We start from the raw sequence: 57,671 nt of genomic DNA, 5'->3' as shown, positions 1-57,671 counted from the left end.
AATGGTTGAGGTCGTGTCCGAATGTCGGCACTGACCCCGCAGGTGCGAAGATGTCCGCCAGCCCTTTCCCGTCAGCCAAACAACACCCCCGCCGCCGCGCCGGGCCGCTGCGAAAAATATTCTCCGGATAAAAGTACGCTCGTACTATTTTCAGCTAGAATGGGGCACTAACAACACCGCAGGAGACAGAATGTTCGAAGAATTCATCGGCACCAAGGCGGTCTCGGCGCGCCACCAGTTCGACGTCGCCGCGCTCGACGCCTACCTCGCCGCCCACATCGACGGCTACCCGGCCGGCCCGCTGACGGTCGAGCAATTCAAGGGCGGCCAGTCGAACCCCACCTTCAAGCTGAGCAAGGGCGGGCAGCACTACGTGTTGCGCACCAAGCCGGCGCCGGCCGCCAAGCTGCTGCCCTCGGCCCACGCCATCGAGCGCGAGTACCGCGTCATGGACGCGCTCAACAAGGCCGGCTTCCCGGCCGCCCGCCAGTACGCCCTGTGCACCGACGAGGACGTCATCGGCCGCGCCTTCTACGTGATGGAGTTCGTCGAGGGCCGCGTGCTGTGGGACCAGGCCCTGCCCGGCATGGCGCCGGCCGAGCGCGCCGCCATCTACGACGAGATGAACCGCGTCATCGCCCAGTTGCACAGCATCGACTACGCCGCCATCGGCCTGGCCGACTACGGCAAGCCGGGCAACTACTTCGCCCGCCAGATCGAACGCTGGAGCAAGCAGTACGTGGCCGCCCAGACCGAGACCATCGCGGCGATGGACCAGCTGATCGCCTGGCTGCCGCAGCACATCCCGGCCGGCGACGACACCGCCATCGTGCACGGCGACTACCGCCTCGACAACATGCTGTTCCACCCCACCGAGCCGCGCATCCTCGCCGTGCTGGACTGGGAGCTGTCGACCCTGGGCCACCCCTTCGCCGACTTCTCCTACCACTGCATGAGCTGGCACATCGAGCCGGGCCAGTTCCGCGGCATCGCCGGGCTGGACCTGAAGGCGCTGGGCATCCCCTCGCAGCAGGAATACATCGCCCGCTACGCCGAGCGCACCGGCAAGACGATCCGCCTGGAGGACTTCAATTTCTACCTGGCCTTCAATATGTTCCGCCTGGCCAGCATCATGCAGGGCATCATGAAGCGCTACGTCGACGGCACCGCCGCCAGCGCCCAGGCCTTGGAGTCGGGCAAGATGGCGCGGCCGATGGCCGAGCTGGGCTGGGCCTACGCCTGCGGCAAACCGATCTAATCAGCTCCACCACACAGCAGGGGACACAGACATGGATTTCGCGTATTCGGAGCGCTGCAAGGCGCTGCAGGAAAAGTTGCTGGCCTTCATGGACCAGCACATCTACCCCAACGAGCAGGCCTTCAAGCAGGAGGTCGACCGCAACGGCGCCGAGCGCGGCAACCGCTGGATTCCCACCGAGCTGATCGAGCGGCTGAAGCCGCTGGCGCGCCAGCAGGGCCTGTGGAATTTGTTCCTGCCCAAGTCGGCGCGCGCGCCCGAGGGCCTGTCCAACCTCGACTACGCGCCGCTGTGCGAGATCATGGGCCGGGTGCCGTGGGCGCCCGAGGTGTTCAACTGCGCCGCGCCCGACACCGGCAACATGGAGACCATCGAGCGCTACGGCACCGAGCAGCACAAACAACAGTGGCTCGAACCGCTGCTGCGCGGCGAGATCCGCTCGGCCTTCGCCATGACCGAGCCGGGCGTGGCCTCGTCGGACGCCACCAACATCGAAACCCGCATCGTGCGCGACGGCGACGACTACGTCATCAACGGCCACAAGTGGTGGATCTCCGGCGCCGGCGACCCGCGCTGCAAGCTGTTCATCACCATGGGCAAGACCGACTTCCAGGCCGCCCGCCACGCCCAGCAGTCGATGGTGTTGGTGGCGGCCGACACGCCCGGCATCAGCATCGTCCGGCCGCTGCCGGTGTTCGGCTACGACGACGCGCCGCACGGCCACTGCGAGATCCGCTTCGACAACGTGCGCGTGCCGGCCAGCAACATCCTGCTCGGCGAGGGGCGCGGCTTCGAGATCGCCCAGGGCCGCCTCGGCCCCGGCCGCATCCACCACTGCATGCGCGCCATCGGCGTGGCCGAGCGCGCGCTCGAGCTGATGTGCAAGCGGCTGCAGGCCCGCACGGCCTTCGGCAAGCGCCTGGCCGACCAGGGCGTGTGGCGCGAGCGCATCGCCGAGGCGCGCATCCAGATCGACACGGCGCGCCTGCTGACCCTGAAAACGGCCTACATGATGGACACGGTCGGCAACAAGGGCGCCCAGGCCGAGATCGCCATGATCAAGGTGCTGGCGCCCAACGTGGCGCAGCAGGTGCTCGACTGGGCGATCCAGGCGCACGGCGCGGCCGGCGTGTCGGACGACTTCCCGCTGGCCTACCAGTGGGCCGGCAACCGCACCCTGCGCCTGGCCGACGGCCCCGACGAGGTGCACCGCAACGCCGTCGCCAAGCTCGAGCTGGCCAAGTACGCCGCCAGCAAGGAAGACCTGGGCCTGCCGATCACCCGCAGCTGAGTCCGCCATCGTCGCGCTAGCCGGCGGCCCGCCCGCCGGCCTTTCCCCCGCCCCCGCCTTGGCGCGTGATCGGCGCCATCTATTTGCGCCGCAACGCCGGCGCGCCCTTCCGCAAAGCGCCCGCCTCGGATAGTATTTTGTTGCCGGCCCCCACATCGCGCGCCAGACGGCGCGTAAGTTGACGCCGCTTCAACAAGGGTTTTCCAAGTGCAAGAAAAGCGCCGCCCGGCCCTGCCCTCGATCCGCTCGCAAATCGCGCTGCTGGCGCTCGCCTGCGCGCTGCCGGCGCTGCTCGCCTTCGGCGCGCTGGCGCAGCGCGTCCACCAGCGCGAGCGCGACGAGCTGATGCGGGACACCCGGCAAACCGCGCGCGCCGTCGCCGGCGCGCTCGACAGCGAGCTGGCCCAGGGCCGTGGCGCCCTGCTCGCGCTGGCCGCCTCGCCCAGCCTGGCCGGCGGCGACCTGGCGGCGCTGCGGCGCCAGGCCGACGCGCTGCTGGCCGAGCTGCCGCTGGCCTATATTTCGCTGAGCAAGGCCGGCGGCGAGCAGCTGATGCTCGCCAACAACGGCGCGCCGGCAAGCGCGCCACCGCCCGCCACGCCGGCCGCGCCGGCCCAGCCCCCGGGGGCCGCCGGCCGCCTGACGCTGCGCCCCGACGGCCTGCCCGCCCTCGACCTGCCGGTGCGCCTGGCCGGCCGCGCCGGCTACACCCTCAGCGCCGCCTTCCAGCCGGCCCGCCTCGGCCGCGTCCTCGACGACCAGCCGGTGGCGCCGGCGCTGAGCGTCCTGCTGCTCGACGCCGCCGGCGCGCAGCTGGCCCAGTCCGGCCCGGCCTGGCTGGCGCGGCCCGGCGTGCCGCCGCTGCGCGCCGACCTGGGCGAGGCCAGCGAGGGCCTGCTCGACACCCGCAACGGCGCCGGCGCGGCGGTCTTCCTCGGCTTCCACCGCGCCGCCCTGGGCGGCACCACCGTCGTCGTCAGCGTGCCGCAGATGCGCGCCGACCAAGCGCTGCTGCACATGGTCAGGCCGATCGCCCTGGTGCTGCTGCTGCCGCTGCTGGCCGGCCTGGCGCTGGCCTGGCTGGTGGCCGGCCGCATCGGCCGCGCCGTGCGCGCGCTGGTCGCGCCGGCCCAGGCGCTGGCCAGCGGCGCCCCGCTGGCGCTGGCCTCGACCGGCTGCCGCGAGACCGAGGCGGTGGCCGACGCCCTGCGCGCGCTGGAGGTCGACCTGCTGCGCCACCGCCACCAGCTGGAAAGCCTGGTGCAGCAGCGCACCGCCGCGCTGGAGCGCTCCAGCGCGCTGCTGGAAACCGTCTACGCCACCGCCCCGGTCGGCCTCAGCTATGTCGACCCGCAACTGCGCGTGGTGCGCATCAACGACTATCTGGCGGCGGTCAACGGCCGCCCGGTCGAGCAGCACCTGGGCCGGCCGATCGCCGACATGGTCGCCGACCCGCAGGCGCGCCGCGCCGTGCTCGAGCACTACGCCGAGGTGCTGCGCAGCGGCCGGCCGCTGACCGGCATCGCCCTGAGCGGCACCGCGCCCGGTTCGCCCAACCAACTGTGCCACTGGCTGCTCAGCTACTACCCGCAGTTCGACCCGGACGGCGAGCTGCGCGCCATCAGCGCCCTGCTGCAGGACATCACCGCGCAGAAGAACACCGAGGCCCAGCTGCGCCAGTCGAAGCAGTTGTTCAAGTCGGTGGTGGAGAACATGCCGGCCATGCTGTTCGTCAAGCGCGCCGACGACCTGCGCTTCGAAATGTTCAACCGCCACGGCGAGCAGTTGCTCGGCCTGAGCCGCGACAAGCTGCTCGGCAAGACCGACGCCGAGCTGTTCCCGCCCGCCCAGGCCGCCGCCTTCGCCGCCGCCGACCGCCTGGTGCTGGCCTCGCGCCAGGTCTGCGAGACGGAACAGGAGCCGGTCAGCCGCGCCGACGGCACGCGGCTCCTGCTGACCACGCGCAAGGTGGCGCTGCGCGACGAGCAGGGCCGCGCCACCCACGTGCTCGGCATCGCCATCGACGTCACCGAGCGCAAGCAGGCCGAGCGGGACCTGCGCGCCACCACCGAGCGGCTGGCCCGCAGCGAGCACTTCATCCGCACCGTCACCGACAACCTGCCCGGCATGGTGGCCTACTGGGACGCCGGGCTGCGCTGCCGCTTCGCCAACCGCTACTTCCTCGACTGGCACGGCAGCGACGCCGAGCGCATCGCCGGCGCCGCCATGCCGGACGTGCTGGGCGCCGCCGCCTTCGCGCAACAGCGCCAGCACGTCGACGGCGCGCTGGCCGGCCGGCCGCAGGGCTTCGCCGGCGAGCTGGCCTGGCCGTCGGGCGACAGCAGCCACACCTGGACCAACTTCATCCCCGACCTCGACCCGGGCGGCGTGGTGCAGGGCTTCTTCGTGCTGGTGGCCGACGTCACCGCGCTCAAGGAAAGCGAGCTGCACCTGCAGGAGCTCAACGAGGAGCTGGTGCTGGCGCGCGACCGCGCCGAGGCGGCCAGCCGCGCCAAGAGCGAGTTCGTGGCCAACATGAGCCACGAGATCCGCACCCCGATGAACGCCATCGTCGGCCTGGCCAGGCTGCTCGGCGCGGCCGCGCCGGACGCGCGCCAGCAGGGCTACCTGGCCAAGATCGAGCTGGCCACCCACGCCCTGCTCGGCCTGGTCAACGACGTCTTCGACTTCGCCCGCATCGAGGCCGGCCAGCTGGCGCTGGAGCCCGCACCGTTCGCCCTCGACGAGCTACTCGACGGCCTCGCCGCGCAGCTTGCCGACGCGGCCTGGGCCAAGGGCGTCGAGCCGGTGTTCGCCGTCGCGCCGGGCGTGCCGGCCACGCTGCTGGGCGACGCGGCACGGCTGCAGCAGGTGCTGCTCAAACTGCTCGGCAACGCCATCAAGTTCACCGCCGCCGGCGAGGTGGTGCTGACGGTGCGCCCGGCGCAGGACGACGGCGCGGCGGCCGCAGGCGTGCCCGGCCGGCCCGCGGCAGTGGCCGGCCACGGCGCTGGCAGCGGCGACGGCATCGCCTTCGAATTCGTCGTGCGCGACAGTGGCATCGGCGTCCCGCTCGAACAGCAGCAACGCATCTTCGAGGCCTTCTACCAGGCCGATGGCAGCAGCAGCCGGCGCTACGGCGGCGCCGGCCTCGGCCTGGCGATCTGCCGCCGCCTGGCCGACCTGATGGGCGGCGCCATCAGCGTGCACAGCCAGCCCGGCCGGGGCGCCGAGTTCCGCTTCAGCTGCACGCTGGGGCGCGCCGCGTCGGCCGTCCCCGCCGTGCCGCTGCCGCCGGCCTTGCAGCGGCTGGCCGTGCTGATCGTGGACGACAACGCCAGTGTCCGCGCCGCCCTCGGCGACGCCTGCGCCGGCTTCGGCTGGCACGCCAGCAGCGCCGCCGACGGCGCCGCCGCGCTGGTCCTGCTGCGCGGCCCGCGCCGCTTCGACCTGTTGCTGCTCGACCAGGCCATGCCCGCCCTGGCCGAGGCGGCGGCGGCGCTCGGCGCGGCGGCGGCACCACTGCCGCCGGTGCTGCGGATGATGGCGGGCTGGACCGGCGAGGCGGCGGGCGAGCCCGCGCCCGCCGGCGTGTTGTTCAAGCCGATCACCCCCGGCCGCCTGCTGGCGGCGGTGGCGGCCCTGCGCGGCGCGGCGCCGGCGCGCCAAGCGCGCCCGCGCGCGCCACTGGCCGGACGCCTGGCCGGCCTGCGCGTGTTGCTGGTCGAGGACAACGAGATCAACCAGGAGGTGGCCCAATGCATCCTGCGCCACGCCGGCGCCAGCGTCGAGACCGCCGTCAACGGCGAGCGCGCCGTCGCCCTGCTGTGCGACCAGCCGCAGCGCTGCGACGCGGTGCTGATGGACATCCAGATGCCGGTGATGAACGGCTACGAGGCAGCCGCCGCGATCCGCCGGATGGGCCTGACGCAGCTGCCGCTGATCGCCATGACCGCCAACGTCACCGACGAGGACCGTGCCGCCGCCAGTGCCGCCGGCATGGACGCGCACCTGCCCAAGCCCATCGACGTCGAACAACTGGTGGCCACGCTGGCCCGGCTGGCGCTGCCGGCGGCAACGGCGGTGGCAACGGCGGCAACGCCGGCAACGGCGGCGCCAGCGGCAACGACAACAACCACGACAGCGATGACAAGCACTACGACGGCGGCGATAGCTGAACCGGCTACGGCCGCGCTGGCGGCGACGACGACGGCAACGGCGACGGCGGCCGGCGCCGCGCCGGCGACGGACGGCATCGACCTGGCGGCGGCCCTGCAGCGCATGGGCGGCGACGGCGCCGCGCTGTCCGCCCTGCTGCGGCGCTTCGCCGCCAGCAACGGCGACACCGTCGGCGAGCTGCGCACGCTGCTGGCCGAGGCGCGCCGCGACGAGGCCAAGCTACTGCTGCACCGGCTGCGCGGCGTGGCGGGCAACCTGGGTGCAGTCGATGTCGCCCGCCACTGCGCCCGGGCCGAGGCGGCGCTGACGGCGCTGATGGCGCTGGCAAGCGATACCCTTGCCACGCCGCGCCGCGCCGACGCCGTGGCCGAGGCTGCCGCCTTCGCCGCCGGCAACAATGGCACCCCGGCGCCGGCCGCCACGACAGACAGCAAGCGGCCGGAAACGGCCACCGGGGCCGCGCCGGCGGTGTCGCTGGAGGAGGCGCTGGGCGCGCTGGAGGAGGCGCTGGCGGTGGTGCGCGCCGGCATCGACGCGCTGCCGGCGCAGGCGGCCGCGCCCGCCACATTGCCGGACGGAATCGAGCTTGACTCCGCCGCATTGAAGCGAATGCTGGCGGAATTCCAAACTTTGCTTCAAAATAACAATTTACACGCGCTGGAGTGCTTCCACGCACTGCGCCCCGCCCTCGCGGCGCGCCACTGCGACGGCACGGCCCTGGCCGCCGCCCTGGACACACTGGACTTCCCGCGCGCCCAGCAACTGGTGGACGAGCTGTTGCAACGAAAGGACTGGGCATGAGCTGGACCAACCTGGCCACCAATGGACGCATTCTGGTGGTCGACGACGCGATGGAGAACATCCAGATCCTGCACCAGGCGCTGCGCGGCGAGCACGACGTGTTGTTCGCCCTGAGCGGGGAGAAGGCGCTCGAGTTGGCCCACCAGCAACTGCCCGACCTGATCCTGCTCGACGCCATGATGCCCGGCATGGACGGCTACGCCGCCTGCGCCGCGCTGAAGGCGTCGGCCGAAACGCACGACATCCCGGTCATCTTCGTCACCGCGCTGAGCCAGCCGGAGGACGAGACGCGCGCGCTCGAGGCCGGCGCCGTCGACTTCATCAGCAAGCCCTTCAACGTCGCCGTGGTGCGCGCCCGCGTGCGCACCCAGCTGACCATCAAGCGCCAGGCCGACGCGCTGCGCGAGCTGACCCTGACCGACGCGCTGACCGGCGTGGCCAACCGGCGCAGCTTCAACAACACGCTGGAGAACGAATGGCGCCGCTGCGCCCGCTCCGGCGCCGCGCTGGCCCTGATCATGATCGACGTCGACCACTTCAAGCGCTACAACGACCTGTACGGCCACCAGGCGGGCGACCATTGCCTGCAGCGGCTATGCGCCGCCATGGCCCGTTGCGCCAGCCGGCCGCAGGACCTGTTGGCGCGCTTCGGCGGCGAGGAGTTCATCCTGCTGTTGCCGGAGGAGGAGCTGGCCGGCGCCAGCGTGGTGGCCCAGCGCCTGCTCGACGAGGTGCGCGCGACCGCCCTGCCGCACGCCGCCTCGCCGACCAGCCCGCTGGTCACCGTCAGCATGGGCCTGGCGGCGACGCTGCCGCGCGCCGGCCTCGACACCGGCGAGCTGATCCGCACCGCCGACGCCCTGCTGTACCGCGCCAAGCACACCGGCCGCAACCGCTTTTGCTTCGACGGCCACGACTGAGCGCCTCCCGTCGATGAACGGCGGCGCTCGAACCCCGCAAGCCAGGGGTCAGACCCCTCGCGGGGTCTGACCCCGACCGTGGCGGACCGGGTTGCGGGGTGCAAGGCGCCTGGAGGACACCCTCGACTCAACTTGGCCGCACCGCCCTCAATAGCGCCGCATCAAAAACTCGGCCACGCAGACCGGCTTGACGCCGCCCTCGCGCTCGACCACCACGCCCCACTCGACCTGCGCGCCGCCCTCGATGTCCTCGATGGCCTGGATGGTCAGGCGCGCGCGCAGCCGGCTGCCGACCGGCACCGGGGCCGGGAAGCGCACCTTGTTGAGGCCGTAGTTGATGCCCATCCTCATGTCGGCCATGTGCAGCGCGTTGACCAGCATGGCCGGCACCAGCGCCAACGTCATGAAGCCGTGCGCCACCGTGCCGCCGAACGGCGACTCCAGCGCCGCCCGCTCGACGTCGACGTGGATCCACTGGTGGTCGCCGCTGGCCTCGGCGAACAGGTCGACGCGCTGCTGGCTGATCTCCACCCAGTCGGACACGGCGACCTCCTGCCCGACCAGCGCCTTCATCTCCTCCAACGTGGCAAGCTCACGCATGCTGCGCGAACCCGGGCTGGGCGATGAAACGCTCCAGATGGTGGTCGACGTCGCCCAAGGTCAGCGCGATCATGCTCAGACGCTTGAAGTGGTGCGCCGCCGGCAGCTCGTCGGTGACGCCCATGCCGCCGTGCAGCTGCACCGCCTGCTGGCCGACGAAGGTGGCCGCCTGGCCGACCCGCACCTTGGCCGCCGAGACGACCCGGCGGCGCTCCTCGTCGTCGGTCGAATCGACCTTGACGGCGGCCAGCATGGCCATCGAACGGGCCTGCTCGAGGTGGATGAACATGTCGGCCATGCGGTGCTGCAAGGCCTGGAACTTGCCGATCGGCGCGCCGAACTGCGTGCGCGTCTTCAAGTACTCCAGCGTGGCGGCGAAGATCGCGTCCATCGCGCCGACCGCCTCGGCGCACAACAGCGTGGCGCCATAGTCGGCCGCCGCGTCGAGGATGCCCCAGCCGGCGCCGGCCGCGCCCAGCAGCGCGCCGGCCGGCAACGCCACCTGCTTCAGCGTGACATTGGCGGCGCGCTGGCCGTCGATGGTGCGGTAGTCGCGCACCGTGACGCCGGGCGTGTTCACCGGCAGCAGGAACAGCGAGATGCCGCCGCTGTCGCGTTGGGCGCCGGCGCTGCGCGCCGAGACGATCAGCGCGCCGGCCTGGCCGCCGTGGATGACCACGGTCTTGGCGCCGTCCAGCACATAGCCGGCGCCGCTGGCCGTGGCCGTGGTCTTGATGTCATGCAGGTCGTGGCGCGACTGCTGCTCGCCCAGCGCGCAGGCCAGCTTGAGTTCGCCGCCGGCCACTCGCTCCAGCGCCGCTTCGTGGCCGCCGGCCAGGCTCAGGAAGCGCGCCCCCAGCACGGTGGCCAGGTAGGGTTCGACCACCAGGCCGCGCCCCAGCTCCTGCATCACCAGCAGCAGGTCGACCGCCGTGCCGTCGAAGCCGCCCTGCGCCTGCGCCACCGGCAGCGCCGTCATGCCCAGCTCGGTCAGCGTGGCCCAGGCCGCGTCGGACACGCCGGCCGGCGAATGGATGATCTGGTGGCGCGTGGCGAAGCCGTAGTCCTTGTCGACCCAGCGGCGCAGCGCGTCGGCGAATTGCTTCTGTTCTTCATTGAAAGTAAAGTCCATGCTGTCCCCTCACAGACCCAGAATCATCTGGGTAATGATGTTTTTCTGAATCTCGTTGGAGCCGCCGTAGATCGACGTCTTGCGGAAATTGAAGTAGTAGCCGGCCAGCGGCGCGGCGGCGTCGTCGCCGCTCAAGGCGTGCTCGGCGCTGCCGTCGAGGTAGTCGGTGTCGAAGGGCAGCGCGTTCGGCCCCAGCGCCTCGACCATCAGCTCGGTCAGCCACTGCTGGATCTCCGAGCCGCGCACCTTCAGCATCGACGCCTCCGGTCCCGGCGCGTGCGAGTCCTGCGTGATGACGCGCAGCACCGTCGTCTCCAGCGCCATCAGCTCGATCTCCAGATTGGCCACCTTGGCGGCGAACAGCGGGTCCTGCAGCAGCGGCTTGCCGTGCTTCAGGTGCTCGCTCGCCACCTTCTTCAGGAACAACAGCTCGCGCTTGGAGCGGCCCACCGCCGCGATGCCGGTGCGCTCGTGGCCCAGCAGGTACTTGGCGTAGGTCCAGCCCTTGTTCTCCTTGCCGACCAGGTTCTCCAGCGGCACCTTGACGTTGTCGAAGAACACCTCGTTGACCTCGTGGTCCTCGTCGAGCATGATGATCGGCCGCACGGTGATGCCCGGCGTCTTCATGTCGATCAACAGGAAGGAGATGCCCTCCTGCTTGCGCACGCCGCTGTCGGTGCGCACCAGGCAGAAGATCATGTCGGCGTGCTGGCCCAGCGTGGTCCAGGTCTTCTGGCCGTTGACGATGTAGTGCTCGCCGACGCGCTCGGCGGTGGTCTTCAGCGAGGCCAGGTCGGAGCCGGCGCCCGGTTCCGAGTAGCCCTGGCACCACCAGTCCTCGCAGCTGAGGATGCGCGGCAGATAGTAGGCTTTTTGCGCCTCGTTGGCGAAGGCCATGATGACCGGCGCCACCATGTTGATACCGAACGGCAGGATGGGCGGCGTGCCGGCGCGGGCGCACTCCTCCTCCCAAATGTGGCGCTGGGTGGCATTCCAGCCCGGACCGCCGTACTCCACAGGCCAGGCCGGCGCGGCCCAGCCTTGCTTGGCGGCGATGCGGTGCCAGCGCACGTAGTCGTCCTTTTGCAGGCGCAGGTGCATGCGCACCTTCTGCTGCAGGTCGGCCGGCAAATTGGCGTCGAGGAAGGCGCGTACCGTGTCGCGGAAGGCCAGGTCCTCGGCCGTATAGTTCAAATCCATGCTGTCTCCTTTATTTTTCTCGGCATAAAAAAGCACGACCGTTCAAAATAAATTGTACCGCATAAACCGATGCCGTTCGCGGCATTTTTTCACCCCCACCCGGGACGCCGAAGCCGGGGTCAGACCCCGCAGGGGTCTGACCCCTTTGCCTGCGGGGTAAGGCCGGCATCCCGCCAACCTTCCAGAACCCGGCTACTCGACCATGATGGCCAGGTCGCGCCCCTGCGTGGCGACGTTGCCGGCATAGTCGGCCGCCAGGATGCGCAGCGTGTAGTTGCCCGGCGCCAGGTCGGCCACCCGCCACATGCCCGGCGTGACGCGGCCGGCCAGCATCTGGTTGTTCAGCGCGTAGACGAAGCGCGTCTCCTTGCTGCCGTGCACGGTGATGCCGCTGTTGGCGGCGTAGGCCAGCTTGACCGCCTCCGAGTTGCGCGGCAGGCGGTCGTACTGCTGCATGACGCGCGGCTGCTCGTAGCCGGCCAGCGGCGTGCCCTCCGCCGCCAACACCTGGTAGCCGAGCTTGTAGAGGCCCAGCCGGCGCCGCGCCTGGTTGCCATCGACCAGGTCGAAGGCGTCGACGGCGATGCCCACCTCGCCCAAGCTGCGCGCCACGGCCAGCCGGCCGCCCTGCTTGCGCGCCAGCTCGCGGCCGCTGGCGTCGCTCAGGGCGATACCGTGGATCTGCGGCGCCACCGTGTCGCGCAGGCCGATGAACGGCAGGCTGAGCGGATTGAGTTCGTCGCCGTTCGGGCTGTAGTCCAGATGCACGTGGGCCATGCGGTTGACCGTGCCCAAGGTGTCGCCGCTGTCGAAGCGGGTGCCGCGCTTGACGCGGATGCGGCCCGGCTTGCCGTTCTCGTCGGCCAGCAGCTGGAAGCGGCCGTCGAGCGGCTCGTCCTTGGCGTTGCGGCCGACCCGCATGTGGATATACGACAGGCCGTCGATCGCCAGCCCCTCGCTCAGGCCGCCAAAGGCCCAGTTCGGCAGCGGGTCGCGCACCTTGGCGGCGGCCACCGCCAGCACCGGCGCGCCGACGGCGGCCTGCACGTCGAGGCCGGCGTGGAAATGGTCGCGGCTCTCGCCGTCGAAGTTGCCGCGCACCTCGCCCATCAGGCCGATCACCTCGTGCACCTGCTGCTGCGGCTTGACCGGCCACAGCATCGGCTTGGCCCAGAGCGGCGCGGCCGCTGGCGGCGCCGCCGCCGGCGCCACTTGGCCCGGCCGGGGCGGCGCGATGTGGTGCAGGCGGAAGGTGGCCGCGTCGCTGACGAACAGCGAGCCGTCCGGCGCCAGCGCCATGCCGCGCGGCGCGTACAGGCGCACCATGCCGTCGCCGCCGTAGCCGGGCTCGGCCGGATGGTCGACGTCGACCAGCGCGGCCGCCGCGGCGCCCGGCGCCAGCTGGGCCACGGCGCCGTGCAAACCGCTGGCCACGTAGATGACGCCATCGTGGGTCACCGCCACCGCCATCGGCCGTGCCAGCATCGATTCGCGGTCCTTCTGGTCGGCGCTGGCGACGGTGCTGACCTGGCTGTTGGCGCCCAGGGTCAGCTTGCGCAGCGCGTTGTTGCGCGTGTCGGCGATCAGCAGCTCGCCGGCCGGCGTCAACGCCAGCGCGCACGGCGTGTCGAACAGCGATTGCGCCGCCGGGCCGTCGGCCAGGCCGGGATGGGCGCCGCCGGCGATGGTGCTGACCGTGCCGTCCGGCGCGATGCGGCGGATGCGGTCGTTGTAGGTGTCGGCCACGTAGACCACGCCGGCGCCGTCCACCGCCAGGCCCAGCGGGCCGTTGAACTGGGCCTGCGCGCCCTTGCCGTCGCGGAAGCCGGCCAGGCCGTCGCCGGCCAGGGTGCTCACCTGCCCCTGCGGCGTGATCTTGCGGATGGCGTTGTTGCCGGTGTCGGCCACATACAGGTTGCCGGCGCCGTCGATTGCCAGGCCGGACGGCGTGTTGAAGGCGGCCGCCGCGCCGCCGCCCTCGGCGTAGCCCTCGGTCGAGCCGGCCACGGTGCTGACCGTGCCGTCCGGGCTGATCTTGCGGATGCGGTTGTTGGCGCCGGCGTCGGCCACGTACAGGTTGCCGGCGCGGTCGAGCACCACGCCGAAGGGGTCGGCGAAGCGCGCCTTGGCGCCTTCCTCGCCGCCCGCGCTGCCGTCGCCGGCCACGGTGGCGACGCGCGCCGGCCACAGGCGCACGGTGGCCAGGCGCTCGGCGGCGGCCGGGGCGGCCTGTTCGCCGTGCGGGGCAAGGGAGTAGGCGACGATGCCGCCGACCAGCGCGCCGGCGACGGCCAGTGCGGCGATCGACAGCTTGAATTGAGTTGGGGTCACTAGGCTGCTCTGGTTGTTATTGCAAAGAAAGCCAGCTTACCTGATTCACACCGCTTCAACAATCTCCGGAGCCTGCCGGCCACGCCCCTTTTGGAGCCATGCGGCAATACCAGATGACTACCAGAAGTATTTTTTTGCAGTGCAAGAAAACTATAGCGGCGCAGAGTATCCAAGTGGAATACTATTACGACTCAACAGTCGCCAACAGGCAGCGAATGGCCGCCTACGACTGCGAACGGCAGGCGCCGCCGCCGCAGGGGCGGACGCGGCTGGCATTGCGCCGGCTTGCCGTACATAGCGAAGGTAGAGCAATGAAGATCAATCAAAAATCCACCATCAGCGCGGCCGTGCTTCTGGCCGCCGCCGTGGCGGCCTTGCTGCTGTGGCACCCGTGGCAAGCCAAGGGCCTGGGTGAAGGCTTTATCAACGGCAACGGCCGCATCGAGGCCACCGAGATCGCCGTCGCCACCAAGCTGGCCGGCCGGGTGGAGCAAGTCCTGGTCGCCGAGGGCGAATTCGTCAAGGCCGGCCAGCCGCTGGCGCGGATGCAGATCGACAGCCTGCAGGCCCAGCGCCAGGAGGCGGTGGCCCGCCTGCAGCAGGCGCAGCAGGCGGTCGGCGGCGCCGAGGTCCAGGTGGCCCAGCAGCAGGCCAACTACGAGGCGGCGCTGGCCGTGGTGGCGCAGCGCGAGAGCGACCTCGACACGGCGCAGCGCCGCCTGCCCCGCTCGGAAAAACTGGCCAAGGAGGGCTTCTTCTCCAGCCAGCTGCTGGACGACGACCGCGCCAAGGTGCACAGCCTGCTGGCCGGCGTGTCCGCCGCCAAGGCCCAGGCGCGGGCCGCCAAGGTGGGCATCGCGGCGGCGCGCAACGAGGTGGCCGGCGCCCAGTCCAACGTGCGCGCGCTGCAGGCCACGCTCGAGCGCATCGACGTCGAGCTGGCCGACAGCGTGCTGAAGGCGCCGCGCGCCGGCCGCGTGCAGTTCCGCGTCGCCCAGGACGGCGAGGTGCTGGGCGGCGGCGGCCGCGTGCTCAACCTGATCGACCTGTCCGACGTCTACATGACCTTCTTCCTGCCGGAAACCGTGGCCGGCCGCGTCGCCCTGGGCAGCGAGGTGCGCATCGTGCTCGACGCCGCGCCGCAGTTCGTGATTCCGGCCAAGGTCTCCTTCGTCGCCAGCGCCGCCCAGTTCACGCCGAAGACGGTGGAGACCGCCAGCGAGCGGCAAAAGCTGATGTTCCGCGTCAAGGCGCAAATCGACAAGGAGTTGCTGCAACGCCATCTGGCCCAGGTCAAGACCGGCCTGCCCGGCGTCGCCTGGATCAAGCTCGACGCCAACGCCGCCTGGCCGGCCGAGCTGACCGTCAAGGCCGGCCAGTGACAGTGCAAGCCGCGTCCGCCCCGGTGGCGCGTCTGGCCGGCGTGACCCTGCGCTACAAGAAGACCACCGCGCTGGACCAGGTGACGCTGGACATCCCGGCCGGCCGCATGGTCGGTCTGATCGGCCCGGACGGGGTCGGCAAGTCCAGCCTGCTGGCGCTGTTGTCGGGCGCCCGCGCGGTGCAGCAGGGCCGCGTCGAGGTGCTCGGCGGCGACATGGCGCGGCGCCGCCACCGCCAGGCGGTCTGTCCCAACATCGCCTTCATGCCCCAGGGCCTGGGCAAAAACCTCTACCCCACCCTGTCGGTGGAGGAGAACCTGCAATTTTTCGCCCGCCTGTTCGGCCACGACGCCGCCGAGCGGCGCCGCCGCATCGACCAGCTGACCCTCAGCACCGGCCTGCACGCCTTCCTCGAGCGCCCGGTCGGCAAACTGTCCGGCGGCATGAAGCAGAAGCTCGGCCTGTGCTGCGCGCTGATCCACGACCCCGACCTGTTGATCCTCGACGAGCCCACCACCGGCGTCGACCCGCTGGCGCGCGCCCAGTTCTGGCAGCTGATCGCGGAAATCCAGGCGCAGCGCCCCGGCATGAGCGTGGTGGTCGCCACCGCCTACATGGAGGAGGCGCAGCGCTTCGACTGGCTGGTGGCGATGGACGAGGGCCGCGTGCTGGCCAGCGGCACGCCGGCCGAACTGCAGGCGCGCACCGGCCAGAGCTCGCTCGAGGCCGCCTTCATCGCCCTGCTGCCGGAGGAGAAGCGGCGCGACTACCAGGCCGTCAGCCTGGCCCCGCTGGCGCTGGCCGCCGACGCCGAGATCGCCATCGAGGCCAAGGACCTGACCATGCGCTTCGGCGATTTCGTCGCCGTCGACCACGTCAGCTTCCGCATCCGGCGCGGCGAGATCTTCGGCTTCATCGGCTCCAACGGCTGCGGCAAGTCGACCACGATGAAGATGCTGACCGGCCTGCAGCCGGCCAGCGAGGGCCGCGCCTGGCTGCTGGGCCAGCCGGTCGACCCGCGCGACCTGGCGACGCGGCGCCGGGTCGGCTACATGTCGCAAGCCTTCTCGCTGTACCGCGAGCTGACCGTCGAGCAGAACCTGGTGCTGCACGCCCGCCTGTTCCACGTCCCCGCCGCCGAGCTGGCGGCGCGGGTGGCCGAGTCGCTGCAACGCTTCGGCCTGCAGGGCGTGCCGGACGCGCTGCCCGAGCAACTGCCGCTGGGCATGCGCCAGCGCCTGTCGCTGGCCGTCGCCACCGTGCACCGGCCGGAATTGCTGATCCTCGACGAGCCCACCTCCGGCGTCGACCCGGTCGCCCGCGACAACTTCTGGCGCCTGATGATCGAGCTGGCGCGGCGCGACAAGGTGACCATCTTCATCTCGACCCACTTCATGAACGAGGCCGAACGCTGCGACCGCATCTCGCTGATGCACGCCGGCCGCGTGTTGGAGAGCGCCGCGCCGGCCGACATCATCGCCCGGCGCGGCGCCGCCACCTTGGAGGAAGCCTTCATCGGCGTGCTGCAAGACGCCGCCGCGCAGGACGCCGAGCGGGACGCCAACGGCGGCCGTCCCCGGCCCGACGCCGCGCCGACGCCTGCGCTGGCGCCAGCGTCTGCGCAGGGGCCGGGGCCGGCGCCGCCGCAACCGCAGCCGGCCATCGCGCGCGCCGCCGCGCCGCCGCCCAAGCCGCCCAAGGCGCGCAAATCCGGCGGCCCCGTGGCCCGCCTGCGCCGCAGCCTGGCGCGCATTCAAACCTACCAGTGGCGCGAGGCGCTGGAGCTGCGGCGCGACCCGGTGCGCGGCGCGCTCGCCCTGCTCGGTTCGCTGCTACTGATGTTCGTCATGGGCTACGGCATCAGCATGGACGTCGGCAACCTGCGCTTCGCCGTGCTCGACCGCGACCAAACCGAACTGAGCCGCAACTACACGCTGAACCTGGCCGGCTCGCGCTACTTCACCGAGCAGGCGCCGATCCTGGACTACGCCGAACTCGACCGGCGCATGCGCAGCGGCGAGCTGTCGCTGGCCATCGAGATCCCGCCCGGCTTCGCGCGCGACGTGGCGCGCGGCCAGACGGTGCAGATCGGCGCCTGGATCGACGGGGCCATGCCGCAGCGCGCCGAAACCGTCACCGGCTACGCCCAGGGCATGCACCAGCAATGGTACGCCCAGCTGCTGCGCGAGCGGACCGGCGCCACGCCCACCGCGCTGGTCGGGGTGGAGACGCGCTACCGCTACAATCCGGACGTGCGCAGCCTGCCGGCCATGGTGCCGGCGGTGATGCCGCTGCTGTTGCTGATGCTGCCGGCCATGCTGACGGCGCTGGCGGTGGTGCGCGAAAAGGAGCTCGGCTCGATCATCAACCTGTACGTCACGCCCGTCACCCGCACCGAATTTCTGGTCGGCAAGCAGCTGCCCTACCTGATCCTGGCGATGTTCAACTACGCCCTGATGTGCCTGGCGGCCGTCACCGTGTTCGGCGTGCCGATGACGGGCAGCTTCGCCGCGCTCAGCGTGGCCGCGCTGATCTTCTGCGTCTGCTCGACCGGCATGGGCCTGCTCGCCTCCACCGTCACGCGCAGCCAGATCGCCGCGATGTTCTTCGCCATGCTCGGCACCATGCTGCCGGCGGTGCAGTTCGCCGGCCTGATCAACCCGGTCTCCTCGCTCGAGGGCGGCGCCCGCTGGTTCGGCGAGATCTATCCGGCCAGCCACATGTTCACCATCAGCCGTGGCGTGTTCAGCAAGGCGCTCGGTTTCGCCGACCTGGGCGCCTCGTTCTGGCCCATGCTGCTGGCCGTGCCGGTCATCATGGGCCTGGCCATCGCCCTGCTCAAGAAGCAGGAGGCCTGACATGCTGCGCCACCTGGCCAACATCTACCGCCTCGGCGTCAAGGAACTATGGAGCCTGTGGCGCGACCCGGCCATGCTCTTCCTCATCGTCTACACCTTCACCCTGGCCATCTACGTGGCCGGCACGGCCATGCCGGAGACCCTGCACCACGCCCCCATCGCCATCGTCGACGAGGACGGCTCGGCCCTGTCGCAGCGCATCGCGGCGGCCTTCTACCCGCCCGAGTTCGGCCGCCCCACGCCGATCAGCCTGGCCGAGGTGGACCCGGGCATGGACTCGGGCCGCTACACCTTCGTGCTCGACATCCCGCCCAACTTCCAGCGCGACATGCTGGCCGGCCGCGCCCCGCAGCTGCAGCTGAACGTCGACGCCACCCGCATGGGCCAGGCCTTCACCGGCAACGGCGCCATCGTGCAGATCGTCACGGCCGAGGTCGACGAGTTCGCCCGCGGCTACCGCGCCACGGCGGCCATGCCGGTCGAGCTGGCCACGCGGGCCCGCTTCAACCCGGCGCTGCAGCAGTCGTGGTTCGGCTCGCTGATGGAGCTGGTCAACAACATCACCATGCTGTCGATCATCCTGACCGGCGCCGCGCTGATCCGCGAACGCGAGCACGGCACCATCGAGCACCTGCTGGTGATGCCGGTCACGCCGCTGGAGATCATGCTGGCCAAGGTGTGGGCCATGGCGCTGGTGGTGCTGCTGGCCGCCTCGGTGGCGCTGGCGGTGGTGATCCAGGGCGCGCTGCGGGTGCCGATCGACGGCTCGATCGCCCTGTTCCTGCTCGGCGCCACCCTGCACCTGTTCGCCACCACCTCGATGGGCATCTTCATGGCCACGCTGGCGCGCAGCATGCCGCAGTTCGGCCTGCTGATGATCCTCATCATGATGCCGCTGCAGATGCTGTCGGGCGGCATCACCCCGCGCGAAAGCATGCCCGGCTGGGTGCAACAGGTGATGGCGCTGGCGCCGACCACCCACTTCACCGAGCTGAGCCAGGCCATCCTCTACCGTGGCGCCGGCCTGTCGGTGGTGTGGACCTCGTTCGCCGCGCTGCTGCTGATAGGTTCGGCGCTGTTCGCCCTGTCGCTGGCGCGCTTCCGCAAGACCATCACGCAAATGGCCTGAGGCGCGTCCGGCGCGCCGGCCAATACGCAGGGACTCCCCAAGCGAGCGGCAATCATTTTTAATGCAAGTGTATTGCATTAACGAACGGATCGAATTATGATGCAAGTCAATTGCATTAGCGACCGCTGCGCGCCGCCCCCCGTCCCCTTCTCCGACTTGGCCACGGGCGGACGGCCCGGCGGCATCGCTCCCTGCAAGCGCGCACGGACCTCCCGTCTCCGTTGTCCCCTTAGCCCTCGCACACTCGCCCACATGAAAACCACCACCCGGCCAATGGCCGCCGCAATAACCCTCGCCCTCGCCACCGGCGGCCACGCCTACGCCGACGACCCCGCCGCCGCCGCCGCAGCAGCAGCGCTGCAAACCATCACCATCCACAGCAGCCGCAGCCCGCTCGACCCCAACCTGCCGACCACCAGCGTGGGCAAAACCCAGGAAGAGCTGCGCCAGCAGCAGAACATCTTCAACCCGGAGGATGCCCTGCGCAACCTGCCCAGCATGACCATTCGCAAGCGCTACAGCGGCGACCGCAACGCCCTGGTCGGCGGCCGCAGCTTCTCCACCACGCAGGCGCCGCGCGCCCTGGTCAGCATGGACGGCTACCTCTTGTCGAACTTCCTCGGCCGCTTCGACGCGCCGCGTTGGAACATGCTCGCGCCGGAGGAGATCAGCCGGGTCGATGTGTTGTACGGCCCCTTCTCCGCGCTCTACCCCGGCAATGCCATCGGCACCACGATCGCCATCACCACCAGCCGTCCCACCGCGTTCTCCGGCGCGCTCAGAGTGGCCATGCAGGACCAGGCCTTCGACCAATACGGCCTGAGCGGCCACTACCGCAACTATCAGGCCTCGGCGCTGATCGGCGACCGGCTCGCCTCCGGCCTCTGGTACAAATTGATGCTCAACCACCAGGACGCCACCAGCCAACCGATGGGCTATGCCAGCGCCAGCGCCAACGCCGCCGGGGTGTTCACGGCGCCGCCCGGCCCGGCCGCCACCCCGGTCAGCGGCGTGGTCTACGATACCGGACCGTTCGGCACGCGCCGCGCGATCTTCGGTGCCAACGGCGGCGCCATCGACCACACCCGGCAAGACACGGCGAAGGCCGCCTTCGGCTACGACTTCAGCCCGACCCTGGGCGCCGAAGGCTTCATCGCCTGGTGGCAGAACAACAGCGTGACGCGCAACCAAACCTTCCTGCGCGACGCCGCCGGCGCGGCAGTCTGGTCCGGCCGCGTCAGCGACGGCGCCAATGTCTTCGTGCTGCCGGCGGCCGGATTCGCCCCGTACCGCCGCGACGAGCACCACGCCCAGGCCGGCTTGACGCTGAAGAGCCGCCATCGCAGCGGTTGGAACGGCAGCGTGTCGGCGAGCAGCTACCGCATCCTCGACGACGTGCAGCGCAACGCCGGCAGCGCCGATCCGCTGGCCGCCAATGGCGGCCCGGGCAGCGCCGTGGTCCGCGACGGCACCGGTTTTCGCTCGCTCGACGCGCAAGCCAGCTACACGCCAAGCGCCGGAGACTGGACCGGCGGCGCGCACGCCCTCACCTTCGGCATGCACGGCGACGACTACCGGCTCAAGCAGCGCAGCTTGACCACGCCGGACTGGCGCCAGGCCGGCGGCGCGGAAAGCCAATACCTCGGCGGCCGCACCCGCACGTTGGCGCTGTACGCCCAGGACGCCTGGCGTTTCGCACCGCGCTGGCACGCCACCTTCGGCCTGCGCGGCGAGGCGTGGCAGGCCAGCGACGGCGTCCAGCGCGCCCAGGGCGCCGCCGCGCAGAACTATCCGCGCCGGCGCGAACAGGCCTGGTCGCCCAAGCTCTCGCTCAACTGGGAGGCCGGCGCCGACACCACGCTGCGCCTTTCGGCCGGACGCGGCACGCGCTTCGCCACCGTCGCCGAACTTTTCCAGGGCAGCGCCGTCGGCAGCAGCATCGTCGTCAACGATCCGGCCCTGAAACCGGAGCGCGCCAACGCCCTCGAGCTGATGGCCGAGCAACGCTACGCGCTGGGCAGCCTGCGCGCCTCGCTGTTCCAGGACGACGTGCGCAACACCATTTGGAGCCAGCTGAACCTGAACGTTTTCCCCAACGTGACGAACGTGCAAAACGTCGACCGCGTGCGCACCCGTGGCGTGGAGTTGGTCGGCCAGGTCGACCGCCTCGGCATCCACGGCCTGAGCGCGGAGGCGAACATCGCCTTCAGCAAATCGACCATCCTGGAGAACCGGGACCATCCGCCGTCGGTGGGAAAGAACTGGTCGCGGGTGCCGCGCGTCCGCTCGGCCGCCACACTGCTCTACGCGCCCGCCGACAGTTGGAGCGCCGCCGCCACCTACCGCTATTCGGGCGCCCAGTTCAACGAGATCAACAACAGCGACACCAACACCGACGTGTACGGCGCCGTCTCGCGCGTGAGCCAGCTCGACGTGCGCCTGCTGCTCAAGCCAGTCAAGGGCACCGAGCTGGCGCTCGGCATCGACAACCTCAACAACAACCGCGCCTTCCAGCTGCACCCCTACCCGGGCCGCACCCTGTTTGCCGAAGTGCGCTACGCCTTCTAAGGAACCGGCATGATCCATATCGAAAAACTGGGCAAGCGCTACGACGGCAGGAGCGTGGTCGACGGGCTCGACCTGCATGTCCACGGCGGTGAAATCTACGCCCTGCTGGGCCCCAACGGCGCCGGCAAATCCACCACCATCGCCTGCCTGCTGGGCTTTGTCGAGGCGGACGCCGGCAGCATCCGGCTGGCCGGCTCCCGCCTGCCGCCGGCACAGGCGGCGGTCGAACACGCCGCCTACATCGCCGAGAACGTCGCCCTGTACGAGCGCCTCAGCGGGGTGGAGAACGTCGAGTTCTTCATGCGCCTGCTCGGCATCAGGCCGGGTCGCGGCGAGATCGAGACGCTGCTGGCGCGCGCCGGCCTGCCCGAGCACGCCTGGCACCGCCAGGCCCACGGCTACTCGAAAGGCATGCGGCAAAAAGTCGGCATCGTGATGGCGCTGGCCAAGGGGGCGAAGGTGCTGGTGTTGGACGAGCCCACCTCCGGCCTCGATCCGGAGGCCAGCGTCGCCTTCGGCGACCTGGTGCGCGCCTTGGCCGACGACGGCGCCGCCGTACTGATGGCAACCCACGATTTGTTCCGCGCACAGGAGCTGGCCGACCGCTGCGGCATGTTGGTCGGCGGCCAACTGGCCGGCGAATGGAAACTAGGAGAATTGAATGCAGGCGAACTCGAACGCAACTACCTTGACATCCTCGCCCGCCGCGCCTGAGCGGCGCGGCGGCCGGCGCCGCTGGCTGCTGGCCTTTGCCGGCGCCTGGCAGGCCGACTGGCGCGAGCGCCGGCGCGACTGGCGCGTCTGGCTGGTGCTCGGCGTCGGCCTGGCCCTGGCCTGCTGCGCGGCGCTGTCGTCCTCGCTGCAGCTGCGCGCCACGCTGGACGCGCGCGGCGCGGCGGGGCAGGCGGAGCAACAGCGCTGGTCGCAGCAGGGCAAGAAGTATCCGCACGCGGCCGCCCATTACGGCGTGTACGTGTTCAAACCCCTGTCGGCGCTGGCCGCCCTGGACCCCGGCATCGAGCACTACGTCGGCGCCAGCGTCTGGCTGGAGGCGCACAAGCAGAACGAGTTGGTGTACCGGCCGGCCAACGACGAAGCCGGCGTCAACCGCCAGTTCCGCCTGCACCCGGCGTTCGTGCTGCAAGTGCTGGCGCCGATGGCCATGATCTTCCTCGGCTTCGGCATGTTCGCCGCCGAACGCGAGCGCGGCACGCTGGCGGCCCTGCGCGTCAACGCCGCGCCGCTCGGCGCCCTGGCGCTGGCGCGCGGCGCGGTGCTGCTCTGCCTGGCGGCGACGCTGGCGCTGCCCGCCTGCGTCGCCGTGGCCGCGCTCGAGTGGACGCTGGACAGCCGCAGCCCGTTCAGCGACGGCGCCCTGCGCGCCGCCCTGTTCGCGCTGGGCTACATGGTCTATCTGGGCAGCTGGGCCGCGTTGATCGCCGCCGTCTCGGCATGGGCGCCGAATTTGCGTTCCAGCCTGGCGCTGCTGATCGGGCTGTGGGCGTTCACCACGCTGGTCGCGCCGCGCGCGGCGGTCGAGCTGGCGCAACTGGCGGCGCCACTGCCCACCATGCAGCGGTTCCGCGCCGACCTCGACAGCGCGCTGGGCACACCCGACGATCCGCAACAGGCCGAACACCACAAGCAGCAGCTGCTGCGCGAACACGGCGTGCGCGACGCCAAGGACTTGCCCGTGAACTGGGCCGGCATCAGCCTGCAACGGGGCGAGGACCATGGCGACCGCATCTTCGACCAGCACTACGGCCAGCTGTTCGACGCCATGCGCCGGCAGTCGGCGGCGGCGGCGCTCGCCGGCTGGTTGTCGCCGGCGGTGGCGGTGGCCGGCCTCTCCAGCGCGCTTGCCGGCAGCGACACGGAACAGCATGTCCAGTTCATCCACGGCGCCGAACAGCAGCGCCGGACCATACAAAGGGTGATGAACACGGCCATTGCCGCCCACCGCGAGCAGGACGGCGTCCGCCACGACGGCGACCGGTCGCTATGGGACCGGGTGCCGCCGTTCCGCTTCCGCTTCAACCCGCTCGACATGGGCGGCCTGCTGGCACGCCATCTCCTTCCCTTGCTGACGCTGTTCATCGCCAGCCTGCTGCTGTGCGCGGCCGGCTTGCGCCATCTACGAAACGGAAACCTACGATGAAACAAATTTTCACCCTGGTCGCCTACGACCTGCGCTGCCAGCTGCGCGAGCGCGGCACCACCGCCCTGCTCGTGGTCGCGCTCCTGCTCGCCGCCTTCGGGCTGTTCGAGGGCGCGCGTTTCGACCGCCACGGCCGCCAGGCGGTGGCCGCCGCCGCCGCCCAGCAGGCGCAGGCCAGGACCGACGCCAGCACGCTGGCGCGGCGCTACTTCGCCGACCCGGCGGCGGCGCAGTTCGCCGGGCTGCAGTGGCATCGCACGCCGGTCGATGTGCGCGGCTACGCCTTCCGCGAACACGTCGGATTTGCCGCCAAGCCCGCCGTTGCCGGCGCCGCGCTGGCCATCGGCCAGGCCGACCTGCTGCCGCCCTACGTGCGGGTGCGCGCCGAGTCGATGGAGTCGGTGCGCACCGCCAGCGAGATCGAACATCCGGCGCTGTTGGCGGTGGGCCGTTTCGACCTGATGTTCTTCGTCGTCTACCTGTGGCCCCTGATACTGCTGGCCCTGACCAGCTCCGTCCTGACCCAGGACCGGGAAAGCCTGCGCCTGCGCTCCCTGCAGTTGCAGGGCATACGGCTGGGCCGCATGCTGGTGGCGCAGGTTTTCGCGCGCGCACTGATCGCCACGGCGCTGTTGACGACGGCCTGCGTGGGCGCCGCCCTGCTGCTCGGCGCGGTCGAATTCGACCTTGCCGGCATGGCGGCGCTGGCCAGCTGGGGCGGCGTGCTGCTGTTGTACTCGATGTTCTGGGCGGCGGTGGCCGTGGCCATTGGCGCCGTCTGCGGCAACCGCATGACGGCCGCCTTCGCCGGCTTCGCCGCCTGGCTGGTTCTCGCCATTCTGCTGCCCGGCGCGCTGGGCGTGGCGATCCAACTGGGCGCGCCGGTGCCGCAGCGCGAGCTGTATGTGCAGGCCATGCGCGACGCCGCCGACCAAGTCGCGGCCAACAAGCTGGACAGCTTGGCGCGCTTCTACGACAGCCATCCCGACTGGAAACCGGCGACGGCGCTCGACAAGGTGTCGTCCAGCGTCTCGCGGCTGCAGCGGGCGCAGGAGCTCGAGCGCGTGATGGCCGGCGTCGAACAACGCTTCGCGCGCGCCAAACAGGAGCGCCAGCGCAGGTTCGAGGCGGCGGTCGTGCTTAGCCCGGTGAGCTTGACCTATCAAATCCTGGCCGGCCTCGCCGGCAACGACGGCATGCGCCACCAGCGCTTTCTGGACGAGGTGCAGCAGCACCAGCGGCGTCTGCGCGACTACTTCCAGGAGGCGATACAGCGCGCCGCGCTGGGCGACGAGCGCGCGCCCTGCCCGGCCACCTGCCTGGGCGGCTACGGCTTCCGCGATTTCGATCAAGTGCCGGTGTTCGCGCCCTCGCCGGCCTTGTCGACCGCGACGCCGTGGGGCGGCCAGTTGGTCTCCTTGCCGCTGTGGACCGGCCTCCTGCTGGGGCTGGCCGCCTTGCTGCTGGCGCGCACGCGGCGCCGTTGACGGATCTCATTTTACCGGGAATTTATTGTCAAAGTGACATTTCGAGAGAATTCATACGGCAAAACGGCACAGAATAGGCGGTTTCGTAGGACCAGTCTTACAAGGCGGCGCGATCCGCCGGGACTGGCTTGGCTGTCCATCCAGAGCGCCATCTCGTGCATTCCGCCTTATCGACTTAGTTATCGACTTAGTTATCGACTTAGTTATCGGCTTAGTTATCGACTTAGTTAGCAACTTACCTACCGGAGTCTCGCCATGAAAATCGCCGTCGCCTCGTGCACCAAACTACAGCAAATCAATCCCCAGCCCGTATGGCTGGAAATCCTGAACGAAAAGCCGGATGTTCTGGTACTGGCGGGCGACAACATCTATCTGGAGCACGACCATCACGACGATCCCGAGCTACTGCGCGCGGAGTTGGACGTCCTGTACAAGAAGCAATTTGCGGAGCCCAACTTCAAGTCCCTGCTGAGCGACATCCGCGACCGCAACGCCAAGCTGCTCGCCGTCTACGACGACCACGACTTCCTCGGCAACAACCGCTACGGCGGCGACAGCTCGCCGGCGCTGCGCGACGCCGCGCGCGCCGCCTTCGTCCACGCCTTCGGCGCCGACGTCGACGGCGCCAATATCTATCGGAAGCTCAGCGCCGGCCCGGCCGACATCTTCCTGCTCGACGAACGCTATTACCGCACCGAGCCGGCCACCTCGGCCCACGACCGCGACGCCATCCTCGGCGCGCAGCAATGGGACTGGTTTGAGAAGGGCCTGGCGGCCTCGCACGCCAATTTTGTCGTGGTGGTATCGAGCACCACCTTCCACCGCTTCGGCGACGAGAGCTGGGAACAATATCCGACCGCCTTCGGGCGCATGCGCGGCCTGCTGCAGGGCCGGCAAGGGGCGATGATCGTCTCGGGCGACGTGCACCGCAACGCGCTGTACGACGACAGCGGCGTGCTCGAGGTGGTGAGTTCCGGCGTGGCGCGCAAGGGCCTGGTGTTTGGCGCCGCGCGCAAAAACTACGGCATCCTGACCTTCACCGAAGCGGCGGTGAACATCGAACTGCGCGGCCTGAAAGCGGGCGACCGCTACAACGCCACGATCGCGCGCAGCAACTGGCGGCTGGACCAGGCCAGCGACCTGTACAACGGCTGAACGCTCGGCCCGATTTTTCAAGCTGATCGTTCGAGCTGACAACGGCTGCAGGTGCAAATGGCGGCGCGCGGAAAGCGGGCGTCATTTGCACTTGGTTCAACACCGTCAGCCTAACAACTGCCTCAGGCCGCCTCTTGCCGCCGCCCCGCTACGACAGCGCCGGGCGTTTGCAGCGACCACACGCTGTGCGGATCGCCGTGGCGGCCGCGCTGCAGGACGGCGCGGGCCATCTTCCAGTACAAGGCGGCAAAGACGATGGCCACCGCCGCCACGCCGACAATCACGCCGTCGCCGAGCAGCAGCGACTGCAAGGGGCTGCTGCCGCTGCGTTGCCACTGCGCCAGCGGGATCGCCGCCGTCAGCACCGCGCAGAGCGTCAGCAGCTCGTGCGCCGCGCGCGCCGGCGGACGCGCGAAGGCCCACGCCACGCAGGCGAAGAACACCGCGTAGTAGCCGCGCCGCTCCCACAAGGGCAGCTCGCCCGGCGCCAGCTTGCTCAGCACGAACATGGCGGAGATCCCCGCCACGCTGCCCAGGCAGACGCCCAGGGTGGCCTGCGCCATCAGCCGCCCGCTGCGCGGCTGCGCCTGCTGCTGGCGCTTGCGGCGCGCCTCCACCCACAACAGGTTGCCGCTGTAGAACAGGAAGGCGCCCGCCATGCCGAGGATGAAGTAGGTCCACTGCACCGCCGCGTGGCCGAAGTTGCCGAAGTGCAGAGCTTGTAAGCTGCGCAAGAAACGCGTGCCCGCGCTATACCGCTCCGGCGTCATCACGCGCAGCACCTCGCCGTTGCGGGCGTTCAACACCACAGCCGCCTGGCTGGCCACCGTCTCCTGGTGGATCTTTCCGTAGGCCTGCAACTGCGCGTTGGCGTCGCCATGCTGGTGGAACACCATCGTCTCGACCTCCATCCCGGGCGCGGCGGCTTGTATCGCCGCCAGCAATTCGGCCGCCGGCAGCGTCGCCGCCGCCACACCGGAGGCGGCCGGCGTGGCCGCCGCCGAAATATCCGCCCCCACCAGGTTGAGCAGCTTGCCGTCGAACACCATGTACTGGAACGGTGCCAACAAGATCACGCCGAGTGTCAGGACCGCGCTGCTCCACGCATACATCAGGTGGAAAGGCAGCGAGAGGATGCCGATGGCGTTGTGGGCGTCCTGCCACATGCGCTTAATGTTCTTGCCTATCCTCAGCGCAAACAAATCCTTCAAGAACAAGGGCGCATAGATAATCACACCGCTGGCCAGCGCCAGCCCATACAGTACGCAGATCGCACCCAGCACATAGATGCCCCAGCTGGGCGGGAAACCGGCCGAGTAATGCAGGCGGTAGATGAAGTCCACCAGTTGCGAGTACGGCTTGACGTCCTCCAACTGCCCGGCCGCGTTCAGGCGGAAGTGGTGCTCGATCTCCGCGCCGCCCTTGCCCTCCTCGTCCCAATCGAGCGACAGATCCGGCACGTGCTGCGACGGCAGGCGCAGATAGAAGGACTCCTTCGCCTGCGGATGGGCCTTCAGCACCGCGTCGATCAGCGCTTGCGCCCGCGCCGGCGACTCGGCCGGCCGCGCCCTCGATGAGGCAGTTTCCCAGGTCAGCAGCTCCTCGTGGAAGATCGTCACCGCGCCCGCATAAAAGGCGATGAACAGGCAGAAGCCCGCCGCCAGCCCCACCCAGGTATGCACCGATATAAAGGTGCGTATGGTCGATGACTTCATCCCGCCACCTCCATCAGGCCGCTGGCCTTGAGGAAATACAGCGCGGTGTAGCCGACGATGCTCGCGCCGCCCATCCACAACCAGGCCCGCAGGCCGGTCTTGAACAGGAACGCCGCGATCATGGCGCCCACCCAGGCCAAAAAGAACAGCAGCAACAAAGGCAAGGTGGTGCTCTTCTGGTCGTTGCTCAGCAAGGCGATAAAGCCCACCAGCAATACCGACAGGGGGAGTCCGAGAATGGCCGCCGCCGTCGATTTACCCAACATGGCGTGCTCCCGCTTTGGCCGGCTTGCGGCCGTGCAAGCCGGCATCCAGATACGGCAACGCAACCAGCGTCATCATGAAACCGGCCAAGGCGATGCACACGCCGCACCAGGCGCCATAGGCCGACGCGGCCGAGGCCACGGCGCCAGCCAGCAAGGGCAGCGCCAGCCAACGCAGCAGCGTCGCCCGCGCCAGCGCGGCGCGCCACAAGGTTTGATGCGGCGACGCCAGGTACAAGCCGAGCGCCGCCAAGCCGGCCACGCAGATACAAATCCAGTTCACCATCGCTCCCCCGCTCAGATCTTGCCCTGTACGCCGAAGCCGAACTGGCGCGCGCTGCCCAGCGTGACGGCATGGCGGTCGGTGACGGTGGTCAGATAGTTGGCGGTGATATAGCGGCGGTCGGTCAGGTTGCTGCCGAAGGCGAACAGCGAGACGCCATTCGCCAGGGTGTAGGCAGCCTTGCCGCCCAGGATAGTGTGGCCGTCGTTGCGGTCGACGTTGTCCGGGCCGGTGTAGGTGCCGCCGGTCTGCACCACGTTGCCGTTCAACAGCCAGCGGCCCGGCGTCCAGCTAAAGCCGGCCGACACCGTTTGGCGCGGCGAGCGGGCGAACTGCTTGCCGGTAAAGTCGCCCTGCGGCGACACGAAGTCGATGAAGCGGGAGCGCGCCACGCCGACGGCGCCGAACAGTTCCAGTTGCGCCAGCACCTTGCCGCGCAGCTCGGCCTCAAGGCCTTGCAGGCGCGAGCTGCCGGCGTTGACGAAGAAGGTGTCCAGCGAGCCACGGCCGACGTTGACCTGCTGGTCCGTCCAGTTGACGCGGTAGGCGTTCAGCGCCAGCATCATGCCGTTGTCCAGCACGCCCTTCAGCGAGGCCTCGTAGTTCTTGGTGAACTCCGGGCCGAAGGCGTTCGAGCCGCGCTGGTAGCTGTAGTCGACGCCGCCGGTGCGGTAGCCGCGCTGCGCCGTCAGGCCGGCCACCCAGCCCGGCACCAGCGCGTAGCGCAGGCCCAGCTTGGGCAGCCAGACGGAATTGTCGGTCTGCAGGTTCTGCATGCCGTCGGCGCTGAAGATGCCGCCGGCGATCAACTGGCCGACCACCATCCGCGCCAGCGGCGAGGTGCCGTTGGTGGCGCCGGTCAGCACGCGAGTCTGGCGCTCGGCGTCGAAGCGCACGCCGGCGGTCACGGTGAGCCGGTCGATCACATAGTCGAGTTCGGCGAAGGCGGCGCGGGTCTTGGTGTTGTGCCCCTCCAGATTGCCGCGGTTGACGAACTCGGCGCCGTAGGCCGTGTCGCAGGCCGCCTGCACCGGGCACTGCCCGGTCAGGCCCAGCACGTAGGACAGCGGCACGGTGAACATGTCGTCGGCGCTGTAGTTCGCGTTCAGATAGTAGAGCCCCGCCACACCCTTGAGTGGCAGGCCGAACAGCGCGGTCTCGAAGTTGGCGCGCGCCTCCTGCGAAAACTGGCGGTCGACGTTCTCGCCGGTGCGGTAGCCTTGCTTCAGCTCGGTGGCGTCGTAGTCCTGCACGCGGGAAAACAGGTTGTGCGAATACGTGCTCAGCAATGTGACGTCGGCGCCGCCCACCTTGAAGCTCTGCTCCAGCGCGGCCGAGCGCGTGTGGTTGTCCGAATTGCGCGCCTCGTTGGACAGGTTCTGCCGCGCCGAGATGGGGCGGGCGACCGCCTCGACCGAGTCGCTGCCCAGGCGCTGCTTGGCGTCGACCAGGGTGAGCAGCGCCTGGTAGCGCTCGCCATACGGCGTCACGCGCAATTTGGCGCGCAGCGTGTGGCCGTCGTCATGGTTGAAGCGCGGGTCGTTGCGGCTCGGGTTGTTGACGTCGCCGTCGCGCCGGCGCTGCTCGAACGAGACGCGGCCGGCCAACACCTGGTCGACCATGGCGCCGCCGCCGGCCAGCGCCATGCGGCGCGAATTCTGGTTGCCGGCGCTGAGGCGGTAGCTGAAGTCCGGCATGTCGGAAGGATCGCGGGTCTTCAACACCACCGCGCCGGCCAGCGAGTTGCGGCCCTGATTGGTCGATTGCGGCCCGCGCAGCACTTCCACCCGGTCGGCGTCCCACACGCTCAGGCTGTTGATCGATTGGCCGTAGCCGTCCTGCGCCACGCCGTCCATCACCAGGGTGATGGTGCGGCCGCCGCCGCCGGTCGGGCCGAGGGCGTTGACGCCGCGTATCGACAAGCCCTCGGCGGTGCCGACGTTGGCCATCTGCGCCGCCACGTCTTCCACCGTGGTGATGCCCGATTCGGCGATCTGGCGGCGGTTGCGCGCGCCGACACTGGCGCTGCTGTCGTTCTCCGTGCGCTTCAGCTTGTCGCCGCTAATCACCACCCGCTCGAGCGCGCCGGCCGGATTGGCTGTTGCGGCCGTCTCCGTCGCCGCCTCGCCCGCGCTTGCCTGCCAACTTGCCATCACGCCAAACAAGGCCAACACCATCACTTTGATACGCATTTTCTTCTTTTCCCCGTTGAATGAGAATCAATCCCAATTACGCGCATTGTAAATGAGAATCATTTTCACGTGGTAGGAAATTTTATCCTAATGGCATCATTTAGTGCTTGGCGGCCCGCACGGGGATGGCCGCGCCGCCCTACTCGAAGCCGCGCACGCGCGAGGTGTCGAAGTTCGGCAACTGCCAGTGGAAGCGCATCGCCAGCAAGCGGAACGCCAGGCCGGCGCCGATCGAGGCGAGCACCGCCAGCGCCGGGTCCAGCCGCAGCCACAGCAGGCCGACGTACAGCGCGCCGGTGAACAGCGCCACGGTGGCGTACAGCTCGCGCTGCAACACCAGCGGGATCTGGTTGCACAGCACGTCGCGCAGCAGGCCGCCGAACACGCCGGTGATCAGGCCGGCCAGCACGACGATGGCCGGGTGCATGCCCTGGGCGCGCGCGATGTCGCAGCCGATCACGCAGAACGCCACCAGGCCCAGGCCGTCGACCAGCAGGAACACCGCGCGCAGGTGGTGCAGGTGGCGCGCCACCACGGCCGTCACGACGGCCGCGCCGATGGTGAACAGCAGGTATTCCGGGTGGGCGATCCAGCCCAGCGGATAGTGCCCCAGCAGCACGTCGCGGATGCTGCCGCCGCCCAGCGCGGTGACGGCGCCGATCATGCAGATGCCGAACAGGTCCATGCCCCGGCGCATGCCCATGATGGCGCCGGACATGGCCTCGGCGACGATGGCGATCAAATATATGGTGTGTAGCAACATCGATAGACTCTTCAAGTGAACATTGTTTCAGTGCGTCTGGCCGAACCGGGCGCGCCGAACCGGGCGAGCGGCAAGCTGCACGCGGCCCGGTCCGGCCGCAAGGCAGCATTGTGCATCGCAGCAGACACATCGTTATCAAAAGTAAGTATTATTTGGGAATGCTAAATTTTTCTTATCTTAGGCACTTGCGATGAATCTGAACCCGAAACACACCGAGGCCTTCCGCGCCGTCATCGAAACCGGCAGCTTCGAGCAGGCCGCCGTCCAGCTGCACCTGACCTCGCCGGCCATTTCGCAGCGCGTGCGCGCGCTCGAAAGCATGCTCGGCAACGCCCTGGTGGTGCGCAGCCGGCCGGCGCGCGCCACCCGCGTCGGCCAGCGCTTGCTGCAGTACCTCAAGCGCGCCAAGCTGCTGGAGGCCGACCTGGAGGCGGAACTGGCGGTGCAAAAGGACGCGCCGCTGACGCTGGTGCTGGCGCTCAACGCCGACTCGGTCGGCACCTGGTTCTTCCCCGCCCTGTCCGAGGTGCTGATCCGCGAGCGCGTGCTGCTCGACCTGACCGTGGAGGACCAGTTCCACACCTACGCGCTGCTGGAGACGGGCATGGCGATCGGCTGCATCAGCTCCGAACCGAAGCCCATGCGCGGCTGCTCGGCCGAGCCGCTCGGCGTGATGCGCTACTGGCTGGTGGCCAGCGAGGCCTTCCGCGCCCGCTGGTTCCCACAGGGGCTGACGCGCAAGGCGGCGCGCCTGGCGCCGGTGGTGGCGTACACGCGCAAGGACACGCTGCAATCGTCCTTCCTGCAAAGCCGGCTCGGCCTGCCGGAGGGCGCCTACCCCTGCCACTACGTGCCGGGCGCCACCTCGCACTTCAACGCCATCCGCTACGGCCTCGGCTACGGCATGGTGCCGGAGCTGCTGCTGCACGCCAGCGCCGAGGCCGACGGCATGGCCATGCTGGCGCCGAGCCGGCCGGCCGACGTCGCCCTGTACTGGCACACCTGGAAGGTGCAGTCGCCGCGCATGGAGCAGCTGTCGCGGCAGATCGTGGCGGCGGCGCGCACCAGCCTGAAGTAAGGCGGCACGCGCACATCGGCAGACGGGGTGGATGCATTGACATGCATTTTTCCCTTTCCAACATTGAATGAGAATCATTACGTCTAAAGAAATTTATCAAAAAGCACTAAAAGATACCAAAAGTCATATTTCTAATTGACAAAGTATGCGTCTCCGCTGTTACACTACTTACTATTCAGTCAATGTTGCCAACCGAGTAAAGTAAAGGAGATGGCCTGGGCATAGCCCCCGATATCCCGCGTCCGGCCACCATGAGGGCCGGACGCCCGGCGCCAGCCGGCGTATTCCACAAGAATCGCAGCTGGCTCACTATTCGCAATAGAAATTTGCTTTCCACAATACAAGGCAAGAAATGCATCTCAGAATGTCCCTGTTCTCCCGCTCGCTCGTCCCCATGTCGCCGCGCCATGCCTTGCTCTTTTGTCTGCTGCTGGCCGCCTTTGAATTGCTCACCTATGTCGCCAGCGATGTGGTGATGCCCGCCATGTTGCACGTGGTGCGCGATTTGGACGCGCCGTCCAGCCACGTGCCGCTGGCCTTGAACGCCTACCTGCTGGGCGGCGTGGCCTTCCAATGGTTGATCGGCCCGCTGTCCGACCGCTACGGTCGCCGGCCCCTGCTGCTGATCGGCGCCGCCGGATTCGCGGCGGCCTGCCTGCTCGCCCCTTGGATCAACGACATCCACCTCTTCCAGGGCCTGCGTTTCGTCCAGGGTATCGGCCTGGGCTTCGTCGTGGTGGTCAGCTATCCGCTGCTGCAGGAAAGCTTTCCCGAGACCGACGCGCTGCGCTTGATGGCGATTTTGGCGAACATCGCGCTGCTGTCGCCGCTGCTGGGCCCCTTGCTGGGCGGCCTGTTGCTGGACGTGATGTCGTGGCGCGCCCTGTTCGTCTGCGTCGGCGCTTTGGCCATCCTGACCTGGCTCGGCCTATGGCGCTTCGCCCCCGAGACCATTGGCGTGCCGCGAACCGAAGGCGGCCAACTGGCGCCGGCGCCGCTGCACCTGGCGAGCATCCTGGGCAGCTATGGCGAGCTGCTGCGCAATGGGAAGTTCATGCAGGGAAGCATGGCGCTGGGCCTGATCAGCATCCCCCTCTTCAGCTGGATCGGCTTGTCGCCCTTGCTGTTGATGCGCAACTTGGGCCTGGACGCGACGAGCTACGGCTTGTGGCAGTTGCCGATCTTCGGCGGCCTCATCGCCGGCAACCTGGCCCTCAACTACGCCGCCGGCCGCTTCGACCTGCCTTCCTTGATCCGCCTGGCCCTGCTGCCCATCGTCGGCGGCCTGCTGCTGATGGCGGCCGGCACCCTGGCCAGCGGCCGCTTGATGGCCTTGATCCCGGGCATGGTGGTGTACGCCTTCGGCATGGGCATCGGCAACGCCTCGCTCTACCGCCTGACCCTGTTCGCCAGCGCCAACGGCAAAGGCACCGTCGCCGCGATGCTGGGCATGATTTCCATCGCCATCATCGGGCTAGGCAGCGCCTCCCTGGCCGCGCTGGGCGCCGGCGCCAGCCTGGCGACGTTTGCCTGCGCCGCCAGCATCCCGGTGGGCGTCGCCCTGTGGCCGCTGTGGCGGTTGCTCAAGCAAGAAACCGTCGCCGCCTGACACCCCTTTCCACTCGATGCCGTTCCCTCTGTCCTAGGAGTTTATCGTGACTGCACTCCCCCATGTCGATGCGCTCTGCGCCATCGCCTCGCCCTACCGCGCCGATCCAGAGTGCGACCAGCTGTTCCATGCCGCCATGCGCGAGCTGAGCGAATACCATTGCGCGCAAACGCCCGGCTACGCCGAGTGGCTGGCCGCCAACGGTATGGACCCGCATGCCTTGGCGCAATTGAGCGACTGGTCGACCTTGCCGCCGCTGTTCGCCAACTATTTCAAGCGCCGCTTGTTGCTCAGCAGCGCAGGTGAGGATGCGCTGGAGTTGACCTCGTCCGGCACCACCGGCCAAAAAAGCCGCATGCGCTACGATACGCGCAGCATCGGCGCCGCCCAGGCCATGGTCGACCGCATTTTCGACCACTACGGCTGGAACACCCCCGACACGCCCTGCAACTACCTGCTGCTCAGCTACGAGCCGGCCGGCGCCATCACCGTCGGCACCACCTACACCGACCAGTTCCTGTGCAAGTACGCGCCGGTGAACAGGGTCTCCTACGCCCTGCGGCACAACGGCCACGGCAACGAGTTCGACCCCTTCGGCGTGATCCGCACGCTGCAGGAGTTCGCCGCCGAAGGACTGCCGGTGCGCATCTTCGGCTTCCCGGCCTTCCTCTGGTTCACCCTGGAACGGATGCGCGAGATGGGCCTGCCGCCCTTGCAACTGCATCCCGACTCGCTGGTGTTTCTTGGCGGCGGCTGGAAAACCCATGCCGACCAGTCGATTCCCAAGGCCACCCTGTACCAGCGCCTGGGCGAGCAACTGGGCATTCCGGACGAGCGCTGCCGCGACGGCTACGGCGCCGTCGAGCATCCGGTGCCCTACATCGAATGCCCGCGCCACCGCTTCCACGTGCCGTCCTACGCCCGCGCCTTCGTGCGCCACCCGGCGACGCTGGCCACGCAAGCCTATGCCGAACGGGGTTTTTTGCATTTCGTCTCGCCCTTCATCACCTCCGCGCCGGCCCACAGCATCGTGGTGAGCGACATGGCCACCCTGCATCCCGGCCACAGCTGCGGCTGCGGCATCGCAACCGATTGGTTCGAGTTGCACGGACGCGCGGGCAACACCAAAAGCCGCAGCTGTGCGCTGGCGGCATCCGAATTGATCAAGGAGTCCTGATATGTATCTCGTCCATGGCACACTGCATCCCTCGGCCGGCGCCGAGGCCACCGAACTACTCGCCGCGCTGCAAGCACGACTGCCGGCGACGCTGGCCGCCCGCTTCGACGTCGAGACGGTACTCGCCTGCGCCGAACGGTTTTCCGCCTGGTTATCCGACACGTCGGACCAGGCCGACACGATCGCCATCGATGCCGCCAGCCGCGCCGCGCTGAGCGCCTTTTGCCAACGCGACGCGCTCGCCGCCAAGCTGACGCGCGAACTCGGCGAGACGCCCTTCTCGCTGCGCCGCATCGGCTACGACCGGCCGCAGTTCGAAAGCTGGCGGCCGCTGGGGCTGGTGGTGCACATCACCCCCGCCAACGCCGCCCTGCTGCCCTTCTTCGCCGTGCTCGAAAGCCTGCTGGTGGGCAACGTCAACTGGTTGCGCCCCAGCGGCAGCGACGACGGCCGCACCGCGCCGCTGCTGGCGGCCTTCCTGCGCCACGACCTGAGCGGCACACTGGCAGACTATCTGGCCGTGCTGCCCCTGCCGAGCGGCGATTTGAGCGCTCTGTTCAAGCCCGCCGACGCCATTTCGGCCTGGGGCGGCGCCAGCGCGCTGGCGGCCATCCGCCTGCAGGCGCCGGCCGGTTGCCGCTGGATCGACTGGGGCCACCGCATCAGTTTTGCCTACCTGGTGGCCGAGGCCGCCGACGCCGCGCAACTGGAGGCCCTGGCCGACGAAGTCTGCCGCCTCGACCAGCAAGCCTGTTCCAGCCCGCAATGCGTGCTGGTCGACAGCGACGAGCCGGAGGTGCTGCGCCGCGTCGGCGCGCAACTGGCGCAGGCGCTGGCGCGCCGCGCGCCGCACTGGCCGGCGCTGGTCCCCAACGAACAGGAGGCCGCCGAGATCACCACCCAAGTGGCCTTCGCCCGCCTGGACCAGAGTTTCGGCGGCATCGCCGGCCAGGTCTGGCAGGAGCCGGGCTGGCGCGTCGTCTGGGCCCACACACCCGCGCTGGCCGGCTCGCCGCTGTTCCGCACGGTGCAACTGCGGCCGCTGCCGCGCGCGCAACTGGTCGCCGCGCTGCAACCATGGCGCACCCAGTTGCAAACCTGCGGCCTGGTCGCGCCGGCGCGGCAACTGGCCGAGCTGAGCCAACTGCTGCTGGCCGCCGGCGTCAGCCGGGTGGTGCCGCCCGCCGCCATGCACGACGGCTACCACGGCGAACCGCACGACGGCGTGTACGCGCTGGCACGGCTGGCCAAGCGGGCCTCCGTCACGCTGCCGGCAGACAGCCTGGCCCGCGTGGTCACGCTGGATCTGCCGCCGCCGGCGCCGGCCGGGTTGGCGAACCGCGCCATCATGGACAAGGCCGACTTCCAACGCAACGGCGTCAACGAGCGGGCGCAGCTGTTCTTCCGCAGCGGCGGCAGCAGCGGCGAGCCCAAGCTGGCCGGCTTCAGCTACCGCGACTACCACCGGCAAATGCGGACGGCGGCCGACGGCCTGTTCGCCGCCGGCCTCGATCCGCAGCACGACCGGGTGGTCAACCTACTGTACGGCGGCGAGCTGTACGGCGGCCTGTTGAGCTTCTTCACCATCCTCGACAAATTGTCCGCCACCCATTTCCCCATGGGCGGCCCGGCCACCGAGGATTGCGGCGACATCGCGCGCCTCATCGTCCAGCAGAACATCAACACCCTGGTCGGCATGCCCGGCACCATCCACCGGCTGTTCGTGCAACACGAAGTCATGCTGCGCGAATACGGCGGCGTGCAAAAAATCCTGCTGGGCGGCGAGCACCTGAACGACGCCCAGCGCGAGTTTTTGGCCAGCTTCGGCATACCGCTGATCCGCTCGGCCATCTACGGCTCGGTCGACGCCGGTCCGCTGGGCCACGCCTGCGCCGCCGGCGCCGACGGCGTGTTCCATCTGATGGCCGACACGCAGTGGCTGGAAATCGTCGACCCCGAGCACGACCGTGCCGTCGACGCGGGCGGCGTCGGCCGCCTGCTGTTCACCTCGCGCGCGCGCGAGGGACAAACGGTGGCGCGCTACGAGCTGGGCGACCTGGGCCGCTGGCTGCCGGGCGACTGCGCCTGCGGGCTGCCCACGCCGCGCTTCGAACTGTGCGGACGGCACGGCCAGCTGATGCGCGTGGGCACGGTCTACCTCAACCCGGCCCAGATGGCCGAGCACATCGGCGCCCCCGTCCAGTTCCTGATCGACTACGCGGCCAACGGCTGCGACCGCATCGAGGCGCGGGTCGAGGGCGACATCGAGCAGGCGCGCGGCCGCATGCTGCTGCATCCGATGCTCGAGCAGGTCATCGAGTGCGGCTTGCTGGAGCTGGAGATGGTCGCCAGCGACGCCACGCGGTTCGCGCGCCACCCGCAGAGCGGCAAGACGCCGCTGGTGCTGGACCGGCGCAGGGCCGCCGCGCAGGCCGGCGACACGGCGCGCGGCTGAGCCCGCGCAAGTTCGGAGGAAAAACGGTTTGCCTTACCCAGGCAAACCACCTAGCGATTGTAGCGGCGGCGCCGGCACCCCGGCGCCGCCGCCAGCGCACCTGAAGGAACCACAGCATGAATTCTCACATTGAAGACCTGGTGCGCCACGCGCGCCGGCACGCCCCCTTTTACGCCGAGCTGTACCGCTCGCTGCCGGCCAGCGGCTGGCAGTTGCAGGATTTGCCGCTGATCGACCCGGCCGACTATTGGCAGCACTCCATGCCGCTGTCGTCGTGGCCGGTATTGACCGGCCCCATCACCGACGGCCACGTGTTCAAGACCGGCGGCTCCAGCGGCGACGGCAAACTGTCGGTCTATACCCGGGCCGAATGGAGCGACTTCGTGCGCGCCTTCGGCGCCGCCCTGGGCACCCGCCTGCGCGCCGGCGACCGCGTCGCCAATCTGTTCTTCGCCGGCGACCTGTACACCAGCTTCCTGTTCATCCACAGCGCGCTGGCCGAATCGCCCGTGCCGATCTGCGAGTATCCCTTCACCGGGGCGATGGAGCTGGCCGCCCTGGCGCAGGCCGTCAAGGTGCACCAGATCAACGTGCTGGCCTGCGTGCCGGCCCAGCTGATGCGCTTCGCCGGCCACCTGGCCGCCAACGAACTGGTCTTGCCAGGCGTGAGCACCGTGCTGTACGGCGGTGAAAGCCTGTTCGCCGACCAAATCACCCTGCTGAAACAGACCTTCCCCAACGCGATCTTCGCCTCGATCGGCTGCGCCGGCGTCGACTCCGGCCTGGTGGGGGCCAGCACGCCCGATTGCGCCCTGGGCGAACACCGCGTCTTCGACGACGAGACCATCGTCGAGATCGTCGACGAGGCCAGCGGGCTGGCGATAGACGGCGCCGGCCAGAGCGGCATGCTGGTGGTGACCAACCTGAAGCGCCGCCTGATGCCCTTGATCCGCTATCCGACCGGCGACCTGGCCGCCTGGTGCGAGCCGGCCGGCGGCGCGCAGCGCAAATTCGTGCTGCGCGGCCGCGCCAGCCAGGGCCGCCGGGTGCGGGTCGGCACGCTTTCCCTGTTCCCGGAGGATATAGACGCGCTGGTGCGGGAACAGATCGGCAACATCATGTGGCAGTTGGCGATCAGCCGCGCCGACGGCCTCGACCAGCTGGCCTTGCGGCTGGTGGCGGACCAGTACATCGACACGGCGGTGGCCGATCGGCTGCGCGCCGCCCTGCTGACGCGCTCGCCGCCGATCCAGGCCGGCATCGAGCAGGGCCAGCTACGCTTGCGGGTCGAGCATTGCCCGCTCGCCCGCGCGCGCTTCCACCCGCGCTCGGGCAAGCTGATGCGCATCGTCGACCAGCGCGACTATGCCGCCGCCGCGGAGTGTTCGACATGAGCCCGGCCAAGCCAGCCAGCGTGTCCATCCGCGACTTCGCGGCGGACGACGCCGCAAGTGTCAGCGCCTTGTTCCGCGCCGTGTACGGCGACCGCTATGTGTATCCGGACGTCTACCTGCCGTCGATGATCCACCACAACAACGAGCAGCAACTCTGGCAATCCTCCGTCGCCTGCGTCGACGGCGCGATAGTCGGCCACGCCGTCCTGTGGCGCCATCCGGATACGCCCGACTGCGCCGAGTTGGCGCTCAACGTGGTCCACCCGAGCGCGCGCGGCCTGGGCATCGCCACCATCCTGGGGCGCCATCTGTGCCAGCTGGCCGGCAAGCAGGGTTTGCGCTGCGTGACCATCAAGCAGGTGTCCTCGCACGGGCAAAGCCAGCGCCTGGCGCAGACGCTGGGCTTCCACACCGTCGGCCTGCTGCTCGACTACGTCGCCTCGCCGTTCGCCAGCACGGGGCGGGAAAGCATCGTGCTGGGCTGCCTGCCGCTGCAGGCGAGCCCGCTGCCATCGCTGCCATGGCCACCGGCATGCCGTGACTGGATCGCGCCGATGGAACGGCACTTCGGCACCCGGGCCGCCGTCCCCGCCGCGCCAGGGCCGGCCATCGTGGTGGCCAGCCACGAGCAAAGGATAGAGGTGAGCTTGAACCAGCCGAGCAAGGAGCAGCTGTCCGAGGTCGCCCACATGCCGAGCGGGCGCCTGACCTATGTCAAGCTGGCGCTGGATGGGCGCGCCCCGGCCGCCATGGAGGAGTTGCACCGGGCCGGCTTCGCCTACGCCGGTGTCGTGCCGCGCTTCGGCCGGGGCTGGTACGGCCTGATGCAACGCGGCTACGCGGAGCAGGAGCTGGAGTTGCATTGCCCGGTTTCCCGCGCGCTGCACCAGGGCAGCCTGAAGGCCGAGCTGGCCTGAGTTGTTGGCGCGCGCAAAAAAAAATCCCCGCCGCGTAGTGCACGCGGCGGGGATCTCAGGCGAGGCGCGACGACGCTAACGCGCCGGCGCCTTCAATTACAAGCTGACGGTGTCGGCGACGTCGCTGAATTCCTTGATCTTGTCGAAATTCATGTAGCGGTAGACGTCGGCGGCGTTCTTGTCCAGCGTGCCGATGTTGGCCATGTACTCTTCCTTGGTCGGAATACGACCCAGCATCGCGCAGACCGAGGCCAACTCGGCCGAGCCGAGGTAGACCTGGGTGTCCAGACCCAGACGGTTGGGGAAGTTGCGGGTCGAGGTCGACATCGCGGTCGAACCCTTGCGCACCTGCGCCTGGTTGCCCATGCACAGCGAGCAGCCCGGCAGCTCCATGCGCGCGCCGGTGCGGCCCAGCGTGCCGTAGTGGCCTTCGGCCATCAACTGCTGCTGGTCCATCTTGGTCGGCGGCGCGATCCACAGGCGGACCGGAATGTCGGTCTTGCCTTCGAGCAGTGTCGAGGCGGCGCGGAAGTGGCCGATGTTGGTCATGCACGAACCGACGAAGACTTCGTCGATTTTCGCGCCGGCCACTTCGGACAGCATCTTGACGTCGTCCGGATCGTTCGGGCAGGCGACGATAGGCTCGTGGATGTCGGCCAGGTCGATTTCGATGACGGTGGCGTACTCCGCGTCGGCATCCGGCGCCAGCAGCTTAGGATCGGCCAGCCAGGCTTCCATCGCGGCGATGCGGCGCGCCAGGGTGCGTTTGTCTTCGTAGCCGTTGGCGATCATCCACTTCATCAGCGTGATGTTCGAGGTCATGTATTCGATGATCGGCGCCTTGTCCAGGTGCACCGTGCAACCGGCGGCGGAGCGCTCGGCCGAGGCGTCGGACAGCTCGAAGGCTTGTTCGACCTTCAGGTTCGGCAGGCCTTCGATTTCCAGGATGCGGCCGGAGAACACGTTCTTCTTGCCCTGTTTCTCGACCGTCAGCAGACCCTGGCGGATGGCGTACAGCGGAATCGCGTTGACCAGGTCGCGCAGCGTGACGCCCGGCTGCATGGTGCCCTTGAAGCGCACCAGGATCGATTCCGGCATGTCCAGCGGCATCACGCCGGTGGCGGCGGCGAAGGCGACCAGGCCGGAACCGGCCGGGAACGAGATGCCGATCGGGAAGCGGGTGTGCGAGTCGCCGCCGGTGCCGACGGTGTCGGGCAGCAGCAGACGGTTCAGCCAGGAGTGGATCACGCCGTCGCCCGGACGCAGCGAGACGCCGCCACGGGTCGAGATGAAGCGCGGCAGGGTCTGGTGGGTGATGACGTCGACCTTCTTCGGATAGGCGGCGGTGTGGCAGAACGACTGCATCACCATGTCGGCCGAGAAGCCCAGGCAAGCCAGATCCTTCAGCTCGTCGCGGGTCATCGGGCCGGTGGTGTCCTGCGAGCCGACGGTGGTCATCTTCGGTTCGCAGTAGGTGCCCGGACGCACGCCCTGGCCTTCAGGCAGACCGCAGGCGCGGCCGACCATCTTCTGCGCCAGGGTGAAGCCCTTGGTCGAGGCGGCGACGTTGGTCGGCAGGCGGAACAGGGTCGATGGCGGCAGACCCAGCGCTTCGCGCGCCTTGCTGGTCAGGCCACGGCCGATGATCAGCGGAATCCGGCCGCCGGCGCGCACTTCGTCGAAGATCACGTCGGACTTGACGGTGAATTCGGAAATGACCACGCCATCCTTCAGCGCCTTGCCTTCGTATGGACGCAGTTCGATCACGTCGCCCATGTTCATCTGGTTCACGTCGAGTTCGATCGGCAGCGCGCCGGCGTCCTCCATCGTGTTGTAGAAGATCGGCGCGATCTTGTTGCCCAGGCAGAAGCCGCCGAAACGCTTGTTCGGGATGAAAGGAATGTCCTCGCCGGTGAACCACAACACGGAGTTGGTGGCCGACTTGCGCGAGGAACCGGTGCCGACCACGTCGCCGACGTAGGCGATCAGGTGGCCCTTGGCGCGCAGCGCTTCCAGTTGTTTGATCGGACCGACCTTGCCCGGCTCGTCAGCTTCGATGCCTGGACGCGGGTTTTTCAGCATCGCCAGGGCGTGCAGCGGGATGTCCGGACGGGTGGTGGCGTCGGGTGCCGGCGACAGATCGTCGGTGTTGGTTTCGCCGGTGACCTTGAACACGGTCAGGGTCTGGCTTTGCGGTACTTCCGGACGCGAGGTGAACCACTCTGCGTCGGCCCACGATTGCAACACGCCCTTGGCGTTGGCGTTGCCCTTGTCGGCCAGTTCCTTGACGTCGTGGAAGAAGTCGAACACCAGCAGGGTCTTCTTCAAGCCTTCGGCGGCGACGGCGCCGACTTCGGCGTCGGCCAGCAGGTCGATCATCGGCTTGACGTTGAAGCCGCCCAGCATGGTGCCCAACAGGTGGGTGGCGCTGGCGCGCGAGACCAGCGCGCAGGCGATCTTGCCCTTGGCGACCAGGTCCAGGAACTCGGCCTTGACCTTGGCGGCGTCGTCGACACCGGCGGAAACGCGGTAGGTCAACAGATCGACCAGGAACGCGCCCTCGCCTTCAGGCGGGTTCTTCAGCAGGGCGACCAGCTGTTCGGTTTGTTGGGCGGACAAAGGCAGCGCGGGGATACCGAGGGCTGCGCGTTCGGCGACGTGTTGGCGATATTCTTGGAGCATGGCTACTCTCACATGTAGGTGGTTTAAGGTTCGGCCCGCATTCGTGCCGGGGTGCCTGTCTACGGCACCCCTACCCTCCTGATCCTGTCGTTTTTTCAACAAACTAATTAACGACACCGCCAGAGGTCAATGCGACAGTACGGATAATACCACCGATCGGCTCAAGTCTTCTATATGACATAAGAGTAATCTGTGGAAATAACCGCTGACGGCCTGGCGCGTAAGGCTGGCGTCAGTATCGGCCGCTAGCATGAAGCAACCCCACCGAGGAGTAAGCGATGCCCCCCATTCGCACGTACTTTGCCCTGGCCGCCCTTGCCGCCAGCGGCGCGGCGTTCTCCGAGGTCGATTGCACGGACCCGGTTTCCGACTGGAAACCGCGCGAACTCTTGCAGCGCGAAGCCGAACAGCGCGGCTGGACGGTCCAGCGCATCAAGATCGACGACGGCTGCTACGAGCTGCGCGGGATCGACCGCAACGGCAACAAGATCAAAGCCAAGTACGCGCCGGCCTCGCTGCGCATGCGCAGCCTGGCGGTGGACTTCGGCGAGACCGGCGACGCGTCGGACTATCTCGGCCCGCTGCCGGCGGGGCCGCTGCGCCGCCGCACGGGGCCAACATCCAGAGGAGAAATTCAATGAAACACATGACGGCCTACGCCTGCCTGGCGGGTGCCCTGGCGCTGCCCGGCCTGGTCCAGGCGCGCCCGGTGGTGCTCACCACCCAGCTGAAAAACTACGCCGGCAACGGCGCCTACCTGGCGTTCTATGTCACCGACGCGGCCGGCAAATACACAAAGACACTCTGGGTCGCCGGCAAGAAGGCGAAGTATTACAAACACCTGAGCGACTGGGCGCGCGGCAGCGGACTCAATGCCCGCGAGTTCGACGGGATCAGCGGCGCCAGCGTGGGCAGCGGCAAGACGCTCAAGGTGACGGTCGAGCTGGCCGACACCCTGATCGACGCCGGCTATGAAATCCGCGTCGACAGCGCGGTCGAGGACGGCCGCGACAATCCCGCCGATGCCCGCGCGCCGCTGGGCAAACAGGGCGCCGGCAAGCCGGTCGGCGGGCGCGGCTACGTCAAGTCCTTCACCTACGACATGTAAGCGCCGCCAGCATGTTGCGACGGCTCCATTCGCTCCCCGGCCTGGTCAGCGCCCTGCTGGTCGCGCTGGTGGGCTTGACCGGCGCCGTCTTGTCCGTCGACCCCGCGCTCGAGCGGCTCGGCACCAGCCTGCCGGCCGGCCTCAGCGTCGCCGAACTGGCCGGCCGCGTGGCGCGCCACTACCCGGGGGCCGAACAGATCCAGCGCACGCCGTCCGGCGCGATCATCGTCTACTACAGCTCGGGTGAGGTGTCGGGCGCCGCGCGGGTCGATCCGGCTAGCGGCGCGGGGCTGGCGCCGTACGCGCCGTCGGCCTTCTCGCGCTGGGTCAAGGAGCTGCACCGCTCCCTGTTCCTCGACACGGCCGGCAGCGCCGCCACCGGCCTGACGGCGCTGACGATGCTGCTGCTGTCCGCCTCCGGCATCGCCTTGCTGCTCAAACGGGTTGGTGGCTGGCGCCGCCTGGCGCGCCCGCTGCACGGCAGCCGCAGCCAGCGCTGGCACGCCGCGGTCGCCCGCCTCGCCGCCGCCGGGCTGCTGTTGTCGGCCTTGACCGGCAGCTATATGTCGGCGGCGACCTTCGCCCTCGTTCCCGACGGCACGCGCGACGAGCCCGACTTCCCCGCCACCACCTCCGGCGGCGCGCCGCTGCCGGCCGCCCGCCTGCCGGCGCTGCTGGCCACCGAGCTGGCCGACCTGCGCGAACTGGTGTTCCCGCTGCCCGGCGACCGTTCCGCCGTCTACACCTTGCGCACCGCGCGCGGCGACGCCTATGTCGACCAGTCCAGCGGCGCCCTGCTGGCCTATCGCGCCCACAGCGGCGCGCGCGAAGTCTATGAACTCGTCTATCAACTCCACACCGGCGAAGGCATGTGGTGGCTCGGCCTCCTGCTCGGCCTGAGCGCGCTCGGCGCGCCCTGGCTGGCGGCGACCGGCGCGACGGTCTGGTGGCAGCGGCGGCGCGCCAAGCCACGCATCGCCGGCAACGCCCCGCTGCGCGCGGCCGACACGGTGATCCTGGTCGGCAGCGAAAACAACAGCACCTGGGGCTTCGCGCGGGCGCTGCACGACGCCCTGACGACGGCCGGGCGGCGGGTGCACACGGCGCCGATGAACCAGTTCTCGTCGCGGCACGGCGCGGCGCGCCACCTGTTCCTGTTGACGGCGACCTATGGCGACGGCGACGCGCCCGCCTCGGCCAGCCAATTCCTCGCCCGTCTCGCCGCCGCCGCCCCCAACCCGGCCGCCAGCTTCGCCGTGCTCGGCTTCGGCGACCGCCAGTTCCCCCAGTTCTGCCAGTTCGCCCTGGATGTCGACGCGGCGCTGGCTGCGCGCGGCTGGCGCCGGCTGTGCGCCCCGGCGACGATCGACCGCCAATCGACGCAGGAGTTCGCCCGCTGGGGCACAGCCGTCGGCGCCCTGCTCGGCCACCCGCTGGTGCTCGAACACGCGCCGGCCCATCCCGCCACCACCGCCCTGCAACTGCGCGAACGCGTCGACTACGGCCGCGAGCAGCAGGAACCCACCGTGGTGCTGCGTTTTGTCGCCGCGCCGGCGCCGGCGCCGGGATGGCTGGACGGCCTGCTGGCGCGGCGGCGCCTGCCCCGCTTCGAAGCCGGCGACCTGGCCGGCATCATCGCGCCCGGCAGTCCGATGCCGCGTTTCTATTCTCTGGCGAGCGGCTCCAACGACGGCGTGCTGGAAATTTGCGTGCGCAAGCAGCCGGCGGGCCTGTGTTCGAGCTACCTGCACGGACTGCGGCCGGGCGACCGCGTCGAGGCCTTCATCCAGCCCAATCCCCGCTTCCGCCCGACCTCCGGCAAGGCGCCGGTCATCCTGATCGGCGCCGGCACGGGGATCGGACCGCTCGCCGGCTTCATCCGCAACAACAGCGGCAAACATCCGATGTACCTGTACTGGGGCGGCCGCGATCCGGACTCCGACTTCCTGTACGAACCGGAACTGCGCGACTATCTGGCCGACCGCCGGCTGACCCAGCTGCACACCGCCTTCTCGCGGATAAAGGACGGCGTCCACGTGCAGAACCGCTTGAGCGAGGATGCCGACAACATGCGCCGGTTGATCGAAGACGACGGCCAGGTGCTGGTGTGCGGCAGCCGCGCGATGGCCGACAGCGTCAGACAAGCCCTGGACCAGATTCTCGCCCCGCTCAACTTGACCGTGCAGGCGCTGCGCGACGACGGAAGGTATCGTGAAGACGTATTCTGAGCCACCATCGCCCCCCATGCGGCGCTACAGCCTGAACGGCGAGACCATGGGGACGCGCTACAGCGCCGTGTTCTACGCGCCCGGTCAAGTGGATCTGGCGGCCATCGACGCCAGCCTGTTCGCCGCCGTGGACAAGGTCGACCGGCAAATGTCGACCTGGAACCCCGCCTCCGACCTGTGCCGCCTCAACGCGGCCCCCGAAGATGTCTGGCTGGCGGTGCCGCCGGAGCTGGCGCATGTGTTGGATGCCGGACTGCGCGTCGGCCGCCAATCGAATGGCGCCTTCGACATGGGGCTTGGCCAACTGGTGGACGACTGGGGCTTCGGCCCGGCGCAACGCACACCGTCGCCGCAACTGGCGACATTGCGGCAAGGCGCGGCCGGCCCGGCCGACGACGCGCTGGAAGTGGACATGGCGCGTCTTCAGGTGCGCAAGCGGGCCCCGCTCGCGCTCGACCTGTCGGCCATCGCCAAGGGCTACGGCGTCGACCAGCTGGCGCACTGCCTCGATGGCCACGGCATCGCCAGCTACCTGGTCGGCATCGACGGCGAAATGCGGGCGCGGGCGGCCAAGCCCGGCGGCGATGCATGGGCGGTGGCGATCGAGAAGCCGGTTTTCGGCAGCCGCGAGGTGGCCGGCGTGATGGAGCTGCACGACACGGCGATCGCCACCTCCGGCGACTATCGCCGCTGGGTCGACGTTGCCGGCGTGCGCTATTCGCACACCATGCATCCGGCCCTACGCCGGCCGTTGTCGAACCAACTTGCCGCCGTTACCGTGCTGGCGCCCACCTGCATGCAGGCCGACGCCTGGGCCACCGCGTTGATGGTGCTGGGCCCCATCGACGGTGTCGCACTGGCCAGGAAGAAGGGCATGGACGCGCTGTTCGTGCTGCGCGACGGCGCCGGGTTCCAAGAGATATTGATCGGCGGGGACGCGCTGCGGCCCTGAGTGTCCCCCCCCCCCCCCCCGCTCCCCGGCCGGTCGGAAACGAGGCCGGCCGCGCCGCAAAAACCTGCCCGGCCCGGCCTCAGGTCTCGATGATGACCTTCAGCGCGCCCGTGTCGACGATGGCGTGGCCGGTGCCGGAGCTGCGCACCACCACATGCCGACACGCCGAGCATGGCGGGCTTGCGGCACGTGTTCTGAACAGTCCCGGTCCCGCCACGGTGTCCGATGAACTTGCTTGGGCGTGGCCGGACAGCTGTGGCTGCGCCGCGACAAAATATCCTTCCTTGGCCATTTTCTGTTGTCCTGGCGAGCCAAGCCGCGGCCAAGCGGACACAACAACTAGTCGCTTTGCTAACATGAACTGTTTGCCAACCACACGTTGTGCGGCCAGGTTCCTGTGCGTCATAGCGTGAGTGAAGAAATCACCTACAACTGCCACCTAGAAAATCGATGATCGGAGACATGCTATGCACACTCGCTTTCGGAATTCTTTGCACAAGTTACTGCCCGCGCTCGCACTGCTCGCCCTGGGGGCGCAGGCGGCGGCCAGCACCCTGAACCAAAACGTCTCGTGGACCATCGACCGGCCCGGCACCAGCAGCAAATACCGCGTGGTGGCCTACGGCGATTCGATCTATGCCGGCTACAACGGCTCCGTCACCAGCGCGGCCAAATACTCGGCGCCGACGGTCGACGCGGAATACCTCTCGGCGCAGTGGAACGCCGGCATCGAAAGCGTGCGCCGCACCAAGTCCGGGGCGATCGCCTCCGACGTGTACAACAACAAGATCGTCGCCGAGCGCTCGTACATGCAAGCCAGCAACACGCGCGTGGTCACCTTCGAAATGTGCGGCAACGACGGCCTGCAAGCCCGCACCGCCTTCAAGAGCCAGGAAGGCAGCTGCGACTACAGCGTGCTGACCGCAGCCGAGGCCAGCTGCAAGACCTATGTGACGGCGGCGATGGACTACATCAACGCCAACGCCTATGCCGGCGTGAAGACCAAGGTGATCTCCAATCTGCACTACCCGGGCTATACCGCCGACAATACGCAGAGCTCGTGCAAGGACCCGTCGAGCGGCGCCACCGTCAAGATGCAAGACAGGTTCCTGCTCTCCATCGCCAGAATCAACCACATGATGTGCGACGTCGCCCGTCAAAAAGGCTTCATGTGCGCGGACAACTTCGCCCAATACATGGGCGCCGACTACGACGCCAACGGCGACGGCAAGATCGACGCCGAGGCGCTGCGCTATGTCGCCGGCGAAAGCCAGTCCAGCTATGTGAACCGGGTCAGCTCGACGCTGCGCTCGACCATCCGCGACGCCAACACCCATTTCGTCTCGGCCAGCAGCAGCTACGACTACATCCAGTCCGACGACACCCACCCGAGCTACACCGGCAGCACCGTCACCGCCGGCCTGTGGGGCGGCAGCAGCGGCAACGGCGCGGCGCGCTACAGCTCTTTCGCCAACGGCAAGAACCCGATCTGGGACCAGTACGGCCACGAGCGCATGGGCTGGGCGGTGTCGATCTTCAACGCGGCGGCGCCCTGACGGCCGCAGCCCGCCCGCCCCTTGGCTAAGCCACCACCCACCAAGCAGCCGCCGGAGCGTAGCGATACGGCCGGCGGCGGTCGCGCTTGGCGCTCCAACCCCGCCTATCTGGCCCTCGCGCTGCTGCTCGCCGTTGCCGCTGCCGGCTTGCTGATCTTCCTAACCATGTCATCCGACCCCGACTCCGACTCCGACTCCGACTCCGGCGCCGCCGCGCCGGCCGCGCCCGGCACAGCGGCAGCGGCCACGGCGGCGCCGCCGCCCGCCCCGCTTGCGCCGCACGCCGCCGCCGCGCCGCCGCCCGCGCCGGAAGGCGACGCCGACCCGACGCGCGACCTGAAAAGCTATCTGTCCCGTGGCGAGAACCCCAGCATGGCCGAGGTGATCGAGCGCCTGCACGAGCGCGGCGTGCATAGCGGCCTGGGGGCGTTTTCGCCGCCGGGCACGCGGCCGCCGCTGATCGGCCTGGCGGTGCCCGAGGACTTCGTCCTGCCGAAGGGCTACGTGCGCCACCACCAGGCGACCGACGACGGCCAACGCATCGAGGCCATCCTGATGTTCGCCCCCGACTTCCAACTGGTCGGCGCCGACCAGCAAGCGATCGCCATGCCGGCCGACCGCGTCGTGCCGCCGGAGTTGGCCCCGCCCGGACTGCCGATCCGGCGCATCACCCTGCCCGCGCCGGTGCCGACGGCCAACGCGGGCCGTTGACAAGGACGAGGCAGCCACCTTGAAGCAAGCCATCCATCCCACAGCCGGCATCGCCGTCGGCGTTCTGGCCAGCGCGGCCATGTCGGCCCTGTACGCCCGTGGCGGACTCGGCTACCTGCTCGGCTTCGTGCTGCTGGTGCCCTGGTTGCGCGCGCTGGACGCCCGCCGCACGCTGGCCGGCACGCTGGCCTGCGCCTACGCCATGTCGCTCGCCTTCACGGCGGCCGTCTTCGCCTGGCTCGGCAGCGCGCTCGGGCGCTACACCCAGGTCGGCGAAGCGGCCGGCCTGGCCGTGCTGCTGCTCGCCGCGCCGCTGTTCCAGCCGCAGTTCCTCGCCTTCGCGCTGGCGCGCCATCTGGCCGGGCGCCGCCACGGCCCGCTGCTGCGCGCGCTGGCGGCGGCGGCGGCCTGGCTGGCGGCCGAATGGCTGCTGCCCCGGCTGCTCGGCGACACGCTCGGCCACGGCCTGTACCCCTCCCGGCTGCTGCGCCAGGGCGCCGACGTGGGCGCCGGCGCCGGCCTGACGCTGCTGCTGTTGCTGGCCAACGAGGCCGTCGCGGCGGCCCTGGCGCGGCGCGGCGACGGCTGGCGCGCCGTCGCCAAGCCGCTCGCGCTGGCCGCGCTGCCGCCCCTGCTGCTGGCGGGCTACGGGCTGGCCGCGCTGTCAGGTGGCGGCGGCGCCGGCGCCGCGTCCGGCGGCAAGCCGCTGCGCATGGGGCTCATCCAAGCCAACATGGTCGACTACGAGGGCCAGCGGCGCCTGCGCGGCGGCTACGCCGTCGTGCGCGAGGTGCTCGACCGCCATTTCGCGATGAGCTACGACGCCGTGGTGCGGCAGCACGCCGACGCCGTGCTGTGGTCGGAGACCGCCTACCCCACCACCTTCGGCCAGCCGAAGAGCGAGGCCGGCGCCGAATTCGATCGCGAGATCCTCGCCAACGTCACCGCCGCCGGCGTGCCCTTCGTCTTCGGCACCTACGACCGCGACGGCGCCGGCGAATACAACGCCGCCGCCTTCGTGCAGCCCGCCAGCGGCCTGCTGGGTTTCTACCGCAAGACGCGGCTGTTCCCCTTCACCGAGTACCTGCCGGCCTGGCTCGACCGGCCGGCGTTGCGCCGCCTGCTGCCGTGGACCGGCGCCTGGCGCCCCGGCAACGGCGCGCGCGTCTTCCCCCTGCGCCTGGCCGACGGCCGCGAGATCCCGGTGCTGCCCATGATCTGCCTCGACGATGTCGACGCCGGCCTGGCCATCGACGGCGCCCGCCTGGGCGCGCAAGCCATCCTGACCATGTCCAACGACTCCTGGTTCAGCCTCGACCGCCAGGGCGCGCGCTTGCACCAGGCGGCGGCGGCCTTCCGCAGCATCGAAACACGGCTGCCGCAGTTTCGCGTCACCACCAACGGCTACAGCGCCGTGATCGACGCCAGCGGCACTGTGCTCGCCGGCACCGGCATGGGCGAACCGGCGCTGCTGGTCGCCGACCTGGAGCTGCGCCGGCCCGCGCCGACGCTGGTGGTGCGCTGGGGCGACTGGGTCGGACCGGCCGCCGCCGCCTTCCTGCTGCTGCTGGCGGCGGCGGCCCTCGCCGCGCGGCGGCCGCAAGCCGGCCATGCGCCGGCGGCGAGCCAGCCCGCCATGGTGTTTCCCGTCAAGGTCGCGCTGCTGCCCCCCGCCGCGCGGCTCGCCGCCGGCCTGTTGCGCGCCGTGGCGCGCGTCGGCCTGCTCGGCATGTGCCTGGCGCTGCTGCGCGACGATACGCTGCGCAGCAACACGCTGGCGCAGATCCGCCTGTTCGCCGGCCTCTTCCTTGCCCCCGAGGCCGCCGCGTGGTGCGTGCTGCTCGCCTTCGCCGCGCGCGCCACGATAAGCGACGGCAAGCTGGTGCTGAGCCGTGGCGCCCAGCGCATCGAGCTGGCCTTGGGCGACATCGGCGCGCTCGACATGTGGCGCCTGCCGGTTCCCGGCCCCGGCCTGGCCCTGCGGCTGGCGTCGGGCCGGCGCTGGCGCTACGGACTGGCGCTGGCCAGGCCCATCGCCCTGGCCGACGCCATGGCCGGCGCCGGCGGCCCGCCGCTGGCGCCGCGCGGCGGCGCCATGCTGTACGCGTATGCGCAGGCGCGCCAGGCGCTGCGCCGCTGGAAGCTCGACCATCCGCTCAGCAAATTCGTCCTGTTCCCGCTCGCGCTCGCCATTCCGGCCTTCCACCTGCACCAGCATATCGCCTATGGCAGCGCGTTCGGCGAATACTACAGCTACGGCCTGAAGGCCTATCTCGGCGCCTTCGTGCTGTGGTGGGCGGCCTGGTCCATCGGCGTTGTGCTCAGCGCGGCGCTGCTGCGCGCGGCGATCGAAGCGGCAACGTTGCTGGTGGCGCTGCTGCGGCCCAAGCGCACCGTCGACATCCGCCGCTGGCTGGAACGGGTCGGCCGCGCCGCGCTGTACCTTGGCCTGCCGACGTGGTTGCTGCTCAACCTCTACGGCAAGTAGGCGCCGCGATGCGCCCGGCGGCCGCGCCGCCCGGACAGTGCGGCGGCGCGGCGCGCTGCTCGGCGCCGACTACTTGAAGCTGTAGTTCAGGCTGGCATACACATAGCGGCCACGCGGATCGCCCCAGTTGTCGTTGTAGCCGAGCGAGGACGCGGGATCGAAGGCCGGATCGCGGTTGAACACATTGTTGGCGCCGCCGCGCACCACCATGTTCTTGAAACCGGCATAGGCCAGCGAGGCGTCCATGGTGGCGATGGCGGGAATCCGCGCCCCCTTCGCATAGAAGTCGTACCACTGGTTGTGCACGGTCGACGGTGCGCGGTCGACCCTGGTGCCGGCGACGTATTTGACGATGCCGGTGCCGCTCCACGGCCCCCGGTCCCAGTTCACCCCGACGTTGGCCAGCAGGCGCGGCTTGCCGTACTCGCCGGCGTCGCACGAGGTGTTGTTGGCGCAGTTGATGTAGACGTTGTCGGCCAACAGCACCGTGTCGTAGCGCAGCGTGTAATTGGCTTCGCCAAACACCTTGATGCGGCCCAGCGTGTTGCTGCGGAAGGTGTAGGACGCGTCCAGGTCGACGCCGGAGGTGTGCGTTTGGAAGCGGTTCACCCAGCCGGTCTTGATGTTGGCCAGTTCGCCGCGCAAGGGCCCGAGGCGAGCCCGGTCGGCCGCCGACAGAGCCGCGTAGGCCGCGATATCGTCGGGCGTGACGGCGTCGCGCACCACGTGCGCTTGATAGGCGCCGTCCTCGTTGTCGAGCACCGTCGTGTTGTCGAGCACATCGATCTTGTTCTTCCACTTGATGTCGTAGTAGCTCAGGCCGAAGGTCAGGTCCTTGAGCGGCTCGATGACGAAACCGAGGTTGTACTGGGTCGATTTCTCCGGCTGCAGATGCTTGGTGCCGACGTTGGACGCCTTGACGTAACGGGTGCAGTAAGAATCGAAATACACGTCGCCCTCGACGCAGCGGTGCGGGTCCTTGGTCGGCAGGAAGGAGTCGCGGCCTTCGCTGAAGCGCTGCGGCAGCGACGGCGCGACCATGCCGGTGCTGTAGTTCGCGCGCAGCATGAGCGCCTTGCTCGGCGCCCACTTCAGGCCGAGCTTGGGATTGGTGGTGCCGCCGGCCAGCTCGTATTTATCGTGGCGCAAGGCGGCCTGGGCCTCCAGCGTCTTCAGCAAGGGCAAATTCAACTCCGCGTACACGGCCGACAGTCTTTCCGAGCCGGAGATCGGCGGCAGCACGGCGTACTGCCCCAGCAAGCCCTGCTGCCAATCCTGCGAGGGCGTGTAGGCCAGCGAATTCCTGCGCAGCTCGGAGCCGAGCGAGACGCCGATCTTGCCGCCAGGGAGCTCGCCGAACTCCGTCGAGGCCTGCGCTTTGACGGAATCGGATTTGCTGCGGGTCTTCACATACATCTCGCCCGACAACTCCCGGATCAAGGCGTCCGAATTGCGGTTGACGCCGAAGGGATTGAAACGGCCCTCGTCGACCGCCTTGTTCAACTCCTCCAACTTGTAGGCGCCCAGGGTGTCGCTGCGGCCCGACTCCTCGCCGTGCGACAGCGTCGCCGACCAGTCCCAGCCGCCCAGCTCGCCCTTCAGGCCGGTGAGCAGCCAGAGGTTGTCGACCTTGGTCTTGATGCCGCCCTCGTAGACCGGAAAATCGCGCCGCACCGTCACCGGCTTGCCGTAGGTGTTGAAGGGGTTCGAGGCCGGGATGACCAGGTTGTTGCGCGCGCGGTTCTGCAGCCAGGACGACTGGCCGACGATGCGCTTGTCGAAACTGGTAAAGAAGGCGTTGGCGAACAAGGTCAGCTCCGGCGCGATGTCCCAGTTCAGCGCGGCCGTCGCGCCCAGGCGGCGCGAGGGTTTCACCAGGTCGGTGAATTCCGCCGTCGCCGACAGGCAGCCGTTGCGGGTCGGCGAAGGGAACCATTCGGCCCCGCTCGGATAGGGCAGCTTGGAGCCGGCCAAGCATTCCGGGTCGGCGAAGCGGTTGCCGCCGATCGACAGCGTGCCGGCGTCGGTGCCGTGGGCGCCGTAGACGTTGGCGTACTGCAGGCCGCCGCGCGCGCCGAAGTCGATATGGTTGGCCCAGTCGCGCTCGGTGCCCTTGATGCGCTTGGTGTCCTCATACATCGCGGCGTAGGTCAGATTGAATTTCTGCGTGGCGCGGTCGCCGAAGCCGCCCGCCACCGACAGCTTGCGCACGTCGCCGCCGCCCAGCGTGGTGGCGCCGTAGCTGGCGTTCAGGTCGACGCCCTGGTAGTTCTGCCGCATGATGAAGTTGATCACGCCGCCCACCGCGTCGGTGCCGTAGATCGCCGAGGCGCCGTCCTTGAGCACCTCGATGCGCTCGATCGCCGCCAGCGGCAGCATGTTCAAGTCCACCGAGGTGAAGCCGTTGGAGTCGTCCGAGCCGGACACCGGCAGGCGATTGCCGTTCAACAGGATCAGGGTCGGCATGCCGCGCAGGGTGGCCGTGCTGGCACCGTTGCGGAAGTCGTTGCCGCCGCCGAAATCGCGGCCGTTGCCGCCCACCGAAGGCAGGTTGCGCAACACATCGAGCACCGAGGTGGCGCCGGAGCGCTGGATGTCCTCCTTGCTGATCAAGGTCATCGGCGAGACGCCCTCCTGGGCGATCCGCTTGATGTTGCTGCCGGTGATTTCCACCCGCTCCATCCTGGCCGCCGGCTTGGCCGCCTCCAACTGCTCCTGCGCCTGCACCGGCGCCACGGCCTGGGCCGCCAACAGGGACAGCGCCAACTTCACCCAGCGCAGGCAAATTTTTTCCTGAAACATAATGCTTATCTCCAAGTAAGGACGTCCCCCATCGACAGTGCGGGATCGCTACAATGAAACTGCCGGTGTGCTCCGGCCCTGCTAGCGGCAGGGGTATCGGAGCGTCAGGAAGCTTACTTGGCTGGATTGAGGATGTCTTGGCGCTTTCAGCGGCTGAAATGAACGAAATCGGCACAGTCACGAGCGGGCGTGGCTAGCCCGCCGATCAAGCGGCTGCGGCGTTCCGTTGAAGGCACTCTGCCGCGCAAACTCCTCGCCACAAAGAGAATCCCCCTGCGGCAAGGCCGGGGAGTCCGTTCGCGCTTGTTGCAAGTCTTACCAGCGCGACGCTTCCGCCCCGGACTATAATGGCCGACATGCCTTGCACCGGGCCGCGCGGCTGCGCCCTGCCCGATACAAGTTACAACGTTTAAGGAAAGTGAATGGCCATGATTCAAGGAAAAAAACCGGATGCCGCACGGCTCGACAAGATCGTCGCCGACGCCCGCCGCGCGGCGGACACGCGCGAACTGGGCTACCGCGAACGCTCGCTGAAGATGTATCCCTGGATTTGCGGCCGCTGCACGCGCGAGTTCACCCGCGCCAACGTGCAACAGCTGACCGTGCACCACCGCGACCACAACCACGACAACAACCCGCCCGACGGCAGCAACTGGGAGTTGCTGTGCCTGTACTGTCACGACAACGAGCACTCGCGCTATCTGGAGGCCGACCGTGGCCACGGCCTGCTGGCCGAGAGCATGCAGCCGGCGACGCACAACCCCTTCGCCGCGCTGGCCGGGCTGATCAAGAAAAAAGACTAGGCCGCCCCGCCCGCCAGCAGCGCACGACACTGGCGCTGCTCCATCCGTCAACACACTGTTGCGGAATGGAACGATTTTGCCGCGCGCGCACCGCCACCCGGTCCGCGCCGCCGGGCGCCGCCAGTGGCGGCCCCTCCCCCACACGGGCGCGCCTTGCCGCCCGCGCGCCGGCCGCCGCGCCGCCCCGCCCCGCCCCCTGCGCTCTTTGCCATGCCGACAAAAGGATGGCCCGCATTTTGCTACTTAACCACTAGCACCTGCCTCCGCACGCGCATCGCCACGCGCGCGCACGGCGCCAGGCAAGCGGCTCCCACTCCTAGACCTGGAAACAAACATGAAACGAAATCGCCTCAGTGCATGCATTCTGGCCGCCGCAGCGGCCTTGTCCGTCGTGCCCGCCGCCCACGCGGCCGACGCCCCGGCGGCCAGCCAGCTCGGCAGCATCGAACGGGCCCAAGCCAAGCGCGCCAGCGCCCTGCTCGAGCGCGCCGTCGCCTACCTGCAAAAGAACGGCCCGGAACAGGCCTTCGCCAAATTCAACGAGGCCGGCGGACCGTTCGTCCAGGGGCCGTATTACGTCTTCGTGGTCGGGCTGGACGGCTTCATGCACGCCAACGGCGGCGCCCAGCTGGGCCTGGTCGGCAAGAACGAGATCGAGCTGCGCGACGCGGCCGGCAAGCCGCTGATCCGCGATCTGTTGGCGCAGGCCAAGGCCAGCGCCAACGGCACCGTCGAGTACCGTTGGCTGAACCGGGTCAACAACCACGTCGAAAACAAGTTCAGCCAATACCACAAGGTGGGCAAGTACATCGTCTGCGTCGGCTACTACACGCCGCGCGGCTCGGTCGAGGAGGCCCAGGAGCTGCTCGACAAGGCGGTCGCCTTCATGAAGAAGTCCGGCGACAAGGCCGCCTTCGCCGCCTTCAACAGCCCGCAGGGCGGCTTCACCCACAACGACTTGTACGTGTTCGCCATCGGCATCGACGACGGCACCTACCGCGCCTCGGGCGACTCGCCGCAGCTGGCCGGCATGGAGGTGCGCGGCCTGCGCGACGCCGCCGGCAAACCGATGATCGAGGAGATGATCAAGCTGGCCCAGCAAAAAGGCAGCGGCGTGGTCGACTTCGTCTGGCGCAACCCGGCCACCAACGCGGTGGAACAGAAGCACTCGCTGATCCAGCGCGTCGACCAGGTGTTGCTGGGCGTCGGCTACTTCAGCAAGTGACGCCGCCGGCGCTTGCCTGAGCAAGGGTGTTAATAAGCCGTTCGCCCAAAGGCGCCGGGATTGGCACCAAATAGCCTCGAAATGCTGTACCTTCGTCCCGCCGCTGCCTTTACCTTCGGTTGCCGCATACTGAGATTTTTGAGGTAACGTGCCTACACCAAGCCAAAAAATCATAGCACTGCGTGCTATCATTTAAGGAGCAAATGAGCAAAAAAAGAGTGTTCAAAACAAAGACATTCGCTCGATGGGCCAAGAAGGTCATATCGGACGACCTGCTTTGCCAAGCTGCGCGTGAGATTGAACGTGGCGAGTTTGAAGCTGACTTAGGTCAAGGTGTTTGCAAAAAGCGAATTGCCTTACCTGGTCAAGGAAAGAGTGGCTCGACCCGTTCGCTGGTGGCAAAACAGCAGAAATCAGCAATTTTCTTCCTTGCAGGTCGAGAAAAGAGTGACCCAGGAACAGATTTCTCTCCCAAGGTGCGTTTTCCACGCCAAACTGGACACCCATTCCACGCCAAACTGGACACCCATTCCACGGCAAATTGGACACCTAGTCCAGCGCAAACTGGACACGCATTCCACGGCAAACTGGACACCTGGTCCAGCGCAAACTGGACACTGATTCCGCTCCAAACTGGACAGTTTGAAGCGGCCTGAGTAGGGCCATCGGCAAGGGGATAACTGTGGCAACCTGCTGGATTTTTATCCGGAGGGTTGCTTGACCAATAAAAGGTTATCCATGCGCAAAATCCACGAAGTCCTGCGGCTGCATTTCGAGCACGGCCGCTCCAAGCGGGAAATCGCCCGCATCATCAACGTTTC

The 57,671-nt window shown here is 68.9% G+C and carries 40 protein-coding genes; 28 read left to right on the top strand and 12 right to left on the bottom strand.

Going from position 1 to position 57,671, the window contains the following annotated elements; translation table 11 throughout:
* Nucleotides 1-190 precede the first annotated feature (190 nt).
* The 4 genes from BM252_RS16295 to BM252_RS16280 all read left to right on the top strand — a co-directional run bounded on the left by BM252_RS16295 (nucleotide 191) and on the right by BM252_RS16280 (nucleotide 8,449).
* Nucleotides 191-1,258: a phosphotransferase gene (locus BM252_RS16295; RefSeq protein ID WP_093388728.1), complete on the top strand. Its 1,068-nt coding sequence runs from the start codon at nucleotides 191-193 to the stop codon at nucleotides 1,256-1,258.
* 31 nt (nucleotides 1,259-1,289) lie between these two features.
* Nucleotides 1,290-2,549, top strand: a complete 1,260-nt coding sequence (locus BM252_RS16290) for an acyl-CoA dehydrogenase family protein (RefSeq protein ID WP_093388727.1) — start codon at nucleotides 1,290-1,292, stop codon at nucleotides 2,547-2,549.
* A gap of 207 nt (nucleotides 2,550-2,756) precedes the next feature.
* Nucleotides 2,757-7,529: a PAS domain-containing protein gene (locus BM252_RS16285; protein ID WP_093388726.1), complete on the top strand. Its 4,773-nt coding sequence runs from the start codon at nucleotides 2,757-2,759 to the stop codon at nucleotides 7,527-7,529.
* The gene (locus tag BM252_RS16280; RefSeq protein WP_093388725.1) at nucleotides 7,526-8,449 is read left to right on the top strand and encodes a diguanylate cyclase domain-containing protein; all 924 of its coding nucleotides are present in this window, start codon (nucleotides 7,526-7,528) and stop codon (nucleotides 8,447-8,449) included. The genes BM252_RS16285 and BM252_RS16280 overlap by 4 nt, the downstream gene beginning before the upstream one ends.
* A gap of 147 nt (nucleotides 8,450-8,596) precedes the next feature.
* On the opposite strand, the gene BM252_RS16275 is transcribed toward BM252_RS16280, so the two are convergent.
* The 4 genes from BM252_RS16275 to BM252_RS16260 form a co-directional block, all read right to left on the bottom strand.
* Nucleotides 8,597-9,049, bottom strand: coding sequence for a MaoC family dehydratase (locus tag BM252_RS16275; RefSeq protein ID WP_093388724.1), 453 nt, complete (start codon nucleotides 9,047-9,049; stop codon nucleotides 8,597-8,599).
* Nucleotides 9,042-10,181 carry an acyl-CoA dehydrogenase family protein gene (locus tag BM252_RS16270; protein WP_093388723.1) on the bottom strand — a complete coding sequence of 380 codons (1,140 nt, stop codon included), beginning with the start codon at nucleotides 10,179-10,181 and terminating at the stop codon, nucleotides 9,042-9,044. The genes BM252_RS16275 and BM252_RS16270 overlap by 8 nt, the downstream gene beginning before the upstream one ends.
* Nucleotides 10,182-10,190: 9 nt before the next feature.
* Nucleotides 10,191-11,381, bottom strand: a complete 1,191-nt coding sequence (locus BM252_RS16265) for an acyl-CoA dehydrogenase family protein (RefSeq protein ID WP_093388722.1) — start codon at nucleotides 11,379-11,381, stop codon at nucleotides 10,191-10,193.
* Nucleotides 11,382-11,573: 192 nt separating this feature from the next.
* Complete coding sequence (locus BM252_RS16260) at nucleotides 11,574-13,712, bottom strand: gluconolaconase (protein ID WP_093388721.1); 2,139 nt, start codon at nucleotides 13,710-13,712, stop codon at nucleotides 11,574-11,576.
* Between the two features lie 311 nt (nucleotides 13,713-14,023).
* Here BM252_RS16260 and BM252_RS16255 point away from each other — a divergent pair, with 311 nt between their 5' ends.
* The 8 genes from BM252_RS16255 (at nucleotide 14,024) to BM252_RS16220 (ending at nucleotide 26,449) form a co-directional block, all read left to right on the top strand.
* Nucleotides 14,024-15,094 carry an HlyD family secretion protein gene (locus tag BM252_RS16255; protein ID WP_093388720.1) on the top strand — a complete coding sequence of 357 codons (1,071 nt, stop codon included), beginning with the start codon at nucleotides 14,024-14,026 and terminating at the stop codon, nucleotides 15,092-15,094.
* Nucleotides 15,091-17,952 carry a ribosome-associated ATPase/putative transporter RbbA gene (gene rbbA / locus BM252_RS16250; protein ID WP_093388719.1) on the top strand — a complete coding sequence of 954 codons (2,862 nt, stop codon included), beginning with the start codon at nucleotides 15,091-15,093 and terminating at the stop codon, nucleotides 17,950-17,952. Before BM252_RS16255 ends, rbbA begins: the two co-directional genes overlap by 4 nt.
* 1 nt (nucleotide 17,953) lies before the next feature.
* Complete coding sequence (locus tag BM252_RS16245; protein WP_093388718.1) at nucleotides 17,954-19,081, top strand: ABC transporter permease; 1,128 nt, start codon at nucleotides 17,954-17,956, stop codon at nucleotides 19,079-19,081.
* A 273-nt stretch (nucleotides 19,082-19,354) separates the two neighbouring features.
* Complete coding sequence (locus tag BM252_RS16240; RefSeq protein WP_174900557.1) at nucleotides 19,355-21,649, top strand: TonB-dependent receptor; 2,295 nt, start codon at nucleotides 19,355-19,357, stop codon at nucleotides 21,647-21,649.
* Between the two features lie 9 nt (nucleotides 21,650-21,658).
* Nucleotides 21,659-22,363, top strand: a complete 705-nt coding sequence (locus BM252_RS16235; protein ID WP_093388716.1) for an ABC transporter ATP-binding protein — start codon at nucleotides 21,659-21,661, stop codon at nucleotides 22,361-22,363.
* The gene (locus BM252_RS16230) at nucleotides 22,338-23,807 is read left to right on the top strand and encodes a DUF3526 domain-containing protein (RefSeq protein ID WP_174900556.1); all 1,470 of its coding nucleotides are present in this window, start codon (nucleotides 22,338-22,340) and stop codon (nucleotides 23,805-23,807) included. The genes BM252_RS16235 and BM252_RS16230 overlap by 26 nt, the downstream gene beginning before the upstream one ends.
* Complete coding sequence (locus BM252_RS16225; protein WP_174900555.1) at nucleotides 23,804-25,294, top strand: DUF3526 domain-containing protein; 1,491 nt, start codon at nucleotides 23,804-23,806, stop codon at nucleotides 25,292-25,294. Before BM252_RS16230 ends, BM252_RS16225 begins: the two co-directional genes overlap by 4 nt.
* 255 nt (nucleotides 25,295-25,549) lie before the next feature.
* Nucleotides 25,550-26,449, top strand: a complete 900-nt coding sequence (locus BM252_RS16220) for an alkaline phosphatase D family protein (protein WP_093388713.1) — start codon at nucleotides 25,550-25,552, stop codon at nucleotides 26,447-26,449.
* A gap of 122 nt (nucleotides 26,450-26,571) precedes the next feature.
* On the opposite strand, the gene BM252_RS16215 is transcribed toward BM252_RS16220, so the two are convergent.
* The 5 genes from BM252_RS16215 to BM252_RS16195 form a co-directional block, all read right to left on the bottom strand.
* On the bottom strand, nucleotides 26,572-28,164 hold the full coding sequence (locus BM252_RS16215) for a PepSY-associated TM helix domain-containing protein (RefSeq protein ID WP_093388712.1): 1,593 nt from the start codon (nucleotides 28,162-28,164) through the stop codon (nucleotides 26,572-26,574).
* Complete coding sequence (locus BM252_RS16210; protein WP_093388711.1) at nucleotides 28,161-28,430, bottom strand: hypothetical protein; 270 nt, start codon at nucleotides 28,428-28,430, stop codon at nucleotides 28,161-28,163. Before BM252_RS16210 ends, BM252_RS16215 begins: the two co-directional genes overlap by 4 nt.
* On the bottom strand, nucleotides 28,420-28,710 hold the full coding sequence (locus BM252_RS16205; RefSeq protein WP_093388833.1) for a hypothetical protein: 291 nt from the start codon (nucleotides 28,708-28,710) through the stop codon (nucleotides 28,420-28,422). Before BM252_RS16205 ends, BM252_RS16210 begins: the two co-directional genes overlap by 11 nt.
* A gap of 14 nt (nucleotides 28,711-28,724) precedes the next feature.
* Nucleotides 28,725-30,902, bottom strand: a complete 2,178-nt coding sequence (locus BM252_RS16200) for a TonB-dependent receptor (RefSeq protein ID WP_093388710.1) — start codon at nucleotides 30,900-30,902, stop codon at nucleotides 28,725-28,727.
* Between the two features lie 139 nt (nucleotides 30,903-31,041).
* Nucleotides 31,042-31,665: a trimeric intracellular cation channel family protein gene (locus BM252_RS16195; RefSeq protein WP_093388709.1), complete on the bottom strand. Its 624-nt coding sequence runs from the start codon at nucleotides 31,663-31,665 to the stop codon at nucleotides 31,042-31,044.
* Between the two features lie 190 nt (nucleotides 31,666-31,855).
* Here BM252_RS16195 and BM252_RS16190 point away from each other — a divergent pair, with 190 nt between their 5' ends.
* The 6 genes from BM252_RS16190 to BM252_RS16165 all read left to right on the top strand — a co-directional run bounded on the left by BM252_RS16190 (nucleotide 31,856) and on the right by BM252_RS16165 (nucleotide 40,295).
* Nucleotides 31,856-32,743, top strand: a complete 888-nt coding sequence (locus BM252_RS16190; protein WP_093388708.1) for an HTH-type transcriptional regulator ArgP — start codon at nucleotides 31,856-31,858, stop codon at nucleotides 32,741-32,743.
* Nucleotides 32,744-33,107: 364 nt separating this feature from the next.
* Nucleotides 33,108-34,352 (top strand): MdfA family multidrug efflux MFS transporter, encoded by a 1,245-nt coding sequence (locus tag BM252_RS16185; RefSeq protein WP_093388707.1) that lies wholly within the window; start codon nucleotides 33,108-33,110, stop codon nucleotides 34,350-34,352.
* A 46-nt stretch (nucleotides 34,353-34,398) separates the two neighbouring features.
* Entirely contained in the window at nucleotides 34,399-35,529 is a 1,131-nt protein-coding gene (locus BM252_RS16180) for a LuxE/PaaK family acyltransferase (protein WP_093388706.1), read from the top strand.
* Between the two features lies 1 nt (nucleotide 35,530).
* The gene (locus tag BM252_RS16175; RefSeq protein WP_093388705.1) at nucleotides 35,531-37,984 is read left to right on the top strand and encodes an acyl-CoA reductase; all 2,454 of its coding nucleotides are present in this window, start codon (nucleotides 35,531-35,533) and stop codon (nucleotides 37,982-37,984) included.
* 116 nt (nucleotides 37,985-38,100) lie between these two features.
* Entirely contained in the window at nucleotides 38,101-39,378 is a 1,278-nt protein-coding gene (locus BM252_RS16170; RefSeq protein ID WP_093388704.1) for a phenylacetate--CoA ligase family protein, read from the top strand.
* On the top strand, nucleotides 39,375-40,295 hold the full coding sequence (locus BM252_RS16165) for a GNAT family N-acetyltransferase (protein ID WP_093388703.1): 921 nt from the start codon (nucleotides 39,375-39,377) through the stop codon (nucleotides 40,293-40,295). Before BM252_RS16170 ends, BM252_RS16165 begins: the two co-directional genes overlap by 4 nt.
* Nucleotides 40,296-40,391: 96 nt before the next feature.
* Here BM252_RS16165 and BM252_RS16160 read toward each other — a convergent pair whose 3' ends face one another.
* On the bottom strand, nucleotides 40,392-42,977 hold the full coding sequence (locus BM252_RS16160; RefSeq protein WP_093388702.1) for a bifunctional aconitate hydratase 2/2-methylisocitrate dehydratase: 2,586 nt from the start codon (nucleotides 42,975-42,977) through the stop codon (nucleotides 40,392-40,394).
* A gap of 278 nt (nucleotides 42,978-43,255) precedes the next feature.
* On the opposite strand from BM252_RS16160, the gene BM252_RS16155 reads away from it, so the two are divergent.
* The 4 genes from BM252_RS16155 to BM252_RS16140 are packed head-to-tail and all read left to right on the top strand — an operon-like array spanning nucleotide 43,256 to nucleotide 47,265.
* Nucleotides 43,256-43,618: a PepSY domain-containing protein gene (locus tag BM252_RS16155; RefSeq protein WP_093388701.1), complete on the top strand. Its 363-nt coding sequence runs from the start codon at nucleotides 43,256-43,258 to the stop codon at nucleotides 43,616-43,618.
* Nucleotides 43,615-44,085 carry a DUF2271 domain-containing protein gene (locus BM252_RS16150; RefSeq protein ID WP_093388700.1) on the top strand — a complete coding sequence of 157 codons (471 nt, stop codon included), beginning with the start codon at nucleotides 43,615-43,617 and terminating at the stop codon, nucleotides 44,083-44,085. The genes BM252_RS16155 and BM252_RS16150 overlap by 4 nt, the downstream gene beginning before the upstream one ends.
* An 11-nt stretch (nucleotides 44,086-44,096) precedes the next feature.
* On the top strand, nucleotides 44,097-46,313 hold the full coding sequence (locus BM252_RS16145) for a PepSY domain-containing protein (protein WP_093388699.1): 2,217 nt from the start codon (nucleotides 44,097-44,099) through the stop codon (nucleotides 46,311-46,313).
* Nucleotides 46,297-47,265: an FAD:protein FMN transferase gene (locus BM252_RS16140; RefSeq protein ID WP_245774291.1), complete on the top strand. Its 969-nt coding sequence runs from the start codon at nucleotides 46,297-46,299 to the stop codon at nucleotides 47,263-47,265. The genes BM252_RS16145 and BM252_RS16140 overlap by 17 nt, the downstream gene beginning before the upstream one ends.
* A gap of 79 nt (nucleotides 47,266-47,344) precedes the next feature.
* Here BM252_RS16140 and BM252_RS30200 read toward each other — a convergent pair whose 3' ends face one another.
* Nucleotides 47,345-47,557, bottom strand: a complete 213-nt coding sequence (locus tag BM252_RS30200) for a hypothetical protein (protein ID WP_139236535.1) — start codon at nucleotides 47,555-47,557, stop codon at nucleotides 47,345-47,347.
* A gap of 199 nt (nucleotides 47,558-47,756) precedes the next feature.
* Between BM252_RS30200 and BM252_RS16135 the strand changes: the two genes are divergently transcribed.
* The 3 genes from BM252_RS16135 (at nucleotide 47,757) to lnt (ending at nucleotide 52,020) form a co-directional block, all read left to right on the top strand.
* A complete protein-coding gene (locus BM252_RS16135; protein WP_245774290.1) occupies nucleotides 47,757-48,821 on the top strand; it encodes an SGNH/GDSL hydrolase family protein in 1,065 nt (354 codons plus the stop codon).
* 165 nt (nucleotides 48,822-48,986) lie between these two features.
* On the top strand, nucleotides 48,987-49,532 hold the full coding sequence (locus BM252_RS16130; RefSeq protein WP_245774289.1) for a hypothetical protein: 546 nt from the start codon (nucleotides 48,987-48,989) through the stop codon (nucleotides 49,530-49,532).
* A gap of 19 nt (nucleotides 49,533-49,551) precedes the next feature.
* Complete coding sequence (gene lnt / locus BM252_RS16125) at nucleotides 49,552-52,020, top strand: apolipoprotein N-acyltransferase (RefSeq protein WP_245774288.1); 2,469 nt, start codon at nucleotides 49,552-49,554, stop codon at nucleotides 52,018-52,020.
* Nucleotides 52,021-52,089: 69 nt separating this feature from the next.
* On the opposite strand, the gene BM252_RS16120 is transcribed toward lnt, so the two are convergent.
* Nucleotides 52,090-54,822 carry a TonB-dependent receptor gene (locus tag BM252_RS16120; protein WP_093388696.1) on the bottom strand — a complete coding sequence of 911 codons (2,733 nt, stop codon included), beginning with the start codon at nucleotides 54,820-54,822 and terminating at the stop codon, nucleotides 52,090-52,092.
* A gap of 422 nt (nucleotides 54,823-55,244) precedes the next feature.
* Between BM252_RS16120 and BM252_RS16115 the strand changes: the two genes are divergently transcribed.
* The 3 genes from BM252_RS16115 (at nucleotide 55,245) to BM252_RS31065 (ending at nucleotide 57,506) form a co-directional block, all read left to right on the top strand.
* Nucleotides 55,245-55,625 (top strand): YajD family HNH nuclease, encoded by a 381-nt coding sequence (locus tag BM252_RS16115; RefSeq protein WP_313872858.1) that lies wholly within the window; start codon nucleotides 55,245-55,247, stop codon nucleotides 55,623-55,625.
* A 334-nt stretch (nucleotides 55,626-55,959) separates the two neighbouring features.
* Entirely contained in the window at nucleotides 55,960-56,850 is an 891-nt protein-coding gene (locus BM252_RS16110; RefSeq protein ID WP_093388695.1) for a cache domain-containing protein, read from the top strand.
* A gap of 203 nt (nucleotides 56,851-57,053) precedes the next feature.
* Entirely contained in the window at nucleotides 57,054-57,506 is a 453-nt protein-coding gene (locus BM252_RS31065) for a type II toxin-antitoxin system RelE/ParE family toxin (protein ID WP_093388694.1), read from the top strand.
* Nucleotides 57,507-57,671 lie beyond the last annotated feature (165 nt).

The organism is Rugamonas rubra (assembly GCF_900114705.1).
Taxonomy (GTDB): Bacteria; Pseudomonadota; Gammaproteobacteria; order Burkholderiales; family Burkholderiaceae_D; genus Rugamonas; species Rugamonas rubra.
The sequence above is the reverse complement of the archived record's forward strand: the minus strand, read 5'-3'. Positions and strand labels throughout refer to the sequence as shown.

Excerpts from the sequence above, each read along its gene's own strand:
- BM252_RS16295 (WP_093388728.1), top strand. The coding sequence starts at position 191 with ATGTTCGAAGAATTCATCGGCACCAAGGCGGTCTCGGCGCGCCACCAG.
- BM252_RS16290 (WP_093388727.1), top strand. The coding sequence starts at position 1,290 with ATGGATTTCGCGTATTCGGAGCGCTGCAAGGCGCTGCAGGAAAAGTTG.
- BM252_RS16280 (WP_093388725.1), top strand. The coding sequence starts at position 7,526 with ATGAGCTGGACCAACCTGGCCACCAATGGACGCATTCTGGTGGTCGAC.
- BM252_RS16275 (WP_093388724.1), bottom strand. The coding sequence starts at position 9,049 with ATGCGTGAGCTTGCCACGTTGGAGGAGATGAAGGCGCTGGTCGGGCAG.
- BM252_RS16270 (WP_093388723.1), bottom strand. The coding sequence starts at position 10,181 with ATGGACTTTACTTTCAATGAAGAACAGAAGCAATTCGCCGACGCGCTG.
- BM252_RS16265 (WP_093388722.1), bottom strand. The coding sequence starts at position 11,381 with ATGGATTTGAACTATACGGCCGAGGACCTGGCCTTCCGCGACACGGTA.
- BM252_RS16255 (WP_093388720.1), top strand. The coding sequence starts at position 14,024 with ATGAAGATCAATCAAAAATCCACCATCAGCGCGGCCGTGCTTCTGGCC.
- BM252_RS16245 (WP_093388718.1), top strand. The coding sequence starts at position 17,954 with ATGCTGCGCCACCTGGCCAACATCTACCGCCTCGGCGTCAAGGAACTA.
- BM252_RS16240 (WP_174900557.1), top strand. The coding sequence starts at position 19,355 with ATGGCCGCCGCAATAACCCTCGCCCTCGCCACCGGCGGCCACGCCTAC.
- BM252_RS16235 (WP_093388716.1), top strand. The coding sequence starts at position 21,659 with ATGATCCATATCGAAAAACTGGGCAAGCGCTACGACGGCAGGAGCGTG.
- BM252_RS16225 (WP_174900555.1), top strand. The coding sequence starts at position 23,804 with ATGAAACAAATTTTCACCCTGGTCGCCTACGACCTGCGCTGCCAGCTG.
- BM252_RS16220 (WP_093388713.1), top strand. The coding sequence starts at position 25,550 with ATGAAAATCGCCGTCGCCTCGTGCACCAAACTACAGCAAATCAATCCC.
- BM252_RS16215 (WP_093388712.1), bottom strand. The coding sequence starts at position 28,164 with ATGAAGTCATCGACCATACGCACCTTTATATCGGTGCATACCTGGGTG.
- BM252_RS16210 (WP_093388711.1), bottom strand. The coding sequence starts at position 28,430 with ATGTTGGGTAAATCGACGGCGGCGGCCATTCTCGGACTCCCCCTGTCG.
- BM252_RS16200 (WP_093388710.1), bottom strand. The coding sequence starts at position 30,902 with ATGCGTATCAAAGTGATGGTGTTGGCCTTGTTTGGCGTGATGGCAAGT.
- BM252_RS16195 (WP_093388709.1), bottom strand. The coding sequence starts at position 31,665 with ATGTTGCTACACACCATATATTTGATCGCCATCGTCGCCGAGGCCATG.
- BM252_RS16190 (WP_093388708.1), top strand. The coding sequence starts at position 31,856 with ATGAATCTGAACCCGAAACACACCGAGGCCTTCCGCGCCGTCATCGAA.
- BM252_RS16185 (WP_093388707.1), top strand. The coding sequence starts at position 33,108 with ATGTCCCTGTTCTCCCGCTCGCTCGTCCCCATGTCGCCGCGCCATGCC.
- BM252_RS16175 (WP_093388705.1), top strand. The coding sequence starts at position 35,531 with ATGTATCTCGTCCATGGCACACTGCATCCCTCGGCCGGCGCCGAGGCC.
- BM252_RS16170 (WP_093388704.1), top strand. The coding sequence starts at position 38,101 with ATGAATTCTCACATTGAAGACCTGGTGCGCCACGCGCGCCGGCACGCC.
- BM252_RS16165 (WP_093388703.1), top strand. The coding sequence starts at position 39,375 with ATGAGCCCGGCCAAGCCAGCCAGCGTGTCCATCCGCGACTTCGCGGCG.
- BM252_RS16160 (WP_093388702.1), bottom strand. The coding sequence starts at position 42,977 with ATGCTCCAAGAATATCGCCAACACGTCGCCGAACGCGCAGCCCTCGGT.
- BM252_RS16155 (WP_093388701.1), top strand. The coding sequence starts at position 43,256 with ATGCCCCCCATTCGCACGTACTTTGCCCTGGCCGCCCTTGCCGCCAGC.
- BM252_RS16150 (WP_093388700.1), top strand. The coding sequence starts at position 43,615 with ATGAAACACATGACGGCCTACGCCTGCCTGGCGGGTGCCCTGGCGCTG.
- BM252_RS16145 (WP_093388699.1), top strand. The coding sequence starts at position 44,097 with ATGTTGCGACGGCTCCATTCGCTCCCCGGCCTGGTCAGCGCCCTGCTG.
- BM252_RS30200 (WP_139236535.1), bottom strand. The coding sequence starts at position 47,557 with ATGGCCAAGGAAGGATATTTTGTCGCGGCGCAGCCACAGCTGTCCGGC.
- BM252_RS16130 (WP_245774289.1), top strand. The coding sequence starts at position 48,987 with ATGTCATCCGACCCCGACTCCGACTCCGACTCCGACTCCGGCGCCGCC.
- BM252_RS16120 (WP_093388696.1), bottom strand. The coding sequence starts at position 54,822 with ATGTTTCAGGAAAAAATTTGCCTGCGCTGGGTGAAGTTGGCGCTGTCC.
- BM252_RS16115 (WP_313872858.1), top strand. The coding sequence starts at position 55,245 with ATGGCCATGATTCAAGGAAAAAAACCGGATGCCGCACGGCTCGACAAG.
- BM252_RS16110 (WP_093388695.1), top strand. The coding sequence starts at position 55,960 with ATGAAACGAAATCGCCTCAGTGCATGCATTCTGGCCGCCGCAGCGGCC.
- BM252_RS31065 (WP_093388694.1), top strand. The coding sequence starts at position 57,054 with ATGAGCAAAAAAAGAGTGTTCAAAACAAAGACATTCGCTCGATGGGCC.